Here is a 57671-nt window from a genome sequence, read left to right on the forward strand (position 1 = left end):
AACTGCCTTGCGTCATCGAGGTAAGCCTCATGCCACAACTCCACAATAGCCTGCTGCCAGGCGATTGAATAGGCATTCCTCATAATGAGAATTGCTGATTAAACGCCAAACCTGTAGCTTTACTCGGCTGCTGCGGAGGCTGGCTCGCTGGCTTCGGGAGTAGTGGTAGCGGCTTTAGCTTGAGCAGCTTCTGCTTTGGCCTTTTTAAGACTTGCCTTTTTATCTGGTTTAGTTTCGACAGAGATGGGGCCTTGTACCACTGTCTGACAGGCGAGCCGGCAGCTAGAAGGGCGTTTACGCAGCTTTTTTTCCTCTACGGCAGTTCGAGGCGATAGGTTCTCTACGCCCTCAATAATGTCTACTACGCAAGTACCACACTGCCCGTAGCCACCACATTGAGTCAGCTTGCCGACAAACGTGTAGATGTCAATATTGTTCTCCTGAGCTTTGAATCTCAGATTCGAGCCGAGGGCAGCCTCAACCTCTTTATTTTCTTTAATAAACTTAATACGAACCATGTCTGTATCCTACCTGCTTGCTTGAGCGCGATCAGAGTACCGTTCCACTAGAGAGCTATAGTCCGCGCAGCGTATATGTAACCAGACTTTAGCTCAATCATTCTTTCTGCATAGGTCAGCGCTGATATGAGCTGACGCGGGCAAAGAGTGGCTTTGAGACAGTGTGTCTGCTTGCGCTGGCCGTTGAGAGCTAGTTACACTTCTTTATACACCCTCATTTTCGCATTTTTGTGAGCAAACCTGGCTAGGGTGGTGTAATTTCGCTTTTCAAGTATAGAAAAGCGAAAGGGTTGAAGACCCTATATCAGGTCTTTCTGGGTTTGTAGGGGGTCTATATCTGGTAGCCTAGTATTATCTGAAGTCCTTCTGTTTAAGGGCGTCAAGTTTTAATCAACCAGGCTTTCGCTTTACTTAACTTAAGGGGCGATACGTAGTTTTTAGCAAAACAAGGAGGAGCGTAGTCAATGGGTCTACCTTGGTACCGAGTACATACCGTCGTCCTGAATGACCCGGGTCGGCTGATTTCTGTACATTTAATGCACACCGGCCTCGTCGCTGGCTGGGCAGGTTCGATGGCACTGTTTGAGCTGGCCACTTTTGACCCGAGCGATCCGGTGCTCAATCCGATGTGGCGGCAGGGCATGTTTGTTCTGCCCTTTATGACCCGTCTGGGTGTGACGGGTTCTTGGGGTGGCTGGGATGTCACTGGTGCAACGGGCGTCAACCCTGGTTTTTGGTCATTTGAAGGTGTAGCACTCGCTCATATCGTGCTGGCGGGTCTGCTGTTTTTAGCTGCGTGCTGGCACTGGGTCTATTGGGACCTAGAGCTGTTTCGCGATCCGCGCACAGGTGAGCCCGCTTTGGACTTGCCCAAGATGTTTGGCATTCATCTATTTCTATCGGGTTTATTGTGTTTTGGCTTTGGAGCCTTTCACCTGACAGGGCTTTGGGGGCCGGGCATGTGGGTCTCTGATCCGTATGGCTTGACCGGACATGTGCAAGGCGTTGCCCCTGAGTGGGGGCCAGCCGGTTTTAATCCCTTTAATCCGGGCGGGGTGGTGGCTCACCATATCGCAGCGGGCATTGTCGGTATTATTGCGGGCTTATTTCACCTGACGGTGAGACCGCCTCAGCGTCTTTACAAAGCGCTGCGGATGGGTAATATCGAGACCGTCTTGTCGAGTTCGATTGCGGCTGTGTTTTTCGCGGCTTTTGTCGTGGCTGGCACGATGTGGTACGGCTCTGCTACTACGCCGATTGAGCTATTTGGCCCGACCCGATATCAGTGGGATAGCAGCTACTTTGGTGAAGAAGTTGACCGCCGTGTCCAGCGATCTGTAGCGAGTGGCACTGCACTCGAAGATGCTTATGCCGCCATTCCTGAGAAGCTGGCCTTCTATGACTATGTAGGCAATAGTCCTGCTAAAGGCGGTCTCTTTCGGGTCGGTCCGATGGACTCGGGTGATGGTATTGCTACTGCTTGGCTGGGCCATCCGGTCTTCCACGATGCGGCAGGTCGTGAGCTATCGGTTCGCCGACTGCCCAACTTCTTTGAGACCTTTCCAGTGGTCTTGACGGACAAAGACAACGTGCTGCGTGCTGATATTCCGTTCCGCCGGGCTGAATCAAAGTACAGCTTTGAGCAGACCGGTGTGGTCGTAGACTTTTACGGCGGTGAGCTAGATGGCCAGCACATTGACGATCCGGCGGCTGTGAAGCGCTATGCTCGCAAAGCTCAGCTGGGTGAACCCTTTGAGTTTGACCGGGAGACGCTGGATTCTGACGGGGTATTCCGCTCAAGTCCTCGTGGCTGGTTTACCTATGGTCATGCGGTGTTTGCGCTGCTGTTTTTCTTCGGCCATATCTGGCACGGGGCTCGTACGCTGTTTAGAGATGTGTTTGCCGGGGTTGACCCTGACCTATCGCCTGAGCAGGTTGAGTGGGGCTACTTCCAGAAAGTGGGTGACCTATCGACCAAAGCGGCTAACCGAGGTTAGGCCGTGAAGACGGCGGCGCTCTGTGGCGTCGCTGCCTCCAGTTTTTGCTTTTTGCTCCAGCGGGCTACAGGTTGAGTAGACTTATGGGGTCTGGCTGTGAAAAAGCGTGTTGTTTATTGGGAATGAGTTATGGAAGCCGTTGCTTACATTTTGATTTTCGCCTGTGTGATTGGAACTTTGTTTTTTGCGATCGCCTTTCGCGAACCCCCCAAAATCACTAAAGACTAGTTGAGTGCCAGGTTTGTTTACGATCAGCCAAGTCGTCAGCTGAAAAGCTGAAAAATAGACAAAGCGAGGGTTCGGTTCTCATACTTAATGGTGAGCCGGGCCCTTTTCCTCTATATTTTTGGCTATGGCGTTGTTCCTACCCTGATATGCAGCGGACTTTTAGCGCAGCGTTGCCGTTCTACACAAACCGGGCCTTTACAGATCGGGCCTTTTTGGAGGCTTACTTCTATGCAGTGTCCATTTTGCCAGCATCCCAACAATCGCGTTTTAGAATCTAGATCGGCTGAATCGGATCGGAGCATCCGCCGTCGCCGGGAGTGCCTGGAGTGCGATCGCCGGTTTACAACCTATGAGCGCATTGAGTATGTGCCGATTACGGTAATCAAGCGGCGGGGCGATCGCGAATCTTTTGATCGCTCTAAGCTGCTAAGAGGCATCGTCACGGCCTGCGAAAAAACTGGCGTTAGCGCCCATACGCTAGAGATAATTGTCGATGAGATTGAGGCCGAATTGCAGCAGCAGGCCGTCAGAGAAGTAGCGAGCGCGGAGATCGGTGAGCGCGTACTGGCGCGGCTACAGCAGCTGAGCGAGGTGGCCTATGTTCGGTTTGCCTCAGTTTACCGTCAGTTTCAAGGCATTCGCGACTTCACCGAAGCGCTCAGTCAGCTCAAAGACCAGAATAAAGGGCAACCCAAAGGGCAAAACTACGCTGCTCAGTCCGGGCAACGTGATCGCCTGCCTGCCCCCCAAGCTGACACTCAGCGCGATGGAGAAGGACAGTTTGCTTCGCCTGTAGAAGCGTGATTCGACGATAAGCGAGCTGAGGCGATTACGACTTCAAGAATTAAGTGACTTTTGCATGCTTATTGATCTATGATTGATGTTCTTGTGACAGGAGACCTCAAAGCCAGTTAAGGCTTCCCACTTGCAACTTAGTAATTTTACAAGCGGTGCGCGCACTGTCTGGTGACTTGTGCGATCGCGAGGTGTTCACTCGTTCGCGGAGAAAAAACTGTAGGAAACATCTAGCATGGCCAACCCGGATACTCAAAACACTGACATTGGTTTTACTCATGAAGACTTTGCAGCGCTCTTAGACCAATACGACTACAACTTCAACCCTGGCGATATCGTTCCTGGCACGGTATTTAGCATTGAGCCTCGGGGGGCGTTGATTGATATTGGGGCCAAAACCGCAGCCTATCTCCCGATTCAGGAGATGTCGATCAACCGGGTGGAAGGTGCTGAAGAAGTCTTGCAGTCGAATGAGACTCGTGAGTTTTTCATTCTTACCGATGACAACGAAGATGGTCAGCTAACCCTTTCTATTCGCAGAATTGAGTATATGCGGGCCTGGGAGCGGGTGCGTCAGCTACAGCAAGAAGATGCCACCGTGCGCTCTCTGGTGTTTGCTACCAATAGAGGTGGCGCTCTGGTAAGGATTGAAGGGCTGCGTGGGTTTATTCCGGGCTCTCACATCAGCACCCGCAAACCTAAAGAAGATCTGGTGGGCGAAGAACTGCCCTTGAAGTTTTTAGAAGTGGACGAAGAGCGCAACCGACTGGTGCTCAGCCATCGCCGCGCACTGGTAGAGCGGAAGATGAACGGTCTGCAGGTGAGCGAAGTTGTGATTGGTACCGTCCGTGGCCTCAAGCCCTACGGTGCGTTTATCGATATCGGCGGCGTGAGCGGCCTGCTGCACATTTCCGAAATTTCACACGATCACATTGATACGCCTAACTCGGTGCTCAATGTGAACGATGAGATTAAGGTGATGATCATCGATCTAGATGCTGAGCGCGGTCGCATTTCACTATCGACGAAGCAGCTAGAGCCAGAACCGGGCGATATGGTGAAAAATCCTGACCTGGTTTATGAGAAAGCTGAAGAAATGGCAGAGCGCTACCGTGAGCAGCTGCGTCAGAAGGCACTGGGCGAGTCTGGAGAGGCCAGCAGCGATGACGAATATGTCGTTGAAGAAGAGCTGGCAACTGTTGAGTAAGAACAGTTGAGTCAAGGCGCAGTGCCGATAGCGTAAGTATTGTCCGGGGAGGCTAATCGTCCTCCCCTTTTTATTGACCTTTGCTGTCTAGTGAGTAGAGCAGACAAGATGGCGACTATTCGCTGCCTGGGGCATACCTTTGAGCACATACAGGCGGTTTTATTTGACAAAGATGGAACCCTGGCCAATGTGGAAACCTATCTGATCGCGCTGGGGCAACTGCGATCGCAGCTCATAGAAGCCGAATTCCCAGGATTGCGACCTACTTTGCTATCAGCCTTTGGTCTTAAAGGTAGCGCCATTGATCCGGCTGGGCTGCTAGCGGTGGGTAGCCGCTACGAAAATGAAATAGCCGCCGCTGCCTGCATCGCCGTGACCGGACAGGGCTGGGTAGCCGCGATCGCTATCGCCCAAAAAGCCTTCCGGCAAGCGGCGAGTTCACTTGCGCCAAAAGTAACTCAGACCCCATTGTTGCCGGGCGCTTCGTCGCTCCTCAAGCAGATGAAGGTAGCCAAAGTCAAACTAGGCATCGTCTCTTCGGACACTCACATAGAAGTAGCCGCCTTTGCTGAGCAGTATCAGCTTACAGAAGTCAGCTGGTACTGCGGCGCGGCTCCTGACGTTCTTCCTAAAACCCATCCGGATTTTTTGCAAATAGCCTGTGAAGCGATGGGAGTTAGCCCAGCCGCTACTTTAGTGATTGGAGATTCGGCGGCAGATCTAGCGCTGGCCCGGCAGGGGGCTGCTGGCTTTTTAGGCATGACTGGCGGCTGGCAGCAGGCTCCCCATTTAGACTCAGCGATCACCGTTTCTCGCTTAGCACAGGTTGAAAGTTTCATCTAGACTGCTATCGATGCTTTAGATAGGTAGATCTTCGAAGATTGATGAATACTGATAACGGGGCAGCTTGCTAGGTCGTCAAAAGGACTATGGTTACTAAAGGCCAAAAATTGCCGTATAGACTAGATGCTCACAAGTTGCTGCTCAGGCTTTTAATGCCCACAACTTAAACAAAGAAGATGAAGAGGAGGATTGGCTATTGTCTCGTCGCTACCTGTTTACATCAGAATCGGTCACAGAGGGACACCCCGATAAGATTTGCGACCAAATCTCGGACACGATTTTAGATACGATGCTAACGCTGGACCCCAACAGTCGGGTAGCGGCCGAAGTGGTTGTGAATACGGGTCTGGTGCTGGTCACGGGTGAAATTTCTTCCCAGGCCAAGGTGAACTTTGTCGAGGTCGTTCGGAACAAAATTACCGAAATTGGCTACACAGACCCAACCAATAATGGCTTTTCTGCCAATAGCTGCTCCGTTTTGATTGCGTTAGATGAACAGTCAGCAGACATCGCCCAAGGTGTTGACCAGGCCCAAGAGAATCGTGAGCGGTCTAGCGACGAGCGCTGGGATGCCATTGGTGCGGGCGACCAAGGCATTATGTTTGGCTTTGCCTGTGACGAAACGCCTGAGCTAATGCCGTTGCCCATCTGCTTGGCTCACCGCATTTCACGCCAGCTTTCGGTCGTCAGGAAAAATGGTCAGCTGCCTTACCTAGGCCCAGATGGAAAAACTCAGGTGACCGTCGAGTACGAAGACGGACGGCCCATTGGCATTGATACGGTGCTAATTTCGACTCAGCATACCGAAAGCATTGGTGACCTGACTGACAACGATCAGGTTCAGGCCAAAATCAAAGCCGATCTCTGGCAGTCTGTGGTGCTGCCTAGCTTTGCTGGGATGGTTGTGCAGCCGGGCGATCGCACTCGGTTTTTGGTGAATCCGACCGGCAAGTTTGTGATTGGTGGCCCTCAAGGTGACTCAGGTCTGACCGGACGGAAAATCATTGTCGATACGTACGGCGGCTATTCTCGTCATGGCGGTGGTGCATTCTCTGGCAAAGATCCGACTAAAGTAGATCGCAGCGCTGCCTATGCCTGCCGGTATGTCGCTAAAAATATTGTGGCAGCAGGCTTAGCGGATAAGTGCGAGGTACAGCTGAGCTACGCTATTGGTGTGGCACGCCCAGTCAGCATCTTCGTAGAGACATTTGGTACTGGCCGCGTATCCGACGATAAGCTGCTGGCCCTGGTCAACGAACATTTTGAGCTGAGGCCTGCTGGAATTATCGAGACCTTTGACCTGCAACGGTTACCCGCAGCGCGACAGGGTCGCTTCTATCAGGAGATAGCGGCCTATGGCCATTTTGGCCGCACCGATATCGATCTGCCCTGGGAGCGTACTGACAAAGCGGCGCTGCTCAAAGCAGCGACGACTGAGCTAGCCGCAGCAGGCGTATAGTTTCATTCAGTTTGCAAGATCGCCCATTGTGAATAAAGCAGCCGGATGAATAAAGCAGCTGGATGCCAGCAGCGATTTGGCCTGTTTTCTCACGTGGGCAGCTAAATATTGGTGGTAGGGTAAGAGAAAGATGTCAAGGTAGCAGATGGCTCCTCTTCCTCCTTATCAACCTAAAGTTTTATCTTTAGGGCCGCTGGAAACTGAGATTGTCGAGGTTTTGTGGCAGCTGGGGCCGACTTCGGCGACGGCTGTGCATCAGCGTATTTTGGCAGATATTGATCGAGAGCTAACCTATTCGTCGGTTTCGACAGTGCTCAAGCGGCTGATCAAGAAAGGATGGGTGGTCTGCGATCGCCAGGGTCGAATTCACATCTGGCAATCGCTGATCTCCCGGCAGCAGGCTGAAATTTTGCACGCGCATGAGCAACTGCATCGGTTTTTGGCGGTGGGTAGCCCTGATATTGTGGCGGCTTTTGCCGATACGCTCGATGACGCTAGCCTGGCGCAGCTCGATGCGATCGCTCAAAAAGTTCAAGCCGCTCGCGCTGCTAGGGAGAAGCTGTCATGATGCACCTGCAGCTGATTGGACTGGCGGCGGCGATCGCCGTTGTTAGCCGCCTCCTGAGTCACCCCGTGCCCCTGGACTGTAGCTGGCAAACGCGCTGGCACAGGGCATTGACAGCCTTTGTCGTCCCGCCGCTGCTGCTGCTGGCGACGGCGGTCTCGATCATCACGATGGGTGCAGACAGCGCTTATCTGTGGGAGGGGCGGCTCAGCTTTGCCCTGTCTACGGGCTTTTTGGCTCTAGCCGGCGGGCTATGGGCCTATCTGGTCTGGTTAGCGCTGAAGACACAGCGAGAGCTGCAACGCTACCCGGTTCAGTCTATTCAAACTGGCGCAGCTACGGTAACCGGCAGAGTGATGGACGTGCCTGCCGTCTTTAGTGCTCAGGTGGGGCTGTGGTCGTCAGATTTAATCGTAAGTCAGGGATTGCTGGGTCATCTGGATGAGGCTCACTTAGCCGCCGTCTTTGCGCATGAAGCCGGGCACGCTCATTACCGGGATACGTTCTGGTTTTTTTGGTTGGGCGGACTACGGCGATTAACTTGCTGGCTTCCCTATACCGAAGATCTGTGGCAAGAGCTGCTGCTACTGCGGGAAGTGCGAGCGGATCAGTGGGCAGCGCGAAGCGTAGACACGCTGGTGCTAGCTGAATCTTTGCTCAGCGTGATCACAGCCCCTCTGATGACGACAGAGGCTATTTGCGCTGGGTTTAGCTGCGCAGCTCCCCACAGCCGACTAGCACAGAGAGTAGATGCGCTTTTGGCAGACCGTCCAGATAGGGCTAGTGATAAATTGGGATCGCCCTGGCAGTGGACGGCGATCGCCCTGGCCCTGACGCCGCTGCTAGCCATTCCATTTCACCATTAACCTGTTTCTCTATTGCCGTTTCTCTATTCAAGGACGGTTTTGCTTTAATCCATGACTGATGCTAGGACGACAGGCATATCCTCGGATTGCGCTGACCTTATTCAACAGGCTTTGCAGGCTCAACGGTCGCTTTTTGCCAGTGGAAAGACGCGATCGCTCACTTTTCGTCGCCGTCAGCTACAACAGCTCAGGGCTAGCCTGGTAGCAGCAGAAGACGATATCTTTGCAGCGCTGAAAGCTGACCTGGGCAAGTGTGAGCTAGAAGCCTACATCAGCGAGTTAGCCCTGGTGACTGGCGAGATTGACTACGCACTGAAGCACCTATCGCGCTGGAGCCAGCCGCGCCGCGCTAGTATTCCATTTGCCTTGCAGCCAGCTAGGGGGCAAGTCGTGCCGGAACCACTGGGCATAGTGCTGATTATCAGCCCGTGGAACTATCCTTTGCAGCTAGCGTTAGGGCCGCTGGTCAGTGCGATCGCAGCAGGTAACTGTGCCATCATCAAGCCGTCTGAAATCTCTGCTCATACGTCAGCGCTCTTGGCAAAGCTAATGACGCAGACCTTTGCCGCTGACTATGTGAACGTCATCGAAGGCGGCGTCGAGACCGCTCAGGCGCTCTTAGCAGAATCATTTGACCATATTTTTTTCACAGGCAGTTCGGCGGTTGGCCAGGTGGTGATGCGAGCAGCGGCTGAGCACCTGACCCCGGTGACACTAGAGCTAGGCAGCAAGAGTCCGTGTGTGGTGGCGGCAGATGCCAATATAGCGGTCGCCGCGCGGCGAATTGTCTGGGGAAAATGCTTTAACGCCGGGCAAACCTGCGTAGCGCCGGACTATCTGCTGGTGCAGAAGCAAATTAAGGACGAGCTACTGGCGGCAATCGCCCAAACAGCAGCTGATTTTTTTGGCAAAGACATGGCGAAAAGCCCCGACTATGGGCGAATTGTCAGCGATCGCCATTTTCAACGGCTGCACACACTCATGACCGATGCCTTAGCCAGTGGCAAAAAGATTATCGGCGGACAGAGCGATCCGGCAACGCGATATATGGCCCTGACCGTCATCGATCAGGTACCACCCGCCGCCGCCGTCATGCAGGAAGAGATTTTTGGGCCGATTTTACCGGTGCTGACGTATGAAGATTTGGGAGAAGCGATCGCCTTCATCAACCAACGTCCCAAGCCCTTAGCCCTGTACTTTTTTTCCAACGATGCAGCCCAGCAGAAAGCAATCGTTACTCAGACCTCCTCTGGGGGGCTGTGCTTTAACGAAACCATCAGTCAATATGCGGTGCCCGCTTTGCCCTTCGGTGGCGTCGGCCATAGCGGCATAGGCGCTGCCCACGGCAAAGCCGGATTCGATACGTTTTCCCACTACAAAAGCGTGCTGAAGAAACCTAACTGGTTGGACCTGTCGCTGCGCTATCCGCCTTATCAGGGCAAGCTGTCGCTATTGAAGAAACTGCTGTAAATCTCTATCTTTTTAGAAACGGGCTAGCAGGTACTGTGGATTTATGTTGCTAAAAGCGGCGCTAAAAGAATGGGCAGTAGCAGTAGATGCCTTGGCCCAGGGTGAAACCGTCGTACTGTTACGCAAAGGTGGTATCAGAGAGCATCAGGGCCGGTTTTCAGCCGAAGCTGATCGGGCCCTGCTTTTTCCTACCTTTGAGCATCAGCGGCCCGAGTTGCTTAAGCCTCAGTATCGGGCAGCTGTAGCGCCTGTCGCCACCGGCTGGCACCCGGAAACAATCACGCTTAAAGCGTGGGCAGATATCACTCACATATTTTTAACCGATGACGAAAATGAAGTCGCTGCGCTGTCGGCTCTGCATATCTGGCAGCCACAGCTCGCCCAAGAACGCCTGAAGTGGAAACCCAAACAGCCACTGTATGTGCTGGCGCTGCGAGCGTATTTGCTGCCTGAGCCGGTGGTGGTGCCGTGGCAGGCTGACTATGGGGGCTGCAGGTCTTGGATAGAGATGACAGCGGGGATAGAGATTGAGGGGAGTCAACCGGCGATCGCCGATACCGCCTACCGCCAACAGATTGCCACGATTGAAGCTATTTTGACTGTTCCCTCACCAAACGTCGCTAGGTCACCAGAGGGTCGCTAGCTTGCTTATGAGTCGGCAGAGACAGCGGAAGCCGGTTCGTCTGTTGCCTGTCGCTCACCTGACTGACCATCATCAGCCATCTGGGTCGGATTTGACTGACTAGCAGCTTCTTTCACGATCTGGGGGACGACGATAGTGACCGTTGTCCCTTTCCCTGCGCCATCGCTTCGAATCGCAATATCGCCCTGCATCAGTCGCATAAAATTTTGTGAAATGGCCAGCCCTAGCCCTGTGCCCTCGTAAGGGCGAGTGTGAGAGCCATCTACCATCACAAAGGGCTTAAAAAGCTTAGAGAGGTGCTGCGGCTCAATGCCAATACCGGAGTCTTTGACAGTAATTTTGACCCAGGGCGGAGGTGGCAGAAAGAGTTCAGGCGGGCTATCTCCTTTGTCTATGCTTTCATCAGTCGTGACACTAATGGCAATGGAGCCCTCTTCAGTAAACTTCATGGCATTGGAGAGCACGTTGAGTAGCACCTGCTTAAAGCGAGAGTGATCCACCGGGATAATAATCGGTTCAGAAAACTCTGGCCGAATGAGCTGCAGCCCTTTCTTCTGAAACTGCAGGGTTTGCATATCTAAAACATCTTGCAAAATGTGCCGCAGATCTACCGGCGTGATGTTGACATCTAGAGTGCCTGCCTCGATTTTGGCAATGCTCAAAATATCTTCGATGACCGATAGCAGGTGGAAGGCTGCTTTATCTGCCTGCTGCAAAAACTCAAGCTCTTCAGCGCGACTGTCACAAAGGTCATCTCGAATCACATGAATAGAGCCAATAATGCCATTCAGCGGCGTTCTCAGCTCGTGCGAAGTATTGGCTAAAAATTCGTTTTTGAGCTGGTTGGCCATCTGCGCATCTTGCCAGGCATGGCGCAGCTCTGCTGAGCTTTCTTCCAGTCGCCGCAGCATGCGTTCGATCACGGTGCCTAGGTAATCAAGCTCCCAAATTTGCGAACTGTGAGGTGCGGGCTTGAGCTGGCTGAGATCGTCTACGTCTTGGGTGTAGCGGATCAGTCGCTCAATCGGTAGCGATAGACTGCGGGCCACGTAGAGCGCTAGCAGAGTGCTGGCAGCCAGCAGGCCGATGGTCAAGACCACCAGCACCTGACGGATTTCGTTGAGACCGTAGAGGGCCCGGTCAATCGGCGTAACGGCCAGTACCGTCCACACGTTGTTTTGCTTGGGGCTCACCGGCACTTTGAATCCGCTGTAGCCGGCTAACCACTCGCCACCCTCTTGGGGTAAAAATCGGAAAAGATGAACGAAGTCGCTGTTGCCCGCTCTGACGCTGCCAATGGTGCTGCTGAGCTTTCTGGCGTCGCGGAGTTCGGAGATATTTTTGCCTACCTGGTTGGGGTCGGGGTGGGTGACGATGATGTTGTTAGGGTCGATGACGACGGTTTCGCCGACGAGAGACTGTGCGCCAATATCCTGCAGCTGAAATAGACAGACCTCCATCGCCAGGGTGTAGCGAAGCTCGCCATCGTCGCCGTAGATGGGGCTAGCGACGATGAATTTGATTAGGGCGCGGTCTTCTCCGTTCAAGGCCGTACTGGTCGCTGCGGTCGGCGCATCTTGTCCGGGTGAAAAGACGTAGAAATCGGAACTTTCGACGCTGCCGCTCTGTAGCCAGGGTACCTGTTTGGCATTGGGGATGATTGAGCGATCGCACGTATTAACCGTATCCGCTTCCGCCTGTGGGGCCCTCAGTTCGACGCAGCTGATAACGTAGGGCGTATCCTGGTCAAACTCCACTAGAATTTCTTCGATTGCCTGCTCATCACCCGCCTGAAACGCAGCAGTTTGGGCTAGCAAATCAAGATTAGCTTCGACAGACCGGATGCCAGTCTGAAGCTCTTCCGCCTTACGGATAGCGCTGCTGGTTAAATTTTGACGAGAGGTTTTCAGCAGACTGGATCTGGCTTTGCGCAAGGCGACCCCTTGCCCAATCAGTAGAATGGGCACGCTGAAAGCCAAGATTTTGAGCAGTAAGTTGCGCCGAAATGAGCGCGGGTGGTTGGCCATGACGTTAGAGAATGCCGGTCTGAGAAGGGATTTCAAAAACCGCGATCAGGCTGAGAGGATGCTTTAAAAGTAGGCGGAAAAACATCAGACCTCAACGAGTTGAATAATAGTTCAAAGATTTTTGCTCGGCTAATCTTCACTCATTCTGATGGGCAGCAAATAGGTGGCATTCAGGGGACTGAGCCGACTCTTTTGATACTGGGAATACAGAAGCTATTGAAAAGTAGCCAGAATACGGGTGAAGGGCTTATACCCTAGAGCGATCGCAACAGAGCACACCTCTATGTAATTATCCTTAACTTAGTTTATCTGCGAAGTCCGCATCATTGTCGGGGTAAGGGCAAAGCTCGCCTACTCTTTAACAAACATAAAAACTCGGTATAGATTACAACCGAACTTGATAGATTCGGTTTAAACTCACAGCCTCCGTCGCAGCTCCCGACATTCAGAGAAGACCCATGCAGGCATTATCGCGACCCCAGATTACGGTAGTGCTGGCTATGAGTGCCGATGGTAAAATTGCTGACGCCGCTCGTTCTGCGGCGCGGTTCCCCTCGGCGGCAGATAAAGCCCATTTGGAGGCACAAATTGCTGAGGCCGACGCGACTCTATTTGGCGCAGGCACACTGAGAGCCTACGGCACCACTCTACCGATTTCAAACCCTGACCTGATAGCAGCGCGACGGCAGCGGCAACAGGCCGACCAACCCGCTCAAATTGTCTGCTCCGCTACAGGCCGCCTCGACCGGCAGTGGCGATTTTTTCAGCAGCCCATTTCTCGCTGGCTAGTTACCACGCTGGAGGGAATACAGTTCTGGCAGTCGAACCTCAGCGAGCCAAAAGCTGCTGCGCCTAAATCACAAAATTTTTTTGAGCATGTCTTGATCAACGAGCGCCCGTTTAACTGGCACCAGGTCATGCAAGAATTACGAGCTGGAAAATCGACGCTTTCGGCAACCACCAGTCGCCCGCCCATTGAGCGCCTGGTCGTCATGGGCGGCGGTGAACTTGTCGCCTCACTACTTGCCGAGGGTTTGATCGATGAGCTTTATCTTACGGTCTGCCCTCTACTAATTGGCGGCAAAACCGCGCCCACCCCAGTGGGAGGACTGGGCTTTACGCTGCCGAGGACGCCACAGCTAAAATTAGAGTCGGCGCGGGTTGAGGGGAACGAAGTATTTTTGCACTACAGAGTTGACAGAATTGCTTTTGAACCTACTCAGCTAAAATAAGGAAACCGTAATCGTAGTCTTAAAGGCATGAGGCAGATGAGAGAGATCCAAGCGATACCTGTGGGCCTGCCATTACGGAAGCTTGTTTTCTGTGACCAATGAAATCATTGATGATTCACAACCTACTGACGAAACAAAGGCTGACGAAACAAAGGCACGATGATTTTCCAGTGGTCTTCGTCTTCTGTTACAACATCGTGGTGCTGAATTGTACTGAGGGCTTGGGCGATTGCCTCAACCGAAAGCCTAACTTTTGCGGCGGATATTTGAGAGTAATCGCTATCGTATTCTCTAGCTAGAACCTGAAAAATCGAGATAGCATCCCTTTACAAAATACGATCCTTTAACTTTCTACTCTTCTGAACACTTCTAAACATATTCCAGACGTAGCTTGCTTTGTATCGTTCACTCACGTCTTTCTCAATCTTATCAATAATTTTACGAGCCATGTCAGGTACATTGCTGTTAACAAAATTACTGAAATCTAATTCGCTGGTGTCAGAAGAAAATACGTCTTGTTTTGTTCGAGCAAATACAAGGTGCAAGACAAATAGATTGCCGTGATTAAGCACAGCCTTTCTTGTTTTGTTATCCGTATCTTTTTGCTCTTTACAAACTAACTCTTCGACTCGTCGTTTTATATCTATGCATCTACATAACCTTGTTGCATCGACATAAGAATTGAACAAAGATGTATATGGTGGCTGTGTAGAATCTGTCCACAAGCTGCTCAGTTCTTGCTTGGCTTGAATAACTAAGGCGACGTCTTGACTCATACAGGCTAATGCTACAGTAGCCTCTTCCAACTCGTAGTTTTTCTCATCTCTGACAATTGTCTCAGCAGTACGTTTGTAATGGTATTTATTTCCACATGTTCTAAATTCTTTGCTTAGTCTAGCTTGTTCAGAATCCAAAGCAATGAAGTCTCTGCTCTCGACTCTGTTTTGTGTATTAGTCGCTTTGGTAACTCTTGAACCAAAATCTTCCTCACACCCCTCTAAGGAAATAAACCTAATCGAAATTTCCGCATATTCAATTTTTTCACGTTCTTCAGGAGAAGAGCTTTGATACAAAGCACCTATGCAGCCTATTGTTTGAGCGCCGTTGACAATGCTGATCCCTTTCGCATCAAAATCTCCTATGTTTCTGGTCTTCTTAGCTCCAACCTTATTAATTTCTTTGCAGAGCACTGTAATGCCGTTGTTGAAGTACCAAAAAAGCTCCGGCTCGGCATTCATAGTACCAGAGATTTCTTGATTGACGCTGCTTTCCCCTATAAATTCTCTTATATTCTGGTCAAAAATCTTGTTCTTATGTTCAACCCACCATCTGCCTACATCTGAAGCATTGATCTGTCCGTAGAAAGCTTTGTAAGGCTCATCTACTCTTCCCCAATTTGATAGTTCAAACTGAACATTAATATCTTGCTTATTATGGCGATCTGACAAAGCTTTGAATGTGCTTTCTAAGTCGAATATGTCGCACGAGGCGATATCTTCACCGTCATTCAAGTCTTCAGTTAAGTCACTCAAAACGCCTCTGCTATGCTTTCCCAACGCGGATCCAGTGTAAGCAACAACCGCTCTTATTTTCAATCCAGGGCAAGTGAGAGCAGCGTTTATCTCGTCTTCCTTGCACTCAAACTTGTAGTTAAATCTATCCCTGGAACTATTGAAATCTAATAAATCAAAGATGCCATCTTTGAAACTTCTAAGTTCTGCTGCCTGCGGAGACTTCTTGCCAGTTTGAATCCATTTTGATTGAACCAACCACAATGTACTCTGACTTTTCTGAAACAGTAGTGCATCAATTCCGTTATCATCAAAGCCATCAACAATAGACTCTGCGGCTTGATGCGAACTTACTCCTGCCAGAATATGCAGGGAATAGGCTGCTAATGCTCTGCTCTTAAATGCTAGCTGCTTCTCGTTTAACTTTTTCTTGCCGTAGTCTGACATATCTATTTTGTCTTCAAACAAATTGACTAGTTCAGAGTCGATTTGCTTAATCTGAAATGTAGATAGTCTTCCGTTATTCATTCGTCTTCCAGTTGTACTCCATTGAGAATACCCTGTAGGTATAGATCAAAGTTGAGGGAGATGCCTGAATCTGTAATGCTAATAAGACAGAACTAAGAATTAGTTTGTCGATTTGACGCCACTTAACCAATGTTTCTATGATTCAGTGCTAGCAAACCCACTCAATCCAAACTCCCTGGTCCCTGCGATGAAGGTATTTGGTTTAACGATAACTTACTCCTTGCAGGAATGGGATTGCTGCCGAAAAAGAACCAGAGGTAGCAATAGATACACCTAGCCAATTGGCTAGGTCTAAATACGTCTTATGTGAATGCAATCTTTGACACGTTATATCCAAGTTATCTGGATGAAGTTACTGTACACCTCCTTAAACCCCATTCACTAGCAGGCCTTTATCAGTCTTAACTCTGCAATCGTTTTACACTACCCCGTATTGATTCCGTTTCACGCCGCATACATTCCTGACCATACTGCACTCTTTCAAAACTTCTACTACCCTATATAGGAAGTCCCCTATCGTTAGATTGCCTGTGACAACCCCTTCTGTGCAGTACACCGCCCGTTGGATAGGTCGCCTTGCAGAGATTTCAGCCAGGCAGTGGGATGCGCTAGCCATGCCACTAGCAACACCTGCACTAGAGTGGGCCTGGCTTCAGAATATGGAAACGTCTGGCAGCACCGGGCCGAAGACCGGCTGGGTGCCGAACCATCTGACCCTGTGGCGAGACGGCGTATTAGTCGCGGCGGCTCCGCTGTATTTAAAGGGGCATAGCTACGGTGAATTTGTCTTTGACCATCAGTGGGCGGAGCTGGCTCAGCGCTTGGGTGTAGATTACTACCCGAAGCTACTGGGTATGTCGCCGTTTACCCCAGCAGAGGGCTACCGCTTTTTAATCGCGCCAACCGAAGATAAGACGGCAGTAACTCAGCTTTTGGTGAACGTCATTGATGATTTTTGCCTGAAAAATAAAATTTCGGGCTGCAATTTTCTCTACGTCGATCCCCAGTGGCAGGTGCAGATGGAGGCGCTGGGCTTTCACAAATGGCTGCACCACAGCTATGTCTGGCAAAACCGGGACTTCAGCAGTTTTGACGACTACCTGGCGCAGTTTAATGCGAACCAGCGGCGCAATATTAAGCGAGAGCGCAAGTCGGTCGCTAAGGCGGGCATTCACTTCGAGGTGCATACGGGTGAGACGCTGACGCCGGAGATGTGCCTGAAAGTGTACGACTTTTATAGCGATACCTGCGACAAGTTTGGCTGGTGGGGCAGTAAGTATCTCAAGCGTAAGTTCTTTGAGCAGCTATATCCGGACTGGTGTCATCGCGTCGTTATTTTCGCTGCCTATACCGAGACCAGCCCTGACCCGGTCGGCATGTCGTTTTGTCTGACTAAGGGCGATCGCCTTTACGGTCGCTACTGGGGATCTTTTGAGGAATACAACAACCTGCACTTTAACGCCTGCTATTACGAGCCGATTGAATGGGCGATCGCCAACGGCATCCAAATTTTTGACCCAGGAGCGGGCGGTCGCCATAAGAAGCGGCGCGGCTTTCCGGCTACCCCGAACTACAGCCTGCATCGGTTTTACGCGCCTAAACTCAATCAGATTTTGGCAGACTACATTGAGCAAATTAACCAGGCAGAGCAGTTCCAAATTGACGAAATCAATGACAATCTGCCGATCAAATCTACAGACCCATCGGCATGTAACGAAGAACAGCAGGTTTAAGAAGTATGGGGCCGTGCCTTTCGCTACTGCGATAAAATAGTGAGCCCAAGAGTTCACGTAAATTAAGGCATCAGGAGATGACGATAGCTGCACCTGTAGAGGCAAAGGCGCTGGCCGCGCTGGATGACAAGCTTTCTAAACGCTACATTGCGCTAGATCCGAACGGCTACTTTTTAATCTATCTAGACCGTGAAGCTGGGCTAATCTGTGCCAAGCACTTCACTAACACCATCAATGAAAAAGGGCTGGCATGCGATCCGGCGACTGGCAAACCGCTCTCAGTGAGGGGAAAGACCGTTCGTGCGGAGACCCGGCTTTTTACCGGACGCACGGCAAAAGAGCTGTGCATCAAAATATTTGAGGACAAAGACAATCCTTGCCCAATCACGTACCTGGATCATGCCGCCTACTTAGGGCGTGAGTTTGTCCGAGCGGAGATGGCGCTGATTGCTGGGACAGAGTATGTGCAGGATTGACTGTACGGCCTATACTGCCGCTAGCTCCGGGACGGCCTCGCTGGAAAGCAGCCCTTCAGCCCCGGCCATGTACAGCATCAGATCCATGACGCGGTTGGAGTAGCCCCATTCGTTGTCATACCAGGCGAGCACTTTGAAGAAGTGAGCATTGAGTTCCATTCCGGCTTGGGCATCAAAAATGCTGGAGCGGGGGTCACCGGTAAAGTCTGAAGAAACCAGCGGCTGGTCGGTGTAGCCTAAAACGCCGCGCAGCTCGTTTTCAGAGGCCGCCCGCATGCGATCGCAGATCTCGGCGTAGGAAGTGGCTTTCTCGGTGCGGAAGGTTAGATCAACCACCGAAACATCGGGTGTAGGAACGCGGATGGCCATGCCGGTGAGCTTTCCAGCGAGTTCTGGTAGTACTAGAGTGACGGCTTTGGCTGCGCCGGTAGAGGCCGGAATCAGATTTTGGCCAGCGCCTCTGCCGCTGCGTAAGTCTTTACTATTAGGCCCATCGACGGTGGGCTGGGTGGCTGTGGCGGCGTGAACGGTGGTCATCAGTCCTTCGGTCAGGCCAAAGCTGTCGTTGATGACCTTGGCGATCGGGGCCAGGCAGTTAGTGGTGCAGCTAGCGTTTGAGACTATATAGTCGCTGGTCGGATCGAAGGTTTTGTGGTTGACACCGACTAAGAAAGTGCTGACTGTCTCAGGGCTCTTGGTGGGCGCAGAAAGCACCACTCGCTTAGCGCCTGCCTCCAAATGAAACTGAGCGGCGTCATAAGTTGTAAAGCGCCCGGTAGATTCGACAACGTAGTCAGCGCCTAGCTCGCCCCAGGGCAGCTCTGCCGGGTTGCGAATAGAGGTGCAGGGAATGAGGTGACCATTGACGATGATGCCGCTGTCACTAGCTTCTACGCTGCCAGAGAAGGTGCCATGGGTAGAGTCGTACTTGAGCAGGTAAGCTAGCGTTTCGGGCGGTACCAAGTCGTTAATGCCGACGAACTCGATATTGCTATTGTTAATTGCCGCGCGAAAGACCAGACGACCAATGCGACCAAATCCATTGATACCAACTTTTAAAGCAGCCATAAGCAGTTATTGGGGGTGAAGTGCGTGAAAGTGTACCGCAGAATCGTTATCGGTTTTGCTTGTTCTCATTACTTATAAAGACAAAAGCCGAAAAACTAAAGATCTACACTTTTCTTTCAGAGTTGCGATACAAACTGCTTAAGAAATGTAACCAAATGTATCTGAATATGACGACAAGTTACTGATTCAGAACACTTTTCGATTATTTCGATTATGCAGATCGATTCTGAACCGCGCTAATGAAGGCGATGCTGCGGCTCCAGGTAACGGTTTGATTTTTGAGCTGTTGGTGAAACTGCGATCGCACCTCCTCAACATCCGCAGCAGACATACCGGCAGCTGTCAGGCGATCGCCATACTTTCCCTTCAGCCATCGCGCTAACAGATCTGAGGTGATCATTACCTGTGTCTGAAAAATCACAACTTCAATATCGCAGACAAATCCTGCTATCTCAAAATCGCGCTGCAAATCGGGTACATCCCAGTTCACCATTGCATCTTCAGGATTGTTGTACAGGTGCGCTTCGGCCTCGCTAAGCTGTTGGTAAAGATCAGGCGCTATTTTCGTTGAGTTGAGTAAACGGGACAGTCGCTGGCCACGGGCGGGGATGGATTCGGCGATCGCAATCTTCCCATCTTCACCCAGAAGCTGACCTATCTGTTGAATCGCTGCAAGCTTGTTGTCTACTGACATCAGCGCATTACGGCCAACAATGCCATCGAAAACAACAGGTGTATCTTCTGTCGTCCGCTGTAGCCCTGACCAGTTTGATTTCCTCACCTTTACGACGTTAGGCCGGGAGAGTTCATGCAGCAGAGCCGATTGTTCTATCAAGGCGCTGTAGTCTTTTTCGCTGTGGGTGCAGGCGGTTACCCCGCCTTCGGGAACGCGGCGGATAGCTTCCCAGGTGAGCAATCCAGTGCTGGCGTTGAGATCAAGCAGTCTGTGATGACGTTGAGGGGTGAAAATGGTGAAGAGGCGATCGCGCACTTCTCCAAGCTGTTCTCCTAAGACGCCGGTTGCCCGCTGCAGCCACCGATCCTGCGGTTGGTCAGTCGGGCCATAAGTCAGGGTTTCTGAGCCAGGCTCTACCAAAGCCGCGAGCTGAGCCTCCCGACGCCGAGCCACCTGTGACTGAATGCCCGCTTCGTAACCCTGGTCAGACGGCTGATAGAATATCTGGCCCTGTAGGCTGCCCGGCAGATACTGCTGCGCCACCCAGTGATCGCGATAAGCGTGAGGATATAGATATCCGGCCCCGTGACCAAACCCTTTCTTATCCCGAGTCGCATCGCGCATGGCGTTTGGCACCTCGCCCTCGCGCTCCTGTTCTACCGCCGCCAGCGCATCAAAGAAGGCCATTGCACTGTTTGACTTAGGGGCAGTCGCTAAATACAAAGTCGCCTGCGCTAATGGATAGCGTCCCTCCGGCATCCCGACCCGGTCAAAAGCTGCCGCGCAGCCGGTGACGACGACCACCGCATTCGGATCGGCCATGCCCACATCTTCGCCAGCCAAAATCACCAGCCGCCGAAAAATGTAGCGCGGGTCTTCACCGGCATATACCATCCGAGCGAGCCAGTAGAGCGCCGCATCGGGGTCGGAGCCTCGAATGCTTTTGATAAAGGCGCTGATAGTGTCAAAGTGGGCATCGCCTTCTTTGTCGTAGAGAACGGCCCGCTGCTGAATGGAATCTTCGGCAACTGGGAGGGTAATGTGAATGCACCCCTGATCGCTTGGCGTCGTCTCTACCGCTAGCTCCAGAGCATTGAGCAGCGTGCGGGCATCGCCGTTGGCAATATTGACGAGATGGCCTTGGGCATCGGGGTCGATCTGCACATTTCTATCGCCATAGCCGCGTGCTCGGTCGGTCAGTACTTGCTGAAGAATCGCTTCGAGATCGCTGGCGGCGAGGGGCTTGAGCTGAAAGATGCGGGAGCGGCTGACCAGCGCCTTGTTGACTTCAAAGAAAGGATTCTCGGTGGTCGCGCCGATCAAAATTACCGTGCCATTTTCTACCCAGGGCAGCAGCGCGTCTTGCTGCGCTTTGTTAAACCGATGCACCTCATCGACAAATAAAATAGTGCGCTGGCCGTATTGTCCCCGGTGGGTTTGGGCGAGGGCGATCGCCTCCCGAATATCCCTAACGCCCCCCAATACCGCGTTGATTGCGACAAACTGAGCCTGCGTGGTGTTCGCAATTACTCGGGCGAGCGTGGTTTTACCCGTACCCGGTGGGCCGTAGAAAATCAGTGAGGAGAGCTGGTCGGCCTGAATAGCGCGGCGCAGCAGCCGACCGGGGCCGATGATAGCGTCTTGACCGATAAATTCATCGAGCGATCGCGGTCGCATCCTGGCCGCTAACGGTGCTTCTGCTTCAATCAACCGCTGCTGCTGCTGTTCAAAAAGATCCATTCGGGCACATTAGGATGACTGCCTGATAGTGTGGCTGAGCGAGCTGTCTCCACCGAAGTCTAACAAGAGATGCCAGTAGAGGTTAAAACCATTGATGACGAACAGTTGTTTGACCGATGCCCCGCCTGAAGAGACCGAACCCGTTTTAGATCCGATGGCCTTTTATAATGCGCTGTGGCACGACCCTACCTACGGCATATATGTTGTGGAGGTTTTAGAAGATGGCGCGGACTTTCGTTTTTTAGCGTTTAATGCGGCCACTGTCGCTGCTAGCCCGGTGCCCGTCGAGCAGATTCGGGGTAAGCGATTGAGCGAGGCGTTTCCGCCTGAGGTCGCTGAGGTATATCAGCGGTACTACGCCTGCTGCGTACAGGCTGGCCAGAGGATGGCCTTTGAAGAGAAGCTGCCTGCTGAGACAGGAGACACCTGGTGGAACCTCAGTATCCATCCCATAAAAAACTCGGTTGGTGAAATCTACCAATTGCTGATCTTGTCTACCGATATTACCGCTAAAAAACAGGCCGAAGTCGCTTCAGAAGAGTCTCGCCAGTTGCTACAGCAGGTGATTGACACAATGCCTTCTGCTATTTTTTGGAAAGATAGAAAAAGTCACTATCTGGGCTGTAACAGAGCATTTGCAGGCTTTGCTGGATTAGAAGCTGTGGCGGATATTATCGGCAAAAGTGACCGTGAGTTGGTGTGGAAGCAGCACGCAGACTGGTTCCATGACTGGGACCAGAAAGTTATGGTCGATGATCGCTCAGAACTAGATATCGTGGAGCCGATGCTTCAGTTTGGAGGGCGGCAAGCCTGGTTGAAAACCAGCAAAATACCGCTACACAACAATGACGGCCAGGTCATCGGTATATTGGGAGTCATCGAAGATATCACTGAGCAAAAAGAGCTAGAAGATAAACAGTCCAGGCTGCTAGCGATTTTAGAGGCAACGCCTGATATTGTCGGTATGGCCGATACCACAGGCTATGGTCACTATCTTAACCGCGCTGGCCAGCTCATTTTTAATATTCCAGCCGACCAAGTCAGTCAGGCTCATATCAGCGATATCACCCCTCCTGAGACCACCGACATTATGCTCAACGAGGCATTCCCTATTGCTGCGAAGCGGGGCAGTTGGCGCGGTGAAACCTTCATTCGCGATCGCTATGGACGAGAGATTCCGGTCTCGCAGGCGATTATTTGTCACAAGGCAGCAGATGGCACTGTGGAATATTATTCTTCGATCATGCGCGACATTAGCGATCGCAAAGCTGCCGAAGCCATCTTCCAGGAAACCGCCGAACGTCAGGCCGTCCTTAACCAAGTCACCACCAAGATCCGTAATTCTCTCGATTTAGATACTGTCATCTCCACGACTCTCACAGCTGTACACCAATGCCTAAAGCTGCACTACTGCGGTTTTGCCTGGTTAGATACCACAACAGCCGTTCCTAGCTGGCGAATGGTGCAAGCGGTTGATGATATGGGGCGCGACGGCATGGGAAATCATCCCGATGATTACTTAGGAATTGACACCAATCAGTTGGTAAATCAGGTGATCAGCCGGACAGATGATGCTCATATCTGTGAAAATGCAGACTACAAAGCGACCTTGCACCGGCTGGGCATCCGCTCAGAAATTTTAGTGCCAATCCGCACTGATACTGACGAAACCGGGGTGATTATCTGCCATTACGTTGATCGCCCGCATGTTTGGAGCGCTGGTGAGGTGGAATTATTGCAGGCAGTGGGCGATCAGTTGGCGATCGCCATCAACCAGGCCACCCTCTATACCCAAAGCTGCAAACAGGCTCAGGCGCTCTCAGCAGCTTTGGCGCAGCTCCAGCAGTCCCAAGCCCAAATTATCCAGGCCGAAAAAATGTCCAGCCTGGGACAAATGGTGGCCGGAGTCGCCCACGAAATCAACAATCCGGTGGGCTTTATTCACGGCAACCTGCAGCCCGCTCAAGACTACACTCAAGATCTGCTGGGTCTGATTGAGCTATATCGCCAAGCCTATCCCATGCCGACTAAGGACATTGCCGCACGGCTAAAAGCCATCGATCTAGATTTTGTCCGAGAAGATTTACCCAAACTGCTCAACTCTATGACCATCGGCACCGAGCGCATTCGAGAAATTGTGCTCTCGCTGCGCAACTTTTCTCGGCTCGACGAATCTGCAGTCAAAACGGTCGATCTGCACGATGGCATTAACAGCACGCTAGTGATTTTGAGCCATCGTCTCAGAGCCAACGACCGCGACGAAAGCATTGCAGTCGTGAAGCAATACGGCCTGCTGCCTCAGATAGACTGCTATCCCGGTCAGCTCAACCAGGTGCTGATGAACATTTTGGTCAATGCGATTGATGCGCTAGCCGAAGCTGAGCAGCCGCAGATTACGATTGCCACCAAACTGAAAAAAGACCGGGCGATTATCTGCATTGCTGACAATGGCCCCGGCATTCCCATTGAGATTCAACCTAGAATTCTCGATCCGTTTTTCACAACCAAATCCGTCGGCAAAGGCACTGGCATGGGCATGTCAATCAGCTATCAAATCATCACCGAAAAGCATCGTGGTGAGCTGAAATTCATCTCCAAAGTCGGTCAGGGCACAGCATTTTTCATCAGTATCCCGATTTGGCAGCGTGAGGCCACCTGAAGGAAGAGTTGCCGTGATAGCTATCCTTTGCTGCCTCGACCTACTGGCCCTGCGGTGTGGCCCGCCGTGACTCTAGCCACCAGGTAATCGCCACCCAACCGATCACAACGATCAGCGCGACGCCGGTAAATTCTGCTGCCCACCTAACCAGCACGTCTAAGGGAAACAGTCGCCCTAGAAAGTAGGTGAGGCTGACCATGACCGATGCCCAGGTAGCCGCGCCGATCGCGTTGCAGAGTAAAAACTTAGGGTAAGGCATGCGGGTGATGCCAGCTAAAGGCCCAGCAAAGACTCGCAGCAGCGCTACAAATCTACCGAGTAAGACGGCTTTGTCTGCGTTTTGGCTGAAGCGATCGCGCAATCCCACCAGCTTGTCTTCTGAGATTCTGAGCAGCTTGCCAATGCGAACCAACAGCGGCCAGCCGCCGTAATAGCCCAGCAAGTAGCCGCCACTATCGCCAATGATCGCCCCAACTGTAGCGGCTGCTAATACGTACCACACGTTTAATTCATCGCTGCCTGCCAAAAAACCACCCACCAGGGTGACCGTCTCTCCGGGAATGGGAATACCCATGTTTTCTAGCAGGATGCCGCAAAATATAGCCCAATACCCATATTCGCGAGCGATCGCTTGCATCGTCTCCAGAGATATCAATTCATCCATGCAAAATGCTCTGCGCCCAAACGCGGTTGGCTTTTTATACTATAGCTTTGCTCACAGGGGCCCTGACATGAAGTGTCAATAAAGCCGTTATGCGGCAAGGCCATGTGAACTGCCATCTGCTAGATGATCTGGCGGATGGCTATACCTATCAATCTTGGCGCGTTGTTTCGTGAAGTGTCAATTCAGTATTTACGGACAAACCCAATCTACAGATGAGCCGAGGACAGTGTCTGTAACGATCTATTCTGTGGTGCCTGCCTTGGCAAAGCTAGCCATAGAGTTAGTGCCCAGCATTTCACTCGGAAAAGTAGGCAAATCTAAATGCAGGCTGCCCTGACGGCTACGTACAGCCAGGCGATAGCTGGTGCTTTGCAGCTCGGCGTGAAGCTGACGGTTTTCCTGTTGAATTTTGGCTACCCGGTCTTTAACAGCAGACATGCGCTCTGCAAACTTTTCTTTGTAGATCTTGGGCAGCTCTTGGACGACCTGCTCTAGCATGCGGGTGCGGTCTGTCAGCTCTTGAGTCGTTTGGCGTAGCTGGTAGGCTTCTTCGTCTCGCTCTTCAATTTGTGCCTGATAGAAAGTGACCTGCTCCTCCAGCTTTTGTAGCTGCTCGCGCAGCGATCTGACTGCCTGCTGATGTTGCTCAGAGACTTCGGGGGTCGGCATGAAGTCCTGATTGCCTTTGACCAGTCGAAAAAGTTCTTGAGAAAGCTGCTGTACGAGCTGGTCACGCATTGACAGCTCTTCTTTTAACCGGGCGATTTCTGACTGACTGCTCGAAACATTGCTGCTAACTAGCTGAGTCACTGGCGAACCTTCCTGTGTAATCGAATGGATTAACGGTCAAATGGTCTGGTAAGGATGCCTTGTCAAAACCTTAGCGCGGGGTAGAGCTACACCCTTTGACCAGTCGCTTCTGGATATATATCACTTCTAAAACGATAAAGAAAACCTGATGAAGACTGAGGTGGCTATGTAAAAAAAGAGACATTCGTTACTGTAAGCATGAAAAAGCAGACACTTCCCGAGGGCCATGTCTGCTGCGTGCAGCCTGCTATCTTGTTGGTGCCTTGCCTTACGAACCGAGCGGTGCGGCTGTGGCGATCGCTTCTGGCTCATCGCTTTCTTCGGTCGGCTCTTCAAAGCGGATAGTGAGATAGCGAATCACGTCTTCGCTCAGGCGCATGGCTCGCTCCATGGGGGCGATCGCTGTTCCGGGAGCCTGGTAGTTCATCTGGATATAGATGCCTTCCCGATAGCGATTGATTTCGTAAGCGAGACGGCGTTTGCCCCGGTGCTGGGTTTCGAGCATTTCAGCGCCTTGCTCTTTGAGGAGATCCTGATAGCGGCTGATCGTCTGGTCAGCGGCTTCGTCACCGAGATCAGGCCGCAAAATGTACATGGTTTCGTAAAGTGTGTTCATAGCCTTTAAAGTTGAGGTCCTTGTGGTCATGTGGCTTTTACCGCTGCCGCTCTGCGCCCGTTTGAGCCCCGTTATGAGCGTTATCTGGGCATCGAGCGTAGCGTGGGTAAAAGCAAGGGCTTACAATCATACCAAGAACCGCGCCTGCTTGTGCGGGCCAAAGAGCATGTCCACCTAAGGGATAACCCAAAACCTATGTCGCAGCGCTATGTCCGAGTTCGATCATCATCAGGGCAGCTTCACTATGGGTTACTCCAGGCAGATCGCCGGGTACGGGTGCTGGATGCCCCGCCGTGGCGCAACGGACAGGCAACGGCTACCGAACTTGCGTTAGAAGAATACACGCTGCTAGCTCCCTGTGCGCCCTCCAAAGTGATTGCGGTCGGTCGTAACTATGCCCAACACGCCGCCGAGCTAGGCAACGACTTACCCCAGCAGCCGCTGCTGTTTATGAAGCCGCCGACGGCAGTGACTGCTGCTGACATGCCAATCTTTTACCCGCCTCAGTCTCAGCGGGTCGATTACGAAGGTGAGCTGGCAGTTGTGATTGGCGATCGCTGCAGTAACTGCGAAGTCGCCGAGGCCCGTAGCAAGATCTGGGGCTACACCATTGCCAACGACGTGACCGCTCGCGACCTGCAACGACAAGATGGGCAATGGACGCGGGCCAAAGGGTTTGACTCATTTTGTCCGCTCGGCCCCTGGATTGTCAGAGAAATTCCAGCGGGGGCTCACCTGAAAACGTTTGTTAATAGTGCAACTCAACCGGCTCAGTCGGGCTCTATTGCCGACATGATCTTCGCGCCAGACTATTTGGTGGCCTATATCAGTCAGGCCATTACGCTGTTGCCAGGAGATGTGGTGCTGACCGGTACGCCTGAAGGGGTAGGGCCGGTTGAGCTGGGCGATCGCATCCGTATCGAAATTGAAGGCATCGGCTGCCTGGAGAACACAGTACATGCCAAAATCCTAAAAGCGCCAGTCTCAAAAGAGCTAGCGCTTCAGTCAGAGGTATAGCGGGTGTGCTGCTAGCCGCTCATTAGTAGGGCATCTGCATGTTGACCGCATCTGAAATTGTCGGAATCTCAGCGTAGCGACCTAATACTGATTGAGCAACGGAGTAAATGACGATCGCCATGCCGCCCAAAAATAGGACGTTCAAAAGGGTTTCACCCACCAGCCCGCGAGTTAGCTCCAGCACATCTAGAATCAAGCTGACGATAGAAATCATGAAGCTGACCAAAATTGCCTGAAGCACGTTGAAGCGAATGAACCGGCTGATATTCGTATTTCTGATGACGAAGACGAACAGTGCAATGAAGATAAACAGGCCAAAAATGCTGTTTTCAAGCGCAATCAGGGGCTGTAAAGGAGCGAGTATCAGGGAGATGACTCTGAGGACAGCGGGTGCCTGCACCTGTAAGAATGTAAAAAAGTAGCTGCCCGCAGCGAGCGCAGAAGCTAGCGGCATGACATATGACAGGGCTGCAAAAGCTCTATCTAGGGCGGTTGCAGATCCATTCATAGCAGACTCCTACAGTTCTCAGGGACAATTCTGGCTACCACAGCCTCGCTCTTAGCATAGCGTATCCATTCTACCTGTCGGTTCTATCTGTCGGTGATTTTTGGAGCGATCGCCTATCGATCTGATAGTTCCGCAATCCGAAAGCCCATTGTGCATTCGTACTGGGCTGGCCCCTGGTGCAGCGGTTGGTCAATCGGATGGCCGCAGCGCAGACGGCCCTGTTGCCAGCGAGGCAGACCGCTCTGGTTCGCCATCGGGCAACTTTGACAGACGGCAGCGGGAGGTAAGAGCTGATTTTCCATCAAAATAACTAACATAGGTATCGCTTCCTCCCAGTAAGGCCAGTAGCAGCACAGTGAAGTGTTCCTATATTAGGCTACCCACCCACAGAATCTGTATGGGGTTTTACACAGCTTCAGCACAATTTGAGGTTCTTTGCACAATGCCTTGAAATTGCAGCGCAGTCAGTCAGGTTGAATCTCATGTCTGATTTTGAGACAGCAAAATAGGGCTCGAGCTTAAAGCAACCTGTGGAAGCATACCTCATTCAATTTCTAGATAGAATAGTGGTTAGTTCAGGATCTGGCAGGCAAAGGGGTAAACCTGAATGGTACAAGCACTATCTAAAGCGCTGACCTTAGCGGAGTTTTTGCAATTGCCGGAGACGAAGCCTGCAAGTGAATACGTTGATGGCCAAATTATTCAAAAATCGATGCCCCAAGGGAAACATAGCGTTATTCAAGGAGAACTTGTACCTGCTATCAATGGGGTAGTCAAGCCTAGGCGTATTGCTCGTGCGTTTCCTGAGCTACGGTGTACCTTTGGTGGCCGTTCAACTGTTCCTGATATTGCAGTTTTTCGCTGGAACCGAATTCCCCGTGATGAGAATGGAGAGGTTGCCAATACGTTTCCTACTGCACCAGATTGGACAATTGAAATCCTCTCTCCTGATCAAAGCCAAACAAAAGTAACGAAGAATATTCTGCACTGTCTACAGCACGGAACCGAAGTGGGTTGGTTAATTGATCCCGGTGAACAAACTGTGTTTATCTATCGTCCAAAACAAGAACCTGAGGTATTGGATGAGCCAGATAGAGTTGTTCCCGTACCATCATTTTCAAATGAGTTAAAGCTCACGATCAAAGAACTGTTTGCTTGGCTGCTGGAGTAAGACTCAAATAGTTAATAGTTGCGTGTCCTCGCAACTAGGCAAAGCCTAACTCAATAGATGAAATAAACAGCTTCAAACAAATGCCCTGTGATTGTTTATCACAGGGCATCACAGGCTTTAGTGCGGCTCCATCACTGAGAAGTTGAAACGCGATTCTCTTGAGGAGTAGCTTCATTACCGTTCAGTTTGACTGGCTTTGGCTTTGGCTTGTCAGCGTATTCCTCCGCCCTTAGCTGAGTCGGTCGCGCCTGATCATAGGCCATTTGTAGTGCCGCCGCCGCAATCGTGCGAATGTCGTATTCTTCACCAAGCTGAGACACGATGGGTAAGAAGGAGGCTACGCGCTCACTGGTGATCGCTTCTCGCACTCGGGTCTGTAGTTTTTCCAGATGACGCGCGGCGATCGCTGCTTGAGTGGGCACCTTGCAATATTCCATTGGCTTGTGAAACCGCTTTTCTACTCGGGTGAGTTTGTACTTTTCTAACGGGCTCACTATCGAGACGGCGCGGCCCTCTTTGCCAGCGCGGCCCGTTCTACCGATGCGGTGGACGTAGCTATCTAAGTTATCTGGCAGCTCGTAGTTGATCACGTGGCTGAGGTCGTCAACGTGGATGCCCCGCGCTGCAATATCGGTCGCCACTACCCAGCGCACCTGCCGCTGACGAAAACGCTGTAGCAGTCGCTCTCGCTGAGACTGAGTGAGGTCGCCGTGATACTCATCGGCACTGTGGCCTGCCGCTTGCAACTGGCGGGTAAGGTCCGCCGCCGTGCGCCGGGTACGCACAAAGATGATGGCTGATTCGGGGTCTTCTATTTCTAAAATGGGCATCAGCGCTCTCGGCTTAGTCCAACCCTTGGGCACCACATAGGCAATTTGCTTGATGCGAGCGGTCGAGGCTTTTTGCGGCTCCACGCTCACCGTCACTGGAGACTTGAGAAAGCGAGCGGCCAGCTTTTGAATTGCGGGCTCCATTGTGGCTGAGAAAAAGGCCGTCTGCCGCTCATCGGGCGTGTGAGACAGGATCTTTTCTACATCTTGAATGAAGCCCATGTTGAGCATTTCGTCGGCTTCATCTAGCACCATGACGCTGACTTGGTCAAGTACCAGGCCGCCCCGGTCAATCAGGTCAATCACCCGGCCAGGGGTGCCCACGACGACTTGAGATCCTCTTCTCAAACGACTTAGCTGCTGCCCAATCGACTGCCCACCATAGACAGCGGTAACTTGCAGCCGCCGATCTATCGTAAAACCCTGCATGGCTTGACTCACCTGCATCGCCAACTCCCGAGTCGGCGTTAAGACCAGCGCCTGCACGTAGCGGTTGGATACATTGACCTGCTCCAAAATCGGCAGCGCAAAGGCCGCTGTTTTCCCGGTGCCCGTCTGTGCCAGCCCGACCGCGTCGTGACCGGCAATCAGATGGGGAATGGCCTGAGCCTGGATTGCTGTTGGCTTAGTAAAGCCCATATCGTTCAAATGTTTGACGCGACCGGGGGAGAGTCCTAAATCAGCAAATGAAGAGGTCATTGTGTTCCTAATGAGAGTGAGACTGAGAAACAGCAGCGCAGGCGCTAGCTAGGGGCTGAGGCCAAGACTGGGGCAACGACAGCCCCAAACAGGTCGTAAGCGTCTGCCGATTCGATGGTGACCGGCACTAGCTGACCTAGCGCGGCCTGACCTTTGATATACACCAAGCCATCGACATCGGGGGCAAACCGGGCGCTGCGGCCAATTAATTCGCCCGTGGATGGATTTTCTTGCTCGATCAGTACATCGACGACGCGGCCTATCTGGGCCTGGTTGCGCTGAAAGGAAATCTCCTGCTGGGCTATCATCAGCGCGTCGCGGCGAGCGTCTTTAACGGACTGCTCAATTTGGTTGGGCAGGTCGTAGGCGGCAGTGCCTTCCTCGGGGGAAAAGGTAAAAACGCCGACATGGTCAAACTGATGGCGCTGCACAAAGGACTTGAGATGCTCGAAGTGCTCGGCGGTTTCACCAGGGAAGCCGACGATAAAGGTAGTTCTCAAGACGGCGTCGGGCAAAGACGCCTTGAGATTTTGAATGATCTGGTCGTTGACCTGTCCTTGCCAGGGGCGGTTCATCGCTCGCAAGACTTCTGGATGGGAGTGCTGTAGGGGCAGATCTAGATAGGGCAGCGCGTTGGGCGTATCTTGAATAGCGCTAATCACAGCCGGGGTAAGGCCAGTAGGATAGGCGTAGTGCATTCTCACCCAGGGCACATCGACTCCGCCTAAGGCGCGCAGCAGCTCTGCTAGCTTGGGCTTGCCGTAGATATCGACGCCGTAGTTAGTAGTAATTTGAGAAATCAGAATGATCTCTTGGACGCCTTGAGCGGCGAGCTGATGAGCTTCGGCCACGATGGACTCAATGGGGCGCGATCGCTGCTTCCCCCGCAAGTGCGGAATAATGCAAAAGGCACACTTATAATCACAGCCCTCAGCTACTCGCACATAAGCCACCCCTTCTGAGGTCGTACGATAGCGAGGCACCGTTTCGTCAGCAATATAAGTAGGCTCAGCCGACACTTCTTTGACGCGCTCGCCCGCTTCGGCCCGCTCGATTACGTCGACTATCTTGTGATAGTCACCCGTACCCACTAGCGCCACCGCTTCGGGAATTTCTGCCAGCAGCTCGCCTTGAAAGTGCTGAGCCAGACAGCCGGTGATGACGATCTTTTTATCCGCTTCGGCGAGTTCTACCAAGGTGCGAACAGACTCTTCCCTGGCCGACTCAATGAAGCTACAGGTATTGACAATCACGTAGTCAGCGAGTTCCTCGTTGACACCTACGCCGTAGCCCGCTGCCGCGAGCAAGCCCAGCATATGCTCACTGTCTACTCGATTTTTCTCACAGCCCAGGTGCGAAACTGCAATGGTGGGTTTTTGTCCCATGAAATGCTCTCAGTTTAAATAGTCGTACTAGCCCAATCTGACACAAAGCAGGTGTAGCGATCGCTCTGTGAATGGCCCATCCGAACTTGACCCAATCTGTTCCCGAACTTGGATAGGCACCAGGCAACCCTAAAGCCGTGCTTTCAGGAACTCGAAGCAAAAAGCAATCCTCTTCTCCAAAATCATAACATAACTACACAATTGACGAGAGAAAAATCGTTGCCGCTGTCGTCAAAGCGTCTGCCTGGCAAACTTCAGCTCAAACTCTCAGCATTGACTGTTAAGGTAGATCGAGGTCTTGAAGCGATCGCTGACGGCCCTGTCCCACTTTATACAAAATAACGACGTGACGAGTCCGAGATAATAACCCCGTGGACTTAACCCAGATTTTTAGAACGGCCAACCCTGCGATTGGCGTTGTTCATCTGCTGCCCTTGCCGACCTCTCCCCGCTGGCAAGGCGACCTGCAGGCAGTGATTGCCCGCGCCGAGCAAGAAGCGACAGCCCTGGCGGCAGGCGGCGCTCATGGCCTGATTGTAGAAAATTTCTTTGACGCGCCATTTCCTAAGTCGCAGGTAGACCCGGCGGTCGTCAGCGCTATGAGCTTGGTGGTGCAGCGCCTGCAGCAGCTGGTGCCGCTGCCGATTGGGATTAACGTATTGCGTAACGATGCCCGGAGTGCGCTGGCGATCGCCACCTGCACAGAGGCTAGCTTTATCCGGGTCAACGTACTCACAGGGGTGATGGCGACCGATCAGGGGCTGATTGAAGGTGAGGCTCACGACATTTTGCGCTATCGCCGCGAACTCGGTAGCGATGTCAAAATACTGGCCGATGTGTTGGTCAAGCACGCTCGGCCACTGGGGACGCCCAACCTGACAACAGCCGTGCAGGATACGATTTTTCGGGGGCTAGCCGATGGCGTGATTTTGTCAGGTTGGGCCACCGGCAGCCCGCCGAGTTTAGAAGATCTGGAGCTGGCGCGGGCAGCCGCAGGGGAGACACCTGTATTCATCGGTAGCGGCGCAACCTGGGAGAATATTCCGCAGCTGATTCGCTCTGCTGACGGGGTTATTGTCTCTAGTTCGCTTAAGCGCAAAGGTCAAATTGAGCAGTCGATTGACCCGATTCGGGTGCGGCAGTTTACCACTGCGCTGAAGCAGGGGCTGGCGCAGCGAGATGACGTGATTGCCCAGGTAAACCGCTCGCTGCCAGTCGGCTAAGCCGATCTTTGGATAGAGCCTAAACAACGATGACAACCGTGGATCAAGCAGCCAGTTAAATAGCTGTGACAGATTCCTGTTCGATCACGGGTATTTTTGTCTAAGATTCTCTAGGGGCTTTCGATCCAAAATTTCAAGCGCTATTGATTTTTGAAGACTTTACTCGCCAGGCATTCGCCCAGGCATTTGCTATGAGACGCCGTCGCCAGGAAACGCTCTGGATTCACCGCTGGTCGCGCCCGCTGATTGGGGCGATCGCTGCCATTGGCGCAGCCGGTACCGGCTATCTGACCGTCGTGAAACTGATGAATAAAACGGCGGCTTGTTTGGGAGGGTGCGATCGCGTTCTCTCTAGCGAATGGGCGACTATCTTTGGCCTGCCGCTGACGCTGTTTGGCTTTTTATCCTACCTCTCGATGCTGGTACTAGCCGTAGCGCCGCTGCTGGTCAGTATTGAGAAAAATAAAGCGCTGCGCACTAAGCTAGAAGGTCTCACCTGGCCGCTCTTGTTTATCGGGGCGACCGGCATGATGGTCTTCAGCGGCTTTTTAATGTATGTGCTGTCTACCGAGATCAAAGCGGTTTGTCTCTACTGCATTGCCTCGGCCACGATGACAGTTCTAATGTTTTTGCTCACCTTGCTAGGGCGGCGCTGGGATGATCGCGGTCAGATCCTGTTTACCGGCGTAATTGTGGCAACGCTAGCGCTAGTCGGGACATTTGGCATTTACGCAGTGCCCGGCGGCCCATTAAACTCGGGCGTGCAGGCCGCCGATGGGGCTCAAGTTGAAGGGGCCGGACCAGCGATTACAACGGCCTCTGGTGAGGCTGAAATAGCGCTAGCTCAGCACCTCAACGACATTGGAGCCAATATGTATGGTGCTTACTGGTGTCCTCATTGCCATGATCAAAAGCAGCTATTCGGCAAAGAGGCAGTTGCACAAATGCCTTACGTCGAATGTGCGCCAGATGGCCTGAACTCGCAAACTGCCGTCTGTCAGGCTATTCCGGAGCTTAAAGGGTTTCCTTCCTGGGAGGTAAACGGTCAGTTTCTAGAAGGGACTCAAACCCTGGAGACACTGGCCGCTGCTTCTGGCTACGAAGGCCCGACAGATTTCACTAACTGATGCAGCACAGCTGAGAGGGCTGAGCGCAGTCGTAGGCACTTCGCCTTCTTTTGGAGTAGCCCGGCCCCCCTTACAGTTCTTCGGTTTCTAATTCTTTGATCGGCACCGACTGCCGCTTTCTCTCGATGGTCTCTAGCTCCGGGGCTCTAGCCGGAATCAGTTCCTTCTGCCGCTCCTTGCGCTCTTCTAGCTTCAGCGGTAGCCGCACGGCTTGAGGCTGCTTTTCTTCGACAGTCTGCGCCTTAGGTAAGCTGCGCTCTAGTTCACCTAGTGGCCGAGGAATCACCATCACCGAGTTGAGTTCGCCGATGCGCTCAGCCTCATTCATGCCTGCTTCTACGGCAATCACCACATTAGAAAGTGAGCCCTGAATAATAATCGTGCAGAGCCCTTCACCGATGGTTTCGTGAGAGAGCAGCGTAATTTCGGCTGATTTGGTCATCGCGTCAGCCGCACCGACCATCGCCGGAAAGCCTCGGGTCTCTAATAGGCCAATAGCGCTGCCGCCCATTGACTGGCCCACACCTTCTAGATCTTCTAGCCGGGCGGTGATGGGTAAAACCGCCTCCAGGTTAGCCATTGGCCGAGGAATCATAGAAGAAGAGATAAACTGGCCAAACTGCTGAGCAGTCTTTTCACCGGCATGAACCGCCATGCGCACGTCGGCGACACCGCCTCTGACAATAACTGTGCAGTGGCCACCACCCGTCTTTTCGTAGCCCACCAAAAATACGTTAGCAGACTTCATCATGGCATCGGCTGTGCCAATAATTGCCGGGAAGCTCGTCGTTGAGACCATGCCCAGCGCCGTATCGTGCAGCCAATTGCGGGCAGTTACGGTCGGCTTGCGAAGGGGAGTAGCATCTGACTGCATACGTTTAAGAAGAAGAGTTGTCGTTCAGCGGCTGCCGGTTGGGAAACAGCGCTGAAATGAGTTCGGTCACCTGTGATTTGCCGTATACCTGATGGTTAGGGGTGGGCGCAGCGAGTGATGACGATCCATAGCCTGATTGTACGCCATTAGTCGAGGAGCCGTTATGGGGGCCGTTGAGTGATCCGTTGGTCTGAACCGGCTGGCTGAAGGGCTGGTTGAGCAGCGGTGGTGGCACAAAGGTGCTGGTCTGATCGCTCAGATCGGGAACCGATATGGGTTTGGGTGCAATTGGCCCAGGTTCAACAAAAGTATTTTTGAACGTTTCTGTTTGAGCACTGACCGGTTGAGTTCTGACCGGCTGAGCCCGGCTATAGTCATTGCGCTGTGGCGAATCTGGCTGAGCGCCGATTAACGTGTCGGGCGGCAGAATTGTGTCGGCTGCCACGGATGGATTGATCAGCGTACTGCCTGGGCTGACGCAGGCGTTCGTTCCAATGGTGCCCTTGCCGACGACTAACACGCTGGACCCCAAGCTGACGCCTGCTGAGATCGTCAGCAGGCCTGCCCGCGACTGTACACAAACGCCAGCAGCTAAGCAGGCACCTCTACCAACCACGATGCGACTGCCCGATGCTGCCTGTAAAACCACGCCGGGTGCGATCGCTGCCGATTCATCAATAGTGACATCGCCCATCACACAGTAATGGGTCGAGCTGACGAGAGTAGGGTCCCTTAGGGTCACGTTGGTTACAGAGGATGCTTGCAGTGACGGCAGGTCGCTTATGGGCGCTGAATCGTCGTCTCTAGGACACGACGCTTGGCTTGCGGATCGACACCAACTAAACGGACATAGTCGCCCTGATGCCGGGCCAACTGCTTGCCGAGTGCAGAGATAGCCTCAGCCGGACGGCGGGCATCAATCGCTTCACCAGTCTTCCAGATGCCACTACGATAGCGCCGCTTGTCAGCATACTCAACCGAGATGCGATGGCCCTGGTTTACTAGCTGCGTGACTTGATCCATCACCTTGGACTCAAGTCCGCTGCTGCCACCGTTGCTGCCACCGTTGCTGCTGTAACCGCCGCTGCTGTAACCGCCGCTGCTGTAACCGCCGCTGCCGTAACCACCGCCGACGCGATCGCTGCTGTAGTGATCGCTGCCGTAGCTGCTGGGCTGACCGCGATAAGCCGGATCATCATAGTGAGGTGGGTTGGCATTAATAGGGTCTGGGCCTGTCCCGGAAACCCCCTGGCCGGGTTTTTGAATCGTCATCTCTACGACCCGTCGCTTCGCTTGCGGATCGATCCCGACGAGCTTTACATAGTCATCTCTGTGCTGTGCTAACTGCTTACCCAGTGCCGAAATCGCTTCAGCCGGACGCTGCGCGCTAATAGCCGCTCCAGTTTTCCAAATGCCGCTGCGATAGCGACGCTTGTCGGCGTATTCAACAGAGATTTTGTGACCCTGATTGACGAGCTGAGTCACCTGATCCATAACTTTGGGGTCCATGCCGCCACTGCGGTCACTACCGCCACCTCGCCCAGACTGAAGGTAAGCGGGGTCGTCGTAATGGGGCGGATTCTCGTTGATGGGATCTTGGCCAAATCCACCTTGCTTGCCCGTTGACTGACTCTGGCTACCTTTTTTACCCGGCTTCTGGATAGTAGTCGCCGCTGTCCGCGTCTTCATAGCGCTATTGATGCCAAAAATCCGCACGTATTTGTCAGCATGCTCATTGAGGAACCGCTGGAGCTGGCTAATTGCGCCTGACTCATTGCGGGCCTGCAAGATGGGGGCAGTCTGCCAGATGCCGCTGCGATAGCGCCGGGCGTCGGCATATTCCACGCCAATCTGGTTGCCCTGCCGGACGATCTGGCCAACGGCTTTGACCGCTGCTTCGTCGCTGCCGCCGGTAATGCTGTGGCTTTGGCTGTGGCCTTGGGAATTGCTTTGTCTGGGATCTGGTCTGGAGCTGGAGGTGCGATCGCCACTCACATCCGCCATTGGCCGACCGGGTGAAACGTTCACCGGCTTGCCATCAGCCCGCTGAATAGTCGTATTGGCCGTCCGACGATTGACCTGAGGATCGATGCCAAACATGCGCACATACTCACCGCTGTGCTCGTCTAGGCAGTGCTCTAGATGGGAAAACACTTCCTGCTCGCGATTGGATTTGATCGGAGAACAAACCTTCCAAACATTGCTCCGATAGTGACGCGGATCAGCATGCTCAGTGCCAATTATGTAGCCGCTTTGCAGCAGATTTCGCACCTCTTGAGCCACCCCCGGACTCAGTTCTGAGGAGCTGCCGTTACCATTGCTGCTGTAGTTAGAATTGCTGTAGCTAGAGCTGCTAGAGGTGCTGTAGCTAGAACTGCTGCTCGCTACTGCCTTGGCATCAATGCTGACAGGTCGATCATCTGGACGCTGCACAGTCACCATGCCTACTCGTCGCTTGACCTGCGGGTCGATGCCAAACATGCGCACATACTCACCTGAGTGCTCTGAAAGGCACTGCTCTAAGGCCGCAAACACTGCCTGCTCTCGCGTGTCCTTAACGGGCGGACAGGTTTCCCAAACGCCGCTGCGATAGTGACGCTTATCGGCATGTTCCATCCCGATACGATAGCCCTGGCTCAGGTGCTGACGAACCTGCTGGACAATTTCTGGTGCGAGTCTCTGGGTTTGCATGGCTGCTCCTTCGGTAGCGTAGGAATGGTTGGGTAAGGTTTGATGGGATGGGCTCTGCCGGGCAGAACGGCTGACGCTCGCTGAGTGACTTTGAATGGGAATGAAACGCGCCTGGGATGACTGGCTAGCGTAGCTGCCCTGCTGGGATTGGCCTCGGCTATTGGCGTAGGCTGCGCTGCCCATGGCTTCTCTGGCAAGCTCAAGGTCTTGGGCGCGCACGTCAGGGAGCTGATCGGCCTGGTGCTGGCTGGTGATAACGCTGCCTGAAGGTACTTGCTTACCGGGCGGCACCTCCACGTCTTGAATCAGCGCATGCATCATCACGACGCAGCCATCGCCCAGGCGAGCGTTGAACACGGTGGAGCGAAAGCCGATGAAACAGTCCTTGCCGATGAAGGCCGGACTGTGAATGATAGATTTGTGCGCGACGACGGTGCGATCGCCCAGCCAAACCGAACAGGGGCCACGATCACCCATCACCTGAGCGCCGCTAGCCCCTTCTATGATGACCCCCGGCAAGAGGCTAGTGCGATCGCCCACGACCACAGCAGCGCCCGCTTCAGCCGTAACCGCCGTGCCCGGTGACACCAGTGCCCCAGCACCCACCCGCACATCACCCTCTAGTAAAGAGAACTCATGAATGTTGGCAGAGGCATCCACCGTCGGACCTATCAGTCGGCTCAACCGTGGGTTAGCGGGAGCCACGTTTTGGGCTACCATTTGACCCCATTCCTTACCTAAAAGTCTTCTCGTTTATCGTAGAGCAGGCCAGAGTCTAAGCTGACGGTGTCAATAATGGCGATAATGGCCGCATCCACAGGTTTCTCGCTATAGCGCTGCTGCTGCCTAGCCGAGCTGCCTCTAGCAACCAGCACCCACTCCCCAATCCCTGCTCCAACCACATCAGCGGCCACTTCGTAGTCATCCTGGGGGTTGCCAGACTCGCTGATCAACTGCACGAGCAGTAGCTTCACCCCCCTGAGACTTTCGTCTTTGACGGTGCTCACCACCGTCCCCCTAACTTTGGCCAGGCGCATGCCTATCTACCGTAGGGGCGGATGCCGCTCACGCTCTCGCGGAACTGCTCTACTGCCTCGGTATAGCGAATCGGCAGCACAAACTCCAGGTTTTCGTGAGGGCGCGCAATGATGTGGGTGGAAAGCACCTGACCACCATTCACTCGCTTCACATTTTCAACGCCAGCGGCGACCGATGCTTGCACTTCAGAGACATCGCCTCGCACGATCACGGTGACCCGGCCACTCCCGATTTTCTCGTAGCCTACCAAAGTGACGCGCGCCGCTTTGACCATCGCGTCAGCCGCTTCAACCACTGCGGGGAAACCCAAAGTTTCCACCATTCCTACTGCAATTGCCATACTCTTTTCCTAAAGAAAACTAAAAACAACCAATCGCCTCATGCCTTTGCCTGCACTACGTTCGAGACAAAGGTGTTAAGACCGCACTCACCCAACTCTTCTAAAATCCTACCTGTTTAGATAGGTCGTAACCGCCTCGACCTCAATCGGCTTAGATTGACCGCTTCTTACCCCTTAGCTGCTTTCAAGAACGCTCTCAAACAGCCACGCGCATGAAGACGAATCAAGCTCTCAGCTGCTATGAGCGGAACTGTTCCACCGCCTCGGTGTAGCGAATTGGCAGCACAAACTCCAGGTTCTCATGAGGCCGCGCGATGATGTGAGTGGAGAGTACTTCGCCGCCATTCACCCGCTTTACCGACTCAACGCCAGCAGAAACAGAGGCCTGCACTTCAGAAACATCGCCTCGGACAATCACAGTCACCCGACCGCTACCAATTTTCTCGTAGCCCACTAGGGTGACTCTGGCCGCTTTGACCATCGCGTCAGCCGCTTCAACCACTGCGGGGAAACCCTTCGTTTCGATCATTCCTACAGCAATAGGCATTCGTTACAATCTCCTTCAAATTAAAAAGCTATGGCAGGTTGTCTTTCCGGTAGAGTAAGCCGCGCCTAACCGCTTAGTGCTGACCACGGAGATCTCAGGTCAGTACTAAATGGTTAGGAACCAGCTGTTTCTACGCTCAAAAATTTTCCAGGCTAGCCTGCATAACTCACTGCGTCATCATTCAGAATAAAGTGACGCTGTCGCTTTGACAACATAAGCCTCAATGATTGTCATTAATATGAGTCATTATTAAAACTTATGAAGAGATCGTTGCTATTTGTGTTGAAAAATGAATTTGAGTTAACCGATGTAAGAGACCTAGCGCGACGATGAGAAGGGTTCACCGCTCAGGTAAGATGGAATTCTGAGAATAATGAGATGCTCGGGTCGCTCATGCGATCGCTCGTCTCTCATAAAAGTTTGAGTTTGAAAAAAGTTTAAGTCTATTGAAGTTTGCGCTGTCGTCTTTGCTAGGTTACCGCCCCTGAGTCAACTTGAGCGCTTTCCCTTTTCGACGCCGCCTATCTCCAGTTTTGGCTGGGCCATCAGCGCGACGTGAAGTGGAATATAGCCAAGACGAGATTTAGCCACTGTTTTTGAAATTTTGAAATGTCAGTAATGCAGTTTTTGATTCAATGGAGCTGGTTGATTCCCCTGTATGGACTGCTGGGAGCCTTGCTGGCCCTGCCCTGGGCTACCCGGCTAATCCGCCAGACCGGACCTCGGCCCGCAATGTATATCAATGTCTTCATGACAGTGCTGGCGTCTCTTCACGGCCTGCTGCTGCTACAGGCGATCTGGAATACCGGTAGCCAGGAAGTGAGCTTTGAATGGCTTGATGTAGCTGGGCTCAATCTCTCTATTTCGTTAGATCTGTCAGCAGTCAACCTGATCTTTTTGGAGCTGACCGCCGGGCTGAGTTTGCTCGCTCAAATCTATGGCATGGGGTACCTGGAAAAAGACTGGGCACTGGCCCGATTCTTTGCTCTGATGGGATTTTTTGAAGGCGCTATCAGCGGCATCATCTTGAGCAGTTCGCTGTTTCCGAGCTATTTCTTGCTGGAGATGCTGACGCTCTCTACCTACCTGATTGTGGGCTTTTGGTACGCTCAGCCACTGGTGGTGACGGCGGCACGCGATGCCTTCTTAACCAAGCGAGTGGGCGATGTGCTTTTGCTGATGGGGTTAGTAGCCCTGAGTACTTACGCTGGCAGCCTCCGATTTGACGATCTTTATGTTTGGGTAAAAACTGCTGATCTGGCTCCGGCGACGGCGACTTTGATGGGGCTGGCGCTGATTGCTGGCCCGACCGGTAAGTGCGCTCAGTTTCCGCTGCATCTGTGGCTCGATGAAGCGATGGAAGGCCCGAGCCCCGCGTCTATTCTGCGAAACTCTGTGGTGGTTACCTGCGGCGCTTATGTGCTGATCAAAATTCAGCCAGTGGTGGTGCTCTCGCCGATTACGCTCGATGTGCTGATTGCAATTGGAGTCACTACCGCCATTGGCGCGGCGCTGGTTTCCCTGGCACAGATCGACTTTAAGCGTTCTTTTTCGTATTCCACCAGTGCCTACGTCGGTCTGGTTTTTATCGCGGTTGGCACAGAGTGGCCGGGCGTGGCTCTGACGCTGCTCTTTACCCACGCAGTCGCGAAGGCGCTGATTTTTATGAGTATCGGCGCAGTGGTCTTCACCACGAACAATCAAGACCTGACGGAGCTGGGGGGGATTTGGTCACGGATGCCGGCGACGACGTTGGCTTATCTAACCGGTGCGCTCGGATTAGCAGGCGTGCTGCCTTTTGGCTGTTTTTGGTCGTTTTGCTTGGGGATAGATTTTTTGTGGCAGGAGCATCCGGTACTGGTAGGGGTGTTTTTGCTGGTGAATTTCTTGACGACGCTGAATCTGGTAAGAGTATTTCGGCTGGTGTTTTTAGGTAAGCCGCAGCCGAAGACTCGCCGGACGCCGGAGGTAGGCTGGCTGATGGCGCTGCCGATGGTGATTCTCTCGGTTTTTGTGCTGGTGTTGCCGCTGCTGATGGCGCGGATGTCGCTGCTGCCGCCGCTGGAGTACTTTAATTTGCCAGCCGTGCTGCTGCTGGTCGGCTCTGGTCTGTTCGGAACGGGGCTGGGCTTCTACCTGCCGCTGAACCGGGCATGGTCCCGGTCGAGTTTGGCTCCCCTGCGGGTACTTCAAGATTTGCTGGGCAATGACTTTTACACCGGGCGGCTGTATGAGGGCACGGTGGTCAGGCTGGTGGTACGGCTGTCGGATTTGAGTAGCTGGATGGATCGCTATGTCGTAGATGGGGCGGTGAACTTTGTCGGAGCGGCGTCGCTGCTGAGTGGCGAGGGGCTGAAATATAGTGCGTCGGGGCGATCGCAAAACTACATTTTGACTATCGTGTTCGGCGTCGGACTACTGGTACTGATGACGACTTGGGCGATGTGGTGATGCCAGGAGTCGTGATGCCAGGAACAGTGATGCCAGCAGTAGGAATGCAACGAGTGAGAATACGAGGAAAACTGTGATACTGAGCGCGCTGCTGTTAACCCCTCTGGTAGGGGCTTTGCTGATCAGCCTCTGGCCAAGGCCACTCGAATCTGCCCAGGCTCGCTTAGGGGCGCTGATTACCCTGGGGGTCACGATGGCCCTGTCGGTCTATCTAGTCAGCCAGTTTGACATTGGGAATTCCGGGTTTCAGTTTGTTGAGCAGATTAGCTGGGTGGAGCCGCTCGGGCTCAGCTACCGGCTGGGCGTAGATGGAATTGCGCTGCCGCTGGTGGTGATGAACAGTCTGCTAAGTTTTGTGGCAGTTTATATCAGCAGCAATGTGAAGCGACCCCGGCTGTACTATCCGCTGTTGCTGGTGATTGCCAGCGCAGTAGCAGGTGCTTTTCTGGCGCAAAATCTGCTGCTGTTTTTCCTGTTTTACGAGCTAGAGCTGATTCCGCTATATCTGCTGATTGCTATCTGGGGCGGCGAGCGGCGCGGCTACGCGGCCACCAAGTTTTTAATCTATACGGCGTTTTCTGGCATTTTGATTTTGGCGGCTTTTTTGGGGCTGGTCTTCTTGTCAGGGACAGGTAGCTTTGACTACGACCCGGCGCTGGCGCAAGGGCTGACGCTGGTGCAGCAAACGGTGCTGATGGGAGTTTTGCTGATTGGCTTTGGCATCAAAATTCCGCTGGTGCCGTTTCACACCTGGCTACCGGACGCGCATGTGGAGGCCTCAACGCCGGTTTCGGTGCTGCTCGCTGGGGTGCTGCTGAAGCTGGGTACCTACGGAATGCTGCGCTTTTGCGTTGGCCTGTTTCCGGCAGCCTGGCTCGATCTGTCGCCGCTGCTGGCCTGGTGGGCAGTGGTCAGCGTACTGTATGGGTCGCTAGCGGCGATCGCCCAAACTGACATGAAAAAAATGGTGGCCTACAGCTCTGTCGGTCATATGGGCTACATCTTATTGGCGGCGGCGGCGGCAACACCGCTGAGCATCTTGGGCACGGTTTTGCAGATGGTGAGCCACGGTTTAATTTCGGCGCTGATGTTTTTACTGGTCGGCGTGGTCTACAAAAAAACTGGAACCCGCGACCTGACCGTACTGCGCGGTCTCTTAGCGCCAGAGCGCGGTCTGCCTTTTATCGGCTCGCTGATGGTGCTAGGGGCGATGGCTAGCGCCGGTATTCCAGGGATGGTGGGCTTTATTGCAGAATTTATTGTATTTCGCGGCAGCTTTGAGAGCCGGGCTCCTCAGACGCTATTGTGTATAGTAGGCTCCGGACTCACGGCGGTATATTTTTTGCTGATGATCAACCGAGTCTTTTTTGGCCGCTTGGCGGTCAAGCCTGCCAGACTGGGGGTGCCTGTAGACACCGAACTGCCAGGGGTGAAGTGGCGCGATCGCATGCCGGCCTTAGCGTTAGTTCTGCTCATTTTCGCTTTTGGTCTACAGCCAGAGTGGATCACCCGATGGATGGAGCCGACCACTACCGCCTTTACGCCCGTTCCTGAACAAATGATTGTCCTCACGGTTGCGCCGGTGCCCGCTGCCTCGACCGCTGACATTCTGCAATAGCAATTTCGATCTCTGACCGGCTGTTTTATGCAAGCGCGATCGCTATGACCCCATCCTCTGCTAGGCAGACTAAGCTCGCTCCCATCTATTCTGCCGCAGACTACGTACAGCGCCTGCTAGCAGGACAGACTTTACTGCCCAACACCCCCGAAAACCTGAAAGAAGTCGTCGGCGTGCTCGACACCTATGGCGTTGTCTTAGACGCCTATGCTATCAACCTGACTTATATCGCCGAGCATCAGTTTTTAGTACTATTCCCAATCTTTAAGTACTTCAATGGCGAAATAACGCCCCAAAAAATTGCCAAGCACCTCTGGCACGACCGAATTAACTATGAGTATGCCGAGTACGTCATGCGGACGATGGTCTGGCACGGCGGCGGCGGTTTAGATGACTACTTAGATTCCGACGAGTTTTGGGCTTCCTGTAGCCCGGCGATTCAGGCCAGAATTCGGTTTAACCCACTGCTGCTGACGCTCAACCGATTCTTCCCAGACTATCTGCCAGAACAGGTGCGACAGCTTGCCTATTACTCGGGTCTCGGCCAGTTTTGGCGGGTTATGAGCGATATGTTTGCTAAGTTAGCAAAACAGTATAGGCAGGGAAAAATCACCGCGATCGCTGATGTCGTTGAGCTGATCAAGGCAGAGCTGGTAGCCAGTGCAGCGCGGCCTATTACCTACGGCGTTACGATTGGCGGCACCCGCTACGACATTATTCCAGAGTCTGCAGGGTTAACCTTCTTGTCCGATACGGCAGTGCCCTACGTAGAAAGTATTTTCATTCGCGGGACGCCGTTTTTTGGCACCGTTTCTTACAACGCTCAGGCGCATCAGGTGCCAATTGACCAGGCTCAGTTTGGCTACGGCGCACTTTTTGCCGACCCGCTGCCCATCGGCGGCGCGGGTATTCCCCCCACTTTACTGATGCAGGACATGCGCCACTATGTGCCGGACTATCTGCAAGAGATGTACCAAGCGTCGGTGCGCGGTCAAGATGATATTCGGGTGCAGCTCTGTCAGAGCTTTCAAAAGTCGATGTTTTGTGTGACCGAGGCAGCGGTGCGCGGCATGATGCCTTACCCGGCTGATACTGACATTCCCAAAGAGCAGGCGCTTAACCGCGACTATCTAAAAGCTTGGGTCAAACGGCTCGTAGACTCCCGACTGGATGTCGTACAAACCGATTGATGGCAAAGCGCTGTTTGATAGCGGGTCTTATAGTTGATTCGTGATGGTTCGTCGCAGAATTTCGGTGACCTCAGCGGCCATGAGCGCATCGACGTATCTGGCTTCTTGATTGGCATCGCCCGTTGCTTTAGCTGCTATTAGCGTAAAGCTCAGAGAATACTGCTGATGGGTGGCGGTGGGGTCGGGCGCGCCTTGCCGGGGCAGGCTGAACTGGACGAGAGCGCTGTAGGTGAGCTCGGTGCGATCGCGCTGATCGCTCCGACCAAACCCACTTTTAGAAATAATCACGGGCGATCGCACATACCCGGTCAATCCCAAAGTGTCTAGCGCGACATCTACGTACCGGGCGGTATCTGCGCCCATCGCCTGAATAAAGCTGGACAGGCTATGTCCCTGAATGCCGGGGATCACTGCGGACTGAGGCAGATGCCAGTGCCAACCGGCCATGGTCAGCAGCCGGGTGAGATCGTAAGTGGAGACCAAATTTTGACCCTGATGCTTTTCGCCAGCCGCCTGCAGCAGCACCTGCCGGGTTTTAGGATCCCATAGCTGCGGAAATTCGATGAAGGGCGCTTCACCGTAGCGTCCCTGAAAAGACAGCTGGCCGTTGCCCGTGAGCTGCCGCGTCCATTCCTCCAAACGAGCGGGCGTTTCAAAATGCTTGAACATCGCCGCGAGCGAATTAGAGGTGGCAATTCGATTGTCATAGGTGACAATGCCCTTCGCCAAATCGTCAAATGAGTAGCCGCTTTGCGTTCCGACTGCGCGCACCTGGCAGCGGCCAATCTCTACAGCAGGGGCAGCGATATTGGCACGGGCGGTCACATTCAGCAGCGGCACAAACTTAGTCGCGCTCCAGAGCTGGCGATCGCTCAGCGCATCTTTGCCTAGCCAGCGCGTTTGCAGCTCACCCTTTTGCACGGTAGAGACACACACACAGGCCGATAAAATATCTGACGAGAGAAAATCCAGTGCGCCCTCAGTCGGAAAGAGCAAATCGCCTCGGGAAGGGTAAGCCACCGGCTTTGTCAGCGGCGTCGCCACAGCAGCCGACAGCTGAGGCACAGACTGTAACTGCGGCGCGTATTGAGAGAGTTTGTTGCGGAAGGGCGATCGCTGAATGCCTCGGTCCAAAAAAGCTAGTTTTTCCGCATTAAAGCCCGCCTCCTGTCGATGTAGGGATTGAAAGGTAGCCTGCCGGTTCTGAGCCTGCTCTAGCTCAGGATAGCTGCGAATGAGTTCTTTTGAGGGCACGCTCAGCAGTCGGCAAAGCAAAGCAGCGACTTCACCGCGAGTAATGGCCTGGTTGGGTCGCAGCGGGCGAGGTTCGCTCAGCGGCTCTAAAAGCTTGCGATCTAGCGCCGAGGCGACCGCTTCTCGGGCGTAGGCCGGTATCTGGTCAATATCGCTAAAAGCTTGTGCCGTCAGGTCGGGAATCTGCGCGGCGATCGCATCCACTCCCTGTGCGGCCTCGATACCGACTGTTAGCACCGTGATGACCTGCACTCTAGAGATCGTTTGACCGGGGCGAAAGCTACTGTCTTCGTAGCCGCTAAATAGACCACGTCCGCTCGCCCAGGCGATCGCTTCACTAGCCCAGTGCTCTGCCGGGACATCGCGAAAAACTGCCGGGGCCTGACGCTCGCTGATCTGAGAAAACAGTTTGGGCATCAGAGCGGCAAATTCGGCGCGAGTAACCACACCGTCGGGGCGAAACGCGCCGTTGGGGTAACCGCTAATCAGGCCGCGTTGAGCGAGCGCTAGAATGCACTCGCTGGCCCAATGCAGCGCAATGTCAGAAAACATATTTCTCTCTACTGGCCGTTGTAGAGCCAGCTTCTATACGGGGACTATCACTACTATCACACCTCATCTCACCCGTTAACCGGATGGATTGAAGGGTTACTGAGCCATCATGAACCGGTGAATTGGGGATATCTCTACCGGCTGTAATGAACCTACTGCCCACAGGAGAGAAAATTTGACGTAGGCTCAAAAGAGGGATTCTCGACGCACTGCAATAATCTATGACCCAGCTCGCGCCATCTGCTCAGTCTGCTACTCCCACTGCTGACCCATCGGCTGATCAAAACCCAACTGAAACGGTCGTACTCGATGTAGAAGGCATGATGTGCGCTGGCTGCGTGAGCACGGTAGAAAAGAAACTGGCCCAGTGTGATGGCGTCGTCACCGCCACGGTAAATCTGGTGACCGAGGTGGCAGCAGTCGAATGTCGCTCAACTGCCGACCCGCAGGCGATCGCCCAGACCCTCACCGCCGCTGGCTACCCTAGCCAAATTCGCCCAGCCCACGGACAGAGCGCCTTAGCGGCTGAAACCGATTGGCTTGTCCGCAAACAGCAAGCCCAAAAAGACCAGGTCAGACAGCTAGCGATCGCCTCACTGCTGCTAGTGCTTTCCGTAATTGGCCATCTACAGCATCTGGGTCAGCCTTCGGCAACAAACGGCTGGCTCAATAGCTGGCAGCAGCTACCGGTACTCAGCACGCTTTGGTTTCATGGCACGCTGGCGACCTTGACGCTAATCTTTCCGGCTCGTGAGATTTTGCTCGACGGCCTCAAAGGCGTGCGCCGGGGCTCACCTAATATGAATACGCTTGTCAGCCTGGGGGCGGTGAGCGCTTACACAACCAGCCTGGTCGCCCTATTGTTTCCCCATTTGGGTTGGGAGTGCTTTTTTGATGAGCCGGTGATGCTGCTCAGCTTTATTTTGCTGGGGCGCACCTTAGAGCAGCGGGCCCGGTTTCAGGCGGCCAGTTCACTGCGATCGCTGATTGCCCTGCAGCCGACCCTGGCTAGACTGGTGCCGACTCCTGAGCTAACGGCTGATCCTGATGTATCTGATCGACAGATAGATCCCGCTGATAGTACAGCAGGTGTGCAAATTCCCGCTGCTCAGGTGCAGGTAGGCGAGTGGCTGCGGGTGCTGCCGGGTGAAAAAGTGCCGGTCGATGGCGTGATTGCAGTTGGCCAAACGACGGTAGATGAATCTATGCTGACCGGAGAATCGCTGCCGGTCGTCAAGCAGCCAGACGATGAGGTGGTCGCTGGCACGCTGAATCAGACGGGTGCGATTACGCTGCAGGTGTCGCGCACGGGCGAAAAAACTACCCTGGCGCAGATGATCCATCTAGTAGAGACCGCTCAGACCCGAAAAGCGCCGATTCAAGGCTTCGCCGATGTGATTTCGGGCTACTTTACCTACGGCGTGCTCACCTGTGCGGCTCTGACTTTTGGCTTTTGGTACTTTGTCGGTCTACCCCTCTGGCCAGACGTGGCGCAGACGGCGATCGCTCACACCCATCACAGCGCCCTGTCTCAGATGAGCGGGGAAATGACCGGAGAGCCTCTGCTGACCGGTTCCTCACGGCTGTTGGTGAGTCTTAAGCTAGCGATCGCTGTCGTCGTCGTGGCCTGCCCCTGCGCTTTGGGTTTAGCCACACCCACGGCCATTTTGGTCGGTTCTGGCATAGGCGCGGAGCAGGGGCTACTCATTCGCGGCGGCGATATCTTAGAAGCCACCCGAGGCTTAGATACGCTGGTCTTTGATAAAACGGGCACGCTGACCACCGGCAAGCCGCAGCTCACCGACTGCCTTCCGCTGACGCCAAACGTCTCAGCCGATCAGCTTCTGCAAATCGCCGCTACTGTTGAGAGCGGCACCCGCCATCCTTTGGGCATTGCCATTCAGCAAGCCGCTACGCAAAAAAAACTGCGCCTATTGCCAGCCGCAGACTTCCATACTCAAGCGGGCTTTGGCATCGCCGCTAATGTCATCACTCATCGCGAGACCGCTCAGTACTCTCTAGGCAATCTGGCCTGGATGGGGCAAAATGGCTGCGCCGTCGATAGCCAAACTCGCAGCACCGCTGACCAGCTTGCTCAGTCAGGTAAAACGGTCGTGTTTGTCGCTACCGGGCAGCAGGTAATCGGTCTGATGGGTGTGGCAGACGCGCTGCGACCAGAAACTGCTGAGACTATTCAGCGGCTACAGTCCCTGGGTTTAGATGTGAAAATTTTGAGTGGAGACAGTACGGCAGTCGCAAGGGCGATCGCCCAGCAGCTTGACCTAACTGATGACCAGGTACAGGCCGAAGTAACGCCCGAGGGCAAAGTGAAGGCGATCGCCCATCTGCAAGAAAGCGGTCACCGTGTCGGCTTTATCGGCGATGGCATCAACGATGCTCCAGCACTGGCCCAGGCAGACATCGGCATGGCCCTTAACTCAAGCACCGAAGTCGCAATGGAAACCGCTGACATTGTGCTCATGCGTGACGACCTCTCAGATGTACAGGCTGCGATTCAGCTCAGCCACGCCACCTTTAATAAGATCCGCCAAAATTTATTCTGGGCCTTCGCCTATAACTCAGTGTGCATTCCGCTTGCCGCAGGTGCCTTCTTACCGGCCTTTGGTCTGTCTCTCAATCCTGGGTTTGCCGGTGGTCTGATGGCTTTAAGCTCGGTGACCGTTGTGCTCAATTCCCTGCTGCTAAGGGTTAGCGGCCTCAAGCGTTCAGCGGCCTCAGCTACCGGCTAAGACGCGCTACCCGCGAAGACCGCGATAGGCTAGCCCTGCTTTTTCCAGTCGGCACTGTGAGGAATGCAAATTAGATTTTCACCATAGCTCTGGATCAGCCCGCCCTGACGCAGCTTGCCCATCAGCCGGGTAACCGTCACCCGAGTCGAACCGATTGCGCTACCAATTTGAGCGTGAGTGAGTGGAAACGGCAGATAGTATCCTTGCTCGCAAGGTTCACCATGCTCGTCAATCAGCAGCGTCAAAAAGCCCAGAAGTCGGTCAATCGTCCGGCGCTGTCCGAGCGTACTCAGCCAGAGCAGCTTGCGCTGATGCTGACGACGAAAAGCATCGAGCACCTCTTTTTGAAAGTGCGGCCAGGTATCGAGGTCGTTCCAGTAGAGCCAGATCACTGTCGTCTGGTCAACATGCGCAAAGCTCTGCAAAGTAAAGGGCGGCTGCGCGACTACCTCAAACGGCTGGCCGGCCCCGACAAATCCCAAGAAAGCTTCTTCAGCCGCGACAGCAGGCAGGCGGGTCGCGCTGCTCTTGCGCTTGGGAGTGGCACTGACATGGGCATTGCCCAGCAGCCTAACCGAGCCTTTTTGAACCAGATAGAGCAGTCCGGGCCGGGCCGGAATCTTCTCGTCTTTATTAAAGGTGCGACAGCGGTAATGCTCAGCAGCCCAATCAGAGATGCGCTGCCACGCTAAAAACGGGCGGGCACTGTCCGGTTGGGGAGGAGTAGACATGTTAGCTGCACTAGGATTGGGTTCAACTGTAGTAGATAGTGTCATCTAAATAAGAGTGAATAATGGCCTGACGAATGAGCACAGCGCAGACTTAGCAAAACCGATTCCCAGCTATCCGCGATCGCACGGACAAAGCAAGAGCGGTCTCTGTATCAGATAAAGCTGTCCGAGGGTGGTCGCGCGCAGCCATTTTCAGAAAGGGGCATTCAATGGCCGACATTCACACAGTCATTGCCGCAGTTGCTGCGTAACAGTACCTACAGTAGTCAGACATAAGCGCGTGAATAATGTAAGTAGACTAATATATATTGCTGGGTTTTGTATGATGAATTTATCTTCTTTACAACTACTTCAGCATTTACCGAGATAGTCCGCCAATAAATATTCAAAATCGCCCGTAAAATTCAGGAAAACACGGCTTGTCAAAGTGCTTTAAGATCCTCTATGGCAACTATGGTTCTATCACTTAAAGGAACCCTCCTATATTACTTAAGTAAAGTCTTGCCCGGCAGATGTGAAGTGGATGTATTCAGCTTCATTAATTTTTTACATCTTGATAGGAGCAGGTCTGATTCTGTTCACAGGATAAACTCAGCTAGCTTTGGAGACCGGCAGCGCTGCTGGCAGCGAATCCCGCTGCAGAAAAAGCAGCACATGACGGCTGCTCTCTACACCTCAGCCATTCCCCAGATGCTGGCAAAGTCCCCTCAGTTTGTAGAGCTGCCATCGCTTACAGAGGTTTCTAGGCAGATAGCTAATCAGCTCAATCAGCTTCAGTTAAAGACGTTAGATAGTGAGCTAGATCACAAGAATCACGACCTGTCTCTACTGCCGCAGTTGTGGTCAGAATTCGAGATAGAAACTCAGCGGCCAGGATGGGTGAGCTTTCGCCTTTCAGAAGTCGGAACCTCTCTATGGTTGCAGCAGCTTTTACAGCCAGAGCACTCCTCAATTTTTTTGAATTCGGCCTTCTCAAAGCTAGCTCAACCGCGCCCTAAATTATTAGATGGAGCTGATCTAGATCACACTCAGATCGATGACCAGCTGATGAATAGTTCTCTGAAGAAACCGATCGCAAAAGACAGCTCAAAAAGTAGTTCAGTTCCTGTTTGCTTCCCCCGCAATTGCCTCGCTGCTGAGCCAGCAGCGAGCAATCCAGGTTCTGACTTGGCCGGTGCCGATTTATACGGGGGCAACGCTACCATTTGGCGGGTGCAGTATACTCATGCCCGCTGCTGCACATTGCTGCGTCTGTGGCAGGTAGTACAGCCCGATCTCCGCATAGTCGGCAGCCCGTTAGTCGGCAGCCCGTTGAACCAAGCCTCAGTCCCGACTACCCTCCCCTGGCTTACTGCCGATCAGCAGCTGCGGTTTCATACCCTACAGGCTCAGCGACTGATCCAGACACTCATTGCCACTGCAGATGATTTGTTTTGGATTCCTTATCGATGGCCAGATCGGTCATATCTTTTGCTTCTAAAGTGTGCAGGTCAGCTGTGTCAGTCATTTGAGCAGTTTTACAGTGCTTGCCTGTGCGGATTTAGCCAGATCTCGGCACCATCCGTTTCATCAGAATCCCGCCTGTTTCAGGCCCGATTTGGTTTAGTAGCAGCCACTCAAAACCTGCTGGAAACCCTATTGCAGGGTCATTTAGCGGCAACAGCTCCAGATCTTCTATAGCGCTCCACTCAGTTTTGACTGTGCCAGTACGGCTGATGTCCACTCAAGATGACAAATTTCAACCTATCCCCTATATTGATGGAGTGTGAGGAGCGAACCAGTAAGGGCACCGAGACGAAACACGGCCAGTCGTCGGTGCCCTTTCTGATTTTAAATTTTTTGCTTGGATCTTTTCCTGACTGGTTTTCTGACTGGGCCCTCGTCCCCTTCGCGATAGCCTGTTCGCTATGAATGTAAGCGGACATCAGCGGCGAGTGAGCTACCGCCTGCTACTCATGCTCTTGTGGGTGGCCCTTCTGGTGTTTGCCGTCGAACTGACGGCCGGTTGGGTGAGCCATTCTCTATGCCTGCTGGCGGAGTCTTTGCATACGCTAGTCGATATTTTTAGTACGCTACTGGGTTTGGTGGCGGTAGCTTCCCCTCAGCGGACACTCGGTAAAGAGATTTGGGGCCACGGGCGGGGAGAGGCAGCGGGCGCTCTAATTTTGTCAGCTATATTAGGGTTTGCCGGGATTTCTCTGGTGATCATTGCGCTTGATCAGTTGGAAGCCGCTTTTCAGGCCGCGCCCGGTGCTTTTCAAATCGTCATGTCCCCCGCTCTCATCGGATTGATCTGGGGGATAGTCGGCCTAATGCTGGCGGCTGTGCTATTTGCGGCTTATCAGAGTAAACCCATCAATGGCTTGGCGCTAAAGCTCAATACCCAGCACATTTTAGCGGATACCTGGCTGACCCTGCTGCTGCTGGTCGGCCTGTTGGCTATCGGTCAGGGTTACCGTTGGCTAGATCCAGCACTCTCTATTGTATTGGTTGTCTTTGCTGTGAGAAGTTTCTGGCAGATGTTGCAACGGCAGTTGCCAATGTTGCTTAAGCCGACGGCCATTGCCCCAGAAGCGATCGCCCAGATTGCCTGTCAGGTAGAAGGCGTCACCCGCTGCACCCGAATCTTGTCGCGCGGCATGGTGGGTCGTCAGGTTTGGATCGAGCTGCACCTGGCACTGCATCCAGAGTTTATGGTGATTGCCCATACGATCGGCGAGCGAGTAGAGAAGTCGCTGCGAGAGCAGTATGGCCCCGTACGCGCCCAAATTTGGCTAGATCAAAGCTGCTACAGCGGGCTGTCAGATTCATCTAGCCGTCAGACGTAGTCGTCAGAGTCATAGTCGTTGGAACCATAGCCGTCAGCCAAAAGCTAGATCCTAACCATCACTGCCTGAGCGATCCGCTGAACTCATCGGCCCTAAATAGCGAATCAGATACGGAGAAAAAACCTCGTAAATCAACGTCAGCGGCTTACCGTGATGCCAGAACAGATAGTGCCGCCCCCAAAATGGCCCCTTCTGGTCAAAAGCCCTTTCTAGCGCAGCCGAATGGCCAAAGTAAATGCCCTGAATATCGCGGTAAAGCTCCGTACGCAGCTGAGCTAGGCTAGCCCATATCGGCAGCGATCGATTCTTTAAATACTCATCTACATGACTTGCTTCCCACCAAGAGGCGGCATAGGCCAGTCGCTGCCCTGAGGCCGTTCGCAGCCAAACCTGTCGCCGCAAATGAGGCCCAGGAACCTGCTCAATCTGGTCGGGAGCTTGGTCGCCCGTTTGGCTAACTGGCGACATGTCAATCACATCGACCTCAGTCGGCTCTCGGGTTAGCAGTTGTAGGTGCCGGGTTGGTGAACCATCTCCCAACATCAGTATTTGCCAGGCAGGAGAGAGCTGGTCATGAGGTAGACCCTGATTGACCACAGCTTTATCACCCTGCCAGAGAGGTTGTAGAGAATGCCAGGCGGCACGTTCGGAGCTGATTACAGGAGAAGCGAAAGCCAAAGCGTTTACAAAAGTTTACGTCTTTAGCCCATCATAGCGAACGAGCGGCTGACTTAACAGCTGACAGCAGTTCGCCATAGCTCCAGTCAAAAAATATGCGGATGGCGAGACTCGAACTCGCAAGGCGTAAGCCACACGCCCCTCAAGCGTGCGTGTCTACCAATTCCACCACATCCGCAGACAGCATCTGATGCTGAACGTGGAGCCATCGGATAGCGATTGGCGGCGTCTGAGGAAGACGACCCCGCTTCAGCCAATGGCTACACATCGATTTTTAACAATACGGCATAACGAGCTTTTTTAGCGACTTTCTTTCTGGCGCTGCGCCTACAAACGAGGGAACAGGTTCTGCATGATACGATCAGCTTCTTAACAACTCAGTGAAAAATGCTGGCTGCCAGATGAGTTTTTCTAAAATTTTAATTGCCAATCGCGGTGAGATTGCCCTGAGAATTTTGCGCACCTGCGAAGAGATGGGGATTGCGACGGTGGCAGTGCACTCTACGGTAGATCGCCATGCGCTGCATGTGCAGCTTGCTGACGAAGCCGTTTGCATTGGTGAAGCCCCTAGCAGCAAGAGCTATCTTAATATTCCTAATATCATTGCCGCAGCGCTAACGCGGGGGGCAACAGCGATTCATCCAGGCTATGGCTTTTTGGCTGAAAATGCCCGCTTTGCTGAAATCTGCGCTGACCACAATCTTACTTTTATTGGCCCTACCGCTGAGGCGATGCGCTCGATGGGCGATAAGTCTACCGCTAAGGCCACTATGCAGCGCGTAAAGGTGCCAACTGTGCCTGGCAGTGAAGGTCTGCTCACCAGTACAGAAGAAGCGGCTAAGCTAGCAGCCGCCATTGGCTATCCAGTGATCATCAAGGCGACGGCAGGTGGGGGCGGGCGAGGTATGCGCCTGGTCCGAGATGATAGCGAGCTGAGCAAAATGTTTTCAGCCGCTCAGGGCGAGGCGGAAGCGGCCTTTGGCAACCCTGGCATCTATCTAGAGAAGTTTGTCGAAAATCCGCGCCATATTGAGTTTCAAATTTTGGCTGACAGCTATGGCAATGTTGTGCATTTAGGTGAGCGCGACTGCTCGATTCAGCGCCGTCATCAGAAGCTGCTAGAAGAGGCTCCGAGTGCGGTTTTAGATGCAGATTTGCGCAGTCGTATGGGCGAAGCGGCAGTGCGAGCGGCTCAGTCAATTAACTATGTAGGCGCTGGCACAGTGGAGTTTTTGGTGGATCAGACCGGTAGCTTTTATTTCATGGAGATGAATACGCGCATTCAGGTAGAGCATCCGGTGACCGAGATGGTGACGGGCATCGATCTGATTGCCGAGCAAATTCGGGTGGCGCAGGGCGATCGCCTACCCTTCACCCAAGCCGACATCGAACTACGCGGGCATGCCATAGAGTGCCGCATCAATGCTGAAGATCCGGAACACAACTTTCGGCCAAACCCAGGTCGCATCAGCGGCTATCTGCCTCCCGGTGGGTTCGGCGTTCGCATGGACTCTCACGTCTACACAGATTACGAGATTCCGCCCTACTACGATTCGCTCATTGGCAAGCTGATCGTCTGGGGCCCCGACCGCGCGACCGCCATTAGCCGCATGAAGCGCGCCCTGCGTGAATGTGCAATTACTGGACTACCCACCACGATTGGGTTTCATCAGCAGGTACTAGAAAACCCTGACTTCTTAAAAGGAGAGGTGTACACCAATTTTGTCGCTACGATGATGGCGAAAACAACAGTGGCACAGGCGACTTAAGGGCCTGTGCCAGAACAGCTTGCCGAATCGCGGTGAGACTTGCCTGCCTGCCCTACGTAGTTTCTGTATACGTAGCTCCTCAGCTAGCCTCAGGCAGCTACGTCATCTTCTATAAAGGTGACCCGGTAAAGCTCGACAACAGCAGTCCCCTCTACCTTGTTAGCCAGACTGACCAAGCGGTTGAGTAAGTGGCGTGAAGCGATCACCCCAGTCAGGATCACCACGCAGCCGCGCTGACGCACTTTAAGCTGGGTGACTTCATCGCCGACAGACTGCTGAAAGCAGTGCATAACGCGCTTTGCCAGACCGTTGTAGTCATACTCGCCTTGAATTCCGATGCGCTCAGGTGGGCTCTCGCGAAAGCTACTGATAGAAAAGCCGGTTGTCACCGCCCCAAATGTCTTATCAACTGCCGGAATTAACACTACTGAAGATTCGCCCAACACACCCATGATTTCACCCTTCTAAGTCAAACAGCAGTCACACAGTCAGCAGTCACACAGTCATCTCGCACGGCTCTGTAGCCCAAGCATCGAACGTAATCTCTGAAATCTACCCATTGGATCTAGCCCCAGGCAGATTTATTAAAGCTAACGCCGTATAAATTAGCACGTAACTAAGAACAGCTAGCTGCTAATCTCGCCGACAACTAACTTCCTATTCAAGACCGTCCCTAGCAATACGCAAAGTTTGAGTGAGTCTTTACAGACGGCCTTTCAAACCAGGCTAAATCCTTGATGTACCTACCTTTAATAATTGACAAAGATTGTATAAACAATACTGGGATATTTGCGTATATTCTGATACTTCTCTTTGTCTGTTTCTCTAAAGTGCCGTATTTCCGCTAGGACTTGGTTTACTTTTGAATAAAGTTAGTCACTTCCCATGAAAATATAGTGAAGCTTGGCCAAATCATAGAGAGCGGTGGCCAGATTCTAAAATTGTCTACTGCTTTTATCTGGAGACTACTTTTGCAGTAAAGCAACTGCGTAGGCGGCGATGCCTTCTTCGCGGCCCAGAGGGCCCAGCTTCTCGTGAGTAGTTGCCTTGATGCCGATCTGATCGGGCTCGATGGCTAAGGTTTTGGCTAGGCGATCGCACATGGTGCGAATATGCGGTTTGAGCTTTGGCTGCTCGGCAATAACGACGCTGTCAATATTACTGATGTGCCAGCCGCGATCGCGTACAAGCTGATGCACCTGGGCTAGCAGCTGCTGGCTATCGGCACCGGCCCACTGCGGATCGTCCGGGGGAAAGTAAAGCCCGATATCGCCCAAGCTCAGCGCCCCCAGCAGCGCATCCATAATCGCGTGCGTTAGCGCATCAGCATCGCTATGGCCTAGCAGACCCTGCGTATGGGGAATCTCTACTCCCCCTAAAATCAGCTTGCGACCCGTCGTCAGCCGGTGAATGTCATAGCCGTTGCCGATCCGAATGTTCATAAGTTCCGAATGTTTATAAGTAGAGTGGCGCTATTGATCGGCGCGGTTCTCAGTTTTTGCAGAAGACTGCTGCCAGCGCTCAAACAGGTCGGGGCGACGTTGCCGGGTTCGCTCAATTTGCTGCTGCTGCCGCCACCTGGCGATCGCACCGTGATCGCCAGAGGTGAGCACCTCGGGTACCGGCCACTGGCGAAACTGGGCCGGGCGGGTGTACTGCGGATAATCTAACAAATCGGTTTCAAAGCTCTCGTACTTTAGCGAATCTGCCTTGCCCACCGTACCCGGCAGCAAACGAATCACCCCGTTGAGCAGCGCCAGAGCAGGAATCTCTCCACAGGTCAGGACAAAATCGCCCAGAGAGACTTCTTGCGTGACTAGATTGAGCACTCGCTCATCGACCCCTTCATAGTGGCCGCAAATAATCACCAGCTGGTCAAACTCGGTAGAGAGTTCTCTGAACAGCGGCTGATTCATCGTTTGCCCCTGCGGCGTCATCAAGATCACAGCTCGCCGTGGGCACTGTGGCAGCGACTCCACTGCCGCGAAGATGGGTTCCGGCTTCATCACCATACCGACGCCCCCACCGTAGGGAATATCGTCTACCTTATGGTGCTTATCGGTCGTAAA

General features: G+C 53.3%; 48 protein-coding genes, 1 tRNA gene and 1 pseudogene (1 of these 50 running past the window's edge). 25 read left to right on the forward strand and 25 right to left on the reverse strand.

The window, feature by feature from the left end; genetic code table 11:
* Nucleotides 1-224: 224 nt before the first annotated feature.
* Nucleotides 225-518 (reverse strand): annotated as a pseudogene (locus CKL79_RS07255) (2Fe-2S iron-sulfur cluster-binding protein); the annotation flags it as partial.
* A gap of 464 nt (nt 519-982) precedes the next feature.
* On the opposite strand from CKL79_RS07255, the gene psbB reads away from it, so the two are divergent.
* The 10 genes from psbB to CKL79_RS07305 all read left to right on the forward strand — a co-directional run bounded on the left by psbB (nt 983) and on the right by CKL79_RS07305 (nt 10591).
* Nucleotides 983-2515, forward strand: a complete 1533-nt coding sequence (psbB, locus tag CKL79_RS07260; RefSeq protein WP_121968925.1) for a photosystem II chlorophyll-binding protein CP47 — start codon at nt 983-985, stop codon at nt 2513-2515.
* A 129-nt stretch (nt 2516-2644) separates the two neighbouring features.
* On the forward strand, nt 2645-2743 hold the full coding sequence (locus CKL79_RS07265; RefSeq protein WP_121968926.1) for a photosystem II reaction center protein T: 99 nt from the start codon (nt 2645-2647) through the stop codon (nt 2741-2743).
* Between the two features lie 228 nt (nt 2744-2971).
* Complete coding sequence (gene nrdR, locus CKL79_RS07270; RefSeq protein ID WP_121968927.1) at nt 2972-3547, forward strand: transcriptional regulator NrdR; 576 nt, start codon at nt 2972-2974, stop codon at nt 3545-3547.
* Nucleotides 3548-3773: 226 nt separating this feature from the next.
* The gene (locus CKL79_RS07275) at nt 3774-4745 is read left to right on the forward strand and encodes a 30S ribosomal protein S1 (protein WP_121968928.1); all 972 of its coding nucleotides are present in this window, start codon (nt 3774-3776) and stop codon (nt 4743-4745) included.
* A gap of 108 nt (nt 4746-4853) precedes the next feature.
* Entirely contained in the window at nt 4854-5588 is a 735-nt protein-coding gene (locus CKL79_RS07280; RefSeq protein ID WP_121968929.1) for an HAD-IA family hydrolase, read from the forward strand.
* A gap of 196 nt (nt 5589-5784) precedes the next feature.
* Nucleotides 5785-7047, forward strand: coding sequence for a methionine adenosyltransferase (metK, locus tag CKL79_RS07285; RefSeq protein WP_121968930.1), 1263 nt, complete (start codon nt 5785-5787; stop codon nt 7045-7047).
* Between the two features lie 145 nt (nt 7048-7192).
* Nucleotides 7193-7615, forward strand: a complete 423-nt coding sequence (locus tag CKL79_RS07290; RefSeq protein ID WP_121968931.1) for a BlaI/MecI/CopY family transcriptional regulator — start codon at nt 7193-7195, stop codon at nt 7613-7615.
* Nucleotides 7612-8478, forward strand: coding sequence for a M56 family metallopeptidase (locus CKL79_RS07295; protein ID WP_205879027.1), 867 nt, complete (start codon nt 7612-7614; stop codon nt 8476-8478). The genes CKL79_RS07290 and CKL79_RS07295 overlap by 4 nt, the downstream gene beginning before the upstream one ends.
* Before the next feature lie 51 nt (nt 8479-8529).
* Nucleotides 8530-9948, forward strand: a complete 1419-nt coding sequence (locus tag CKL79_RS07300) for an aldehyde dehydrogenase (protein WP_121968933.1) — start codon at nt 8530-8532, stop codon at nt 9946-9948.
* 43 nt (nt 9949-9991) lie between these two features.
* On the forward strand, nt 9992-10591 hold the full coding sequence (locus CKL79_RS07305; RefSeq protein ID WP_121968934.1) for a DUF1802 family protein: 600 nt from the start codon (nt 9992-9994) through the stop codon (nt 10589-10591).
* A gap of 5 nt (nt 10592-10596) precedes the next feature.
* Here the strand turns inward: CKL79_RS07305 and CKL79_RS07310 are convergent, their stop codons facing one another.
* Nucleotides 10597-12618, reverse strand: coding sequence for a sensor histidine kinase (locus tag CKL79_RS07310; RefSeq protein WP_121968935.1), 2022 nt, complete (start codon nt 12616-12618; stop codon nt 10597-10599).
* A gap of 458 nt (nt 12619-13076) precedes the next feature.
* On the opposite strand from CKL79_RS07310, the gene CKL79_RS07315 reads away from it, so the two are divergent.
* Complete coding sequence (locus tag CKL79_RS07315) at nt 13077-13850, forward strand: RibD family protein (RefSeq protein WP_121968936.1); 774 nt, start codon at nt 13077-13079, stop codon at nt 13848-13850.
* Between the two features lie 326 nt (nt 13851-14176).
* Here CKL79_RS07315 and CKL79_RS07320 read toward each other — a convergent pair whose 3' ends face one another.
* Complete coding sequence (locus CKL79_RS07320; protein ID WP_121968937.1) at nt 14177-15889, reverse strand: AIPR family protein; 1713 nt, start codon at nt 15887-15889, stop codon at nt 14177-14179.
* Nucleotides 15890-16419: 530 nt separating this feature from the next.
* Here CKL79_RS07320 and CKL79_RS07325 point away from each other — a divergent pair.
* Together CKL79_RS07325 and CKL79_RS07330 are read left to right on the forward strand one after the other, a co-directional pair.
* Nucleotides 16420-17622: a GNAT family N-acetyltransferase gene (locus CKL79_RS07325; protein ID WP_121968938.1), complete on the forward strand. Its 1203-nt coding sequence runs from the start codon at nt 16420-16422 to the stop codon at nt 17620-17622.
* Nucleotides 17623-17699: 77 nt separating this feature from the next.
* Entirely contained in the window at nt 17700-18098 is a 399-nt protein-coding gene (locus CKL79_RS07330) for a DUF4346 domain-containing protein (RefSeq protein ID WP_121968939.1), read from the forward strand.
* A 9-nt stretch (nt 18099-18107) separates the two neighbouring features.
* Here the strand turns inward: CKL79_RS07330 and gap are convergent, their stop codons facing one another.
* Nucleotides 18108-19166, reverse strand: coding sequence for a type I glyceraldehyde-3-phosphate dehydrogenase (gene gap, locus CKL79_RS07335; RefSeq protein WP_121968940.1), 1059 nt, complete (start codon nt 19164-19166; stop codon nt 18108-18110).
* Nucleotides 19167-19377: 211 nt separating this feature from the next.
* Entirely contained in the window at nt 19378-21582 is a 2205-nt protein-coding gene (locus CKL79_RS07340) for an AAA family ATPase (protein WP_121968941.1), read from the reverse strand.
* Nucleotides 21583-21676: 94 nt separating this feature from the next.
* Here CKL79_RS07340 and CKL79_RS07345 point away from each other — a divergent pair, with 94 nt between their 5' ends.
* Complete coding sequence (locus CKL79_RS07345; RefSeq protein ID WP_121968942.1) at nt 21677-24241, forward strand: PAS domain-containing protein; 2565 nt, start codon at nt 21677-21679, stop codon at nt 24239-24241.
* Nucleotides 24242-24281: 40 nt separating this feature from the next.
* Here the strand turns inward: CKL79_RS07345 and CKL79_RS07350 are convergent, their stop codons facing one another.
* The 3 genes from CKL79_RS07350 to rpsF all read right to left on the reverse strand — a co-directional run bounded on the left by CKL79_RS07350 (nt 24282) and on the right by rpsF (nt 26331).
* Nucleotides 24282-24905, reverse strand: a complete 624-nt coding sequence (locus CKL79_RS07350; RefSeq protein WP_205879028.1) for a DedA family protein — start codon at nt 24903-24905, stop codon at nt 24282-24284.
* 240 nt (nt 24906-25145) lie between these two features.
* Nucleotides 25146-25715, reverse strand: a complete 570-nt coding sequence (locus CKL79_RS07355) for an Npun_F5560 family protein (protein ID WP_121968943.1) — start codon at nt 25713-25715, stop codon at nt 25146-25148.
* 268 nt (nt 25716-25983) lie between these two features.
* A complete protein-coding gene (gene rpsF / locus CKL79_RS07360; RefSeq protein ID WP_121968944.1) occupies nt 25984-26331 on the reverse strand; it encodes a 30S ribosomal protein S6 in 348 nt (115 codons plus the stop codon).
* A gap of 195 nt (nt 26332-26526) precedes the next feature.
* Between rpsF and CKL79_RS07365 the strand changes: the two genes are divergently transcribed.
* Nucleotides 26527-27348, forward strand: a complete 822-nt coding sequence (locus CKL79_RS07365) for a fumarylacetoacetate hydrolase family protein (RefSeq protein WP_121969025.1) — start codon at nt 26527-26529, stop codon at nt 27346-27348.
* 22 nt (nt 27349-27370) lie between these two features.
* Here the strand turns inward: CKL79_RS07365 and CKL79_RS07370 are convergent, their stop codons facing one another.
* Both CKL79_RS07370 and CKL79_RS07375 read right to left on the reverse strand, forming a co-directional pair.
* Complete coding sequence (locus CKL79_RS07370; RefSeq protein ID WP_121968945.1) at nt 27371-27856, reverse strand: Tic20 family protein; 486 nt, start codon at nt 27854-27856, stop codon at nt 27371-27373.
* 113 nt (nt 27857-27969) lie between these two features.
* Nucleotides 27970-28173 (reverse strand): hypothetical protein, encoded by a 204-nt coding sequence (locus tag CKL79_RS07375; protein WP_121968946.1) that lies wholly within the window; start codon nt 28171-28173, stop codon nt 27970-27972.
* Between the two features lie 290 nt (nt 28174-28463).
* Between CKL79_RS07375 and CKL79_RS07380 the strand changes: the two genes are divergently transcribed.
* Nucleotides 28464-29027, forward strand: coding sequence for a Uma2 family endonuclease (locus tag CKL79_RS07380; RefSeq protein WP_121968947.1), 564 nt, complete (start codon nt 28464-28466; stop codon nt 29025-29027).
* Nucleotides 29028-29158: 131 nt separating this feature from the next.
* On the opposite strand, the gene CKL79_RS07385 is transcribed toward CKL79_RS07380, so the two are convergent.
* Nucleotides 29159-30556: a DEAD/DEAH box helicase gene (locus tag CKL79_RS07385; protein WP_121968948.1), complete on the reverse strand. Its 1398-nt coding sequence runs from the start codon at nt 30554-30556 to the stop codon at nt 29159-29161.
* Nucleotides 30557-30600: 44 nt separating this feature from the next.
* Entirely contained in the window at nt 30601-31941 is a 1341-nt protein-coding gene (gene rimO, locus CKL79_RS07390) for a 30S ribosomal protein S12 methylthiotransferase RimO (protein WP_121968949.1), read from the reverse strand.
* A 371-nt stretch (nt 31942-32312) separates the two neighbouring features.
* On the opposite strand from rimO, the gene btpA reads away from it, so the two are divergent.
* Both btpA and CKL79_RS07400 read left to right on the forward strand, forming a co-directional pair.
* Nucleotides 32313-33164: a photosystem I biogenesis protein BtpA gene (gene btpA, locus CKL79_RS07395; protein ID WP_121968950.1), complete on the forward strand. Its 852-nt coding sequence runs from the start codon at nt 32313-32315 to the stop codon at nt 33162-33164.
* Nucleotides 33165-33355: 191 nt separating this feature from the next.
* Nucleotides 33356-34291 (forward strand): vitamin K epoxide reductase family protein, encoded by a 936-nt coding sequence (locus CKL79_RS07400; RefSeq protein ID WP_121969026.1) that lies wholly within the window; start codon nt 33356-33358, stop codon nt 34289-34291.
* 70 nt (nt 34292-34361) lie between these two features.
* Here CKL79_RS07400 and CKL79_RS07405 read toward each other — a convergent pair whose 3' ends face one another.
* The 6 genes from CKL79_RS07405 to CKL79_RS07430 all read right to left on the reverse strand — a co-directional run bounded on the left by CKL79_RS07405 (nt 34362) and on the right by CKL79_RS07430 (nt 39781).
* On the reverse strand, nt 34362-35165 hold the full coding sequence (locus tag CKL79_RS07405; protein WP_121968951.1) for a carbon dioxide-concentrating mechanism protein CcmK: 804 nt from the start codon (nt 35163-35165) through the stop codon (nt 34362-34364).
* A gap of 4 nt (nt 35166-35169) precedes the next feature.
* A complete protein-coding gene (locus CKL79_RS07410) occupies nt 35170-35859 on the reverse strand; it encodes a hypothetical protein (protein WP_121968952.1) in 690 nt (229 codons plus the stop codon).
* An 86-nt stretch (nt 35860-35945) separates the two neighbouring features.
* Nucleotides 35946-38576 carry a ribulose bisphosphate carboxylase small subunit gene (locus tag CKL79_RS07415; protein WP_121968953.1) on the reverse strand — a complete coding sequence of 877 codons (2631 nt, stop codon included), beginning with the start codon at nt 38574-38576 and terminating at the stop codon, nt 35946-35948.
* Between the two features lie 17 nt (nt 38577-38593).
* Nucleotides 38594-38893 (reverse strand): EutN/CcmL family microcompartment protein, encoded by a 300-nt coding sequence (locus CKL79_RS07420; protein WP_121968954.1) that lies wholly within the window; start codon nt 38891-38893, stop codon nt 38594-38596.
* Between the two features lie 2 nt (nt 38894-38895).
* Nucleotides 38896-39234, reverse strand: a complete 339-nt coding sequence (locus CKL79_RS07425) for a carbon dioxide-concentrating mechanism protein CcmK (RefSeq protein ID WP_006454499.1) — start codon at nt 39232-39234, stop codon at nt 38896-38898.
* A gap of 238 nt (nt 39235-39472) precedes the next feature.
* Nucleotides 39473-39781, reverse strand: a complete 309-nt coding sequence (locus tag CKL79_RS07430) for a carbon dioxide-concentrating mechanism protein CcmK (protein WP_121968955.1) — start codon at nt 39779-39781, stop codon at nt 39473-39475.
* A gap of 618 nt (nt 39782-40399) precedes the next feature.
* Between CKL79_RS07430 and CKL79_RS07435 the strand changes: the two genes are divergently transcribed.
* From CKL79_RS07435 to CKL79_RS07445, 3 genes are all read left to right on the forward strand, one after another.
* The gene (locus CKL79_RS07435; protein ID WP_121968956.1) at nt 40400-42232 is read left to right on the forward strand and encodes an NAD(P)H-quinone oxidoreductase subunit F; all 1833 of its coding nucleotides are present in this window, start codon (nt 40400-40402) and stop codon (nt 42230-42232) included.
* A 76-nt stretch (nt 42233-42308) separates the two neighbouring features.
* Complete coding sequence (locus CKL79_RS07440; RefSeq protein ID WP_121969027.1) at nt 42309-43850, forward strand: NADH-quinone oxidoreductase subunit M; 1542 nt, start codon at nt 42309-42311, stop codon at nt 43848-43850.
* A 44-nt stretch (nt 43851-43894) separates the two neighbouring features.
* Nucleotides 43895-45040 (forward strand): CO2 hydration protein, encoded by a 1146-nt coding sequence (locus CKL79_RS07445; RefSeq protein ID WP_121968957.1) that lies wholly within the window; start codon nt 43895-43897, stop codon nt 45038-45040.
* Between the two features lie 27 nt (nt 45041-45067).
* Here the strand turns inward: CKL79_RS07445 and CKL79_RS07450 are convergent, their stop codons facing one another.
* The gene (locus tag CKL79_RS07450; protein WP_121968958.1) at nt 45068-46846 is read right to left on the reverse strand and encodes an S-layer homology domain-containing protein; all 1779 of its coding nucleotides are present in this window, start codon (nt 46844-46846) and stop codon (nt 45068-45070) included.
* A gap of 221 nt (nt 46847-47067) precedes the next feature.
* Here CKL79_RS07450 and CKL79_RS07455 point away from each other — a divergent pair, with 221 nt between their 5' ends.
* A complete protein-coding gene (locus CKL79_RS07455) occupies nt 47068-49596 on the forward strand; it encodes a heavy metal translocating P-type ATPase (protein ID WP_121968959.1) in 2529 nt (842 codons plus the stop codon).
* 29 nt (nt 49597-49625) lie between these two features.
* On the opposite strand, the gene CKL79_RS07460 is transcribed toward CKL79_RS07455, so the two are convergent.
* Nucleotides 49626-50327: a Crp/Fnr family transcriptional regulator gene (locus tag CKL79_RS07460; RefSeq protein ID WP_121969028.1), complete on the reverse strand. Its 702-nt coding sequence runs from the start codon at nt 50325-50327 to the stop codon at nt 49626-49628.
* Between the two features lie 654 nt (nt 50328-50981).
* Here CKL79_RS07460 and CKL79_RS07465 point away from each other — a divergent pair.
* Entirely contained in the window at nt 50982-52007 is a 1026-nt protein-coding gene (locus CKL79_RS07465) for a hypothetical protein (protein WP_121968960.1), read from the forward strand.
* A 227-nt stretch (nt 52008-52234) separates the two neighbouring features.
* Complete coding sequence (locus CKL79_RS07470) at nt 52235-53155, forward strand: cation diffusion facilitator family transporter (RefSeq protein ID WP_121968961.1); 921 nt, start codon at nt 52235-52237, stop codon at nt 53153-53155.
* Nucleotides 53156-53206: 51 nt separating this feature from the next.
* Here the strand turns inward: CKL79_RS07470 and CKL79_RS07475 are convergent, their stop codons facing one another.
* Nucleotides 53207-53833, reverse strand: a complete 627-nt coding sequence (locus CKL79_RS07475; RefSeq protein WP_121968962.1) for a chorismate lyase — start codon at nt 53831-53833, stop codon at nt 53207-53209.
* A gap of 96 nt (nt 53834-53929) precedes the next feature.
* Nucleotides 53930-54011: transfer RNA gene (locus CKL79_RS07480), tRNA-Leu, on the reverse strand.
* A 223-nt stretch (nt 54012-54234) separates the two neighbouring features.
* On the opposite strand from CKL79_RS07480, the gene accC reads away from it, so the two are divergent.
* Nucleotides 54235-55602 (forward strand): acetyl-CoA carboxylase biotin carboxylase subunit, encoded by a 1368-nt coding sequence (gene accC / locus CKL79_RS07490; protein ID WP_121969030.1) that lies wholly within the window; start codon nt 54235-54237, stop codon nt 55600-55602.
* Between the two features lie 89 nt (nt 55603-55691).
* Here the strand turns inward: accC and CKL79_RS07495 are convergent, their stop codons facing one another.
* The 3 genes from CKL79_RS07495 to trmD form a co-directional block, all read right to left on the reverse strand.
* A complete protein-coding gene (locus tag CKL79_RS07495) occupies nt 55692-56054 on the reverse strand; it encodes a phospholipid-binding protein (RefSeq protein WP_121968963.1) in 363 nt (120 codons plus the stop codon).
* Nucleotides 56055-56567: 513 nt separating this feature from the next.
* The gene (gene ispF, locus CKL79_RS07500; RefSeq protein ID WP_121968964.1) at nt 56568-57044 is read right to left on the reverse strand and encodes a 2-C-methyl-D-erythritol 2,4-cyclodiphosphate synthase; all 477 of its coding nucleotides are present in this window, start codon (nt 57042-57044) and stop codon (nt 56568-56570) included.
* 30 nt (nt 57045-57074) lie between these two features.
* On the reverse strand, nt 57075-57671 hold the 3' portion of the coding sequence (gene trmD, locus CKL79_RS07505) for a tRNA (guanosine(37)-N1)-methyltransferase TrmD (protein WP_121968965.1). The gene runs 141 nt beyond the window's last position; the window shows 597 of its 738 coding nt (coding positions 142-738); its start codon lies off the right edge, out of view; it ends in the stop codon at nt 57075-57077.

The sequence above is a fragment of the Leptolyngbya sp. BC1307 genome (assembly GCF_002286735.1).
GTDB lineage: Bacteria > Cyanobacteriota > Cyanobacteriia > Phormidesmidales > Phormidesmidaceae > Phormidesmis.

What these genes read in the sequence shown, in the direction of transcription:
- psbB (WP_121968925.1), top strand. Translation starts at nt 983, where the DNA reads ATGGGTCTACCTTGGTACCGAGTACATACCGTCGTCCTGAATGACCCG.
- CKL79_RS07265 (WP_121968926.1), top strand. Translation starts at nt 2,645, where the DNA reads ATGGAAGCCGTTGCTTACATTTTGATTTTCGCCTGTGTGATTGGAACT.
- nrdR (WP_121968927.1), top strand. Translation starts at nt 2,972, where the DNA reads ATGCAGTGTCCATTTTGCCAGCATCCCAACAATCGCGTTTTAGAATCT.
- CKL79_RS07275 (WP_121968928.1), top strand. Translation starts at nt 3,774, where the DNA reads ATGGCCAACCCGGATACTCAAAACACTGACATTGGTTTTACTCATGAA.
- CKL79_RS07280 (WP_121968929.1), top strand. Translation starts at nt 4,854, where the DNA reads ATGGCGACTATTCGCTGCCTGGGGCATACCTTTGAGCACATACAGGCG.
- CKL79_RS07290 (WP_121968931.1), top strand. Translation starts at nt 7,193, where the DNA reads ATGGCTCCTCTTCCTCCTTATCAACCTAAAGTTTTATCTTTAGGGCCG.
- CKL79_RS07295 (WP_205879027.1), top strand. Translation starts at nt 7,612, where the DNA reads ATGATGCACCTGCAGCTGATTGGACTGGCGGCGGCGATCGCCGTTGTT.
- CKL79_RS07300 (WP_121968933.1), top strand. Translation starts at nt 8,530, where the DNA reads ATGACTGATGCTAGGACGACAGGCATATCCTCGGATTGCGCTGACCTT.
- CKL79_RS07305 (WP_121968934.1), top strand. Translation starts at nt 9,992, where the DNA reads ATGTTGCTAAAAGCGGCGCTAAAAGAATGGGCAGTAGCAGTAGATGCC.
- CKL79_RS07310 (WP_121968935.1), bottom strand. Translation starts at nt 12,618, where the DNA reads ATGGCCAACCACCCGCGCTCATTTCGGCGCAACTTACTGCTCAAAATC.
- CKL79_RS07315 (WP_121968936.1), top strand. Translation starts at nt 13,077, where the DNA reads ATGCAGGCATTATCGCGACCCCAGATTACGGTAGTGCTGGCTATGAGT.
- CKL79_RS07320 (WP_121968937.1), bottom strand. Translation starts at nt 15,889, where the DNA reads ATGAATAACGGAAGACTATCTACATTTCAGATTAAGCAAATCGACTCT.
- CKL79_RS07330 (WP_121968939.1), top strand. Translation starts at nt 17,700, where the DNA reads ATGACGATAGCTGCACCTGTAGAGGCAAAGGCGCTGGCCGCGCTGGAT.
- gap (WP_121968940.1), bottom strand. Translation starts at nt 19,166, where the DNA reads ATGGCTGCTTTAAAAGTTGGTATCAATGGATTTGGTCGCATTGGTCGT.
- CKL79_RS07340 (WP_121968941.1), bottom strand. Translation starts at nt 21,582, where the DNA reads ATGGATCTTTTTGAACAGCAGCAGCAGCGGTTGATTGAAGCAGAAGCA.
- CKL79_RS07345 (WP_121968942.1), top strand. Translation starts at nt 21,677, where the DNA reads ATGACGAACAGTTGTTTGACCGATGCCCCGCCTGAAGAGACCGAACCC.
- CKL79_RS07350 (WP_205879028.1), bottom strand. Translation starts at nt 24,905, where the DNA reads ATGGATGAATTGATATCTCTGGAGACGATGCAAGCGATCGCTCGCGAA.
- rpsF (WP_121968944.1), bottom strand. Translation starts at nt 26,331, where the DNA reads ATGAACACACTTTACGAAACCATGTACATTTTGCGGCCTGATCTCGGT.
- CKL79_RS07365 (WP_121969025.1), top strand. Translation starts at nt 26,527, where the DNA reads ATGTCGCAGCGCTATGTCCGAGTTCGATCATCATCAGGGCAGCTTCAC.
- CKL79_RS07370 (WP_121968945.1), bottom strand. Translation starts at nt 27,856, where the DNA reads ATGAATGGATCTGCAACCGCCCTAGATAGAGCTTTTGCAGCCCTGTCA.
- CKL79_RS07375 (WP_121968946.1), bottom strand. Translation starts at nt 28,173, where the DNA reads ATGTTAGTTATTTTGATGGAAAATCAGCTCTTACCTCCCGCTGCCGTC.
- CKL79_RS07380 (WP_121968947.1), top strand. Translation starts at nt 28,464, where the DNA reads ATGGTACAAGCACTATCTAAAGCGCTGACCTTAGCGGAGTTTTTGCAA.
- CKL79_RS07385 (WP_121968948.1), bottom strand. Translation starts at nt 30,556, where the DNA reads ATGACCTCTTCATTTGCTGATTTAGGACTCTCCCCCGGTCGCGTCAAA.
- rimO (WP_121968949.1), bottom strand. Translation starts at nt 31,941, where the DNA reads ATGGGACAAAAACCCACCATTGCAGTTTCGCACCTGGGCTGTGAGAAA.
- CKL79_RS07400 (WP_121969026.1), top strand. Translation starts at nt 33,356, where the DNA reads ATGAGACGCCGTCGCCAGGAAACGCTCTGGATTCACCGCTGGTCGCGC.
- CKL79_RS07405 (WP_121968951.1), bottom strand. Translation starts at nt 35,165, where the DNA reads ATGCAGTCAGATGCTACTCCCCTTCGCAAGCCGACCGTAACTGCCCGC.
- CKL79_RS07410 (WP_121968952.1), bottom strand. Translation starts at nt 35,859, where the DNA reads ATGGGCGATGTCACTATTGATGAATCGGCAGCGATCGCACCCGGCGTG.
- CKL79_RS07415 (WP_121968953.1), bottom strand. Translation starts at nt 38,576, where the DNA reads ATGGTAGCCCAAAACGTGGCTCCCGCTAACCCACGGTTGAGCCGACTG.
- CKL79_RS07420 (WP_121968954.1), bottom strand. Translation starts at nt 38,893, where the DNA reads ATGCGCCTGGCCAAAGTTAGGGGGACGGTGGTGAGCACCGTCAAAGAC.
- CKL79_RS07425 (WP_006454499.1), bottom strand. Translation starts at nt 39,234, where the DNA reads ATGGCAATTGCAGTAGGAATGGTGGAAACTTTGGGTTTCCCCGCAGTG.
- CKL79_RS07430 (WP_121968955.1), bottom strand. Translation starts at nt 39,781, where the DNA reads ATGCCTATTGCTGTAGGAATGATCGAAACGAAGGGTTTCCCCGCAGTG.
- CKL79_RS07435 (WP_121968956.1), top strand. Translation starts at nt 40,400, where the DNA reads ATGCAGTTTTTGATTCAATGGAGCTGGTTGATTCCCCTGTATGGACTG.
- CKL79_RS07445 (WP_121968957.1), top strand. Translation starts at nt 43,895, where the DNA reads ATGACCCCATCCTCTGCTAGGCAGACTAAGCTCGCTCCCATCTATTCT.
- CKL79_RS07450 (WP_121968958.1), bottom strand. Translation starts at nt 46,846, where the DNA reads ATGTTTTCTGACATTGCGCTGCATTGGGCCAGCGAGTGCATTCTAGCG.
- CKL79_RS07455 (WP_121968959.1), top strand. Translation starts at nt 47,068, where the DNA reads ATGACCCAGCTCGCGCCATCTGCTCAGTCTGCTACTCCCACTGCTGAC.
- CKL79_RS07460 (WP_121969028.1), bottom strand. Translation starts at nt 50,327, where the DNA reads ATGTCTACTCCTCCCCAACCGGACAGTGCCCGCCCGTTTTTAGCGTGG.
- CKL79_RS07465 (WP_121968960.1), top strand. Translation starts at nt 50,982, where the DNA reads ATGACGGCTGCTCTCTACACCTCAGCCATTCCCCAGATGCTGGCAAAG.
- CKL79_RS07470 (WP_121968961.1), top strand. Translation starts at nt 52,235, where the DNA reads ATGAATGTAAGCGGACATCAGCGGCGAGTGAGCTACCGCCTGCTACTC.
- accC (WP_121969030.1), top strand. Translation starts at nt 54,235, where the DNA reads ATGAGTTTTTCTAAAATTTTAATTGCCAATCGCGGTGAGATTGCCCTG.
- CKL79_RS07495 (WP_121968963.1), bottom strand. Translation starts at nt 56,054, where the DNA reads ATGGGTGTGTTGGGCGAATCTTCAGTAGTGTTAATTCCGGCAGTTGAT.
- ispF (WP_121968964.1), bottom strand. Translation starts at nt 57,044, where the DNA reads ATGAACATTCGGATCGGCAACGGCTATGACATTCACCGGCTGACGACG.